Here is a 54,367-nt window from a genome sequence, read left to right as displayed (position 1 = left end):
AGGTCGCCTAACCACTGGTCCAGTAGCTGCATCTTGTCCACGTACAAACCGCCATTCACGCTTTCAGGCCCTGACCGCCCTGCGCGTGTGTTATCCAGCGGGATCATCGGCCAGTATTGCAGGAAAAACGGGTCGTCACCGCCTGCAAGACGGTCCAGTTCTTCCAGCGTCTTGTCCTGAAACGCCTGGTTCATTTCATCGTATTTCTCAGCGTTCCAGCGCTCACCGGTTTCCATTCGTATTTCGCGGATCGGACCCCCGGTTTCTCCTTCGATAACTGTCATCATCGCGGCAGCGTCCGGTCGGAACCAATCGTCGAGAGTGTATTTTTCGTCATAGTCGCGGATCGCGACCGTGACTTGCTCCTTTATGGCATCGTCATTGAAGATGGTCAGTTGGCCTTGCTGGTGGATGGCGTGCTGGGCGTAGTCGAAGCCTTGGTTCATGGCCCAGCTTTCGGCGATATCCCCCATGTGCCATTTGCCGACATGGCTGGTGGCATAGCCTGCTTGTTTCAGCACCTCGGCGAGGGTGACTTCATTCTCGGGCAGACCAAATCCTGCTATATCGACGGTCGTATCGCCCATGCCCATTCGTACTGGCAACCGCCCGGTCATCTGTGCGACGCGGGTCGGAGTGCAGGACGGCTCGGTATACATCCGTACCATCCGCATGGCCTGATCCGAGAAATCGTTGATGTTTGGCGTCTCATACCCTCGCACGGCGTTGAGTTCGGGTATTCCCATATCTCCAAACCCCATGTCGTCGATTAAAACGCTGACGATATTTGGGGGGTTTCCCCCGTTGCTGTCCCGAAACGCAGCCAGGGCTTCATCGACGGCGGTGTCATCCTGAGCCCACTGTTCGCCGTGTTGGGCCTGTAGAATGTAGAACTCGGCATCATGTTGAATGGGGTTATCCTGTGCCAACGCTGGTGCGGCGACCAGACCTGTCGAAAGCGCAATCAACCATTTCAAACTCATTTCGCATCTCCCTCCGGTGTCAGACGCGCCTTGCGACTGATGCCGCAAAACTGACCTCACATTAAAACATTATGATATTTGTGCAGAAATTTCTACGGACCCGCTTCACTGCCAACTCATGAACACGTCTCGTGTCAGTTCCGATTCCGGGCGCAGGTTTTCAATCCCGTCATAGGGCCGGCCTTTGCCGATTTCCGAATGCGGATGTTTCGCAATCATTTTCTGGTGGCGTTTGATCATGTCCTGAAACGATGCCCCGGCCCAAAGAGAGTACCCGACCAGTGGGTGTTCCTCACGCGGGTCACGATAGATGTTGAAGGTTGGGGCTGCGGCGCCGGGCTGGCCCGGCGTGGGCAGGTGCATCTTGAACTCTTGCTTGACGACCGACCGCAACACCGGACCTTCGTAGACGTACACATAGTCGCGCCGCCCGTGCCCTTCGCCGTTTAGTAGCAGAGCGGTCTGGTCGATGCCGTCAATCACGCGGTCGCGTGGGATATAGTCGGTCGCCCCGGCGATCCGGGCCATCGTGGTGAAGATGTCCGAGACGTGAAAGATGTCGCCAGCTGCGCTGTTGGGTTCGATGACATTGGGCCAGCGGATAAAGGCATCGGTGCGGACGCCGCCTTCAAGGTGTTGGGTCTTGCCGCCGCGATAAATCAGTTGGTTCAGACCAGAGGTGCCCTCGAACTGATACATAAGGCCGTTGTCTGCCATGACGATTACGATCGTATTGTCTGCTTTTCCGGTTTCGTCGAGCGCCTCAAGCACGTCGCCGATCCAACCGTCCAAAAGTTGCAGCTTGTCCGCATGGAATCCGCCGTTCCGCGAGATTGCCTGATCGGGGTAGACGAAGTTCAGCGGATAAAGCGGCCAGTATTGCAGGAAGAACGGTTCGTCCTCAGCCGTAACGCGCTGGAGTTGTTCCAGCGCCTGCTGTTGATAGCGCAGGTTCATTTCTTCGTATTTTGCCTGCGTCCAGACCTCGCCTGCAGCCATGTCGACTTCGCGTGCCAACCCGCCGGCTTCAGCCTCGACTCCGGTGACCAGACCGTAGGGTTTGAACCGCTCGTCCAGTAGGAATTGGTTGTTCTGGCCCTCGGGAACATAGCCGAGCATGGCATTGGCTTGCATCGCCTCGGGGGTCATGAGGCTCAGCTGGACTTGTTGATGCAAGGGGAAGGCAGCCCAGTCAAATCCCTGATTGTGAGGGTAGGCTTCCTCGATATCGCCCTGATGCCACTTGCCGACATGGGTGGTTGAGTAGCCCACCTGTTTCAGGATCTCGGGCAAAGTGACCTCGCTTGCCGCAAGCCCTTCGCCCACCAAAGCCACTTTGACCTCCGTGACTCCTGCACGCACAGGGTGGCGTCCTGTCAGCATTGCTGTTCGTGTGGGGGTACAGGAAGGCTCGGTATACATCCGCATCAGCGACAGCCCCTCGGTCGCCAGTTGGTTGATGTTCGGCGTTTCGATCCCCGTGACGTAGTTCAGTTTGCGGTCACCCATGTGGCCAAAGCTGATGTCATCGATCAGGATGTAGAGAAAATTGGGGGGCTGGCCTCCGTTCGCGGTGCGGATCTCGGCAAGCTTGGCGTCGATTTCGATATCCTGTGCATCCCAGGTCTCACCGAATTGTGCGCGTAAATACTCAAACTCTCCGTCGTGAATGATTGGACTGTCCTGAGAAACTGCAGGGCTCGCAGTCAGGATCAACAGGGGCAGTAAGGTACGAAGTTTCATGATCAACCTTTCACTCATTGTTGCGGTCAGGGGCCTGCAACCGCTTTTCGATGCTGTTGCGCAAATCCGAGACGCTTTCGGCCAGATCAGCGAGATATCGGGTTTGTGTGCTGCCCGCCGTTTGCGGGGCCACGGCCAGTTCCGAAAAGACCTCGTGGTAATCAGCGCAAATCTGGTCGAATTCCTTGTCCCGCGCCCGTAATTCACGCAGCCGATGGGCTGTTCCGGGAAACTGTGCATCAAAGAACGCGTCTTCTGTCATTGGAGGTGGCACTCGCTGGATTCGTAGTCCAAGCATGCCCGCCTTAGAATTAGCCTTGAACGTAATAAGCCGCATGCTACCGTAGCAACATGCTGCCAAGTCCTTGCCCTGAAAGGATAGTTCTTGACCTCATCAACCGATAACGTGTCGCGAAAGGATGCCGGGTCGTTCCCAAGGGAACAGATCCGGACAGCGCTGGATCGGGTTCTGGCCTCGAAGGATTTCAAAGGCTCGGCGCGGATGCAGTCTTTTCTGTCCTATGTCGTGGACGAGGCCTTGGCTGGGCGCACTGAAGACATCCGCGCAAAAACGATAGCCATGGACGTTTACGGATATGACGCAGACGAACTGGCAAGACGCGAAGGGGTGGTGCGTGTTGATGCGGGGCGGGTCAGACGCAAGCTTAAGGCATATTATGGGGGCGAGGGCGCAAATGATCCGGTGATCATATCGCTGCCGGTAGGCAGCTACGCGCCAGAGTTTCACTCAGGTGTAGGTGGAGCCCCGAAAACGCGCCGTATGTTTTTCGTGGTCGGTGCTTTGGTCGGAGCGCTCCTGCTGTGCATTGGTGCCTATATGGCGGTTATGTTTCAGCAGGAAGCCAGCCCGACTTTGCCAGCGACGGATCAGTCCTCGATCTACGATGTTTCTCCAAATCGGGTTGAAGCGATGAACCTGTGCACTTCGGGACGTGATCTGATCTTTCCGGTTGTTGACCTGTCGCGCCTTCGCCCGGCTTTACTGGTCTTTGAAACGGCGATTGAGCGGGACCCTTTGTACTATTGCGGTTATGCGGGCGCGGCTCAGGTCGAAACAATGCTGGCCATCCTGCAATTCGGACGCCCTGTCGAGAGCGAATTGCTTGCAACGGCGGACAACAACAGCACTCACGCGATTGAGCTGGCTCCAGACGCGCCTTGGGCTTTGTCAGCGCGCGCGTGGTTTGAATTCGCGACTGGCAGCTTCAACAAGGCGGTCAATCTGACGAAGCGCGCGACCGATATGGCACCCGATGATCCCCACATTGCTGAGTTTGACGCCCTGATTTCGCTCTACACCCTCGATTTCGAACGTGTTCTTTCCCATGCTGAACGCTATCGGACTCTGGCCAAAGACAGCGGTGGATCAGTGGCCGGAAATGCACTGGGTGCGGCGCAGTTTCATACCGGTGACTATGCCGCGACGATCCGGACCTATGAAGATACAATTGCAAGTGGCGGTCCCTTTGGACCAATTTCCACAGCTTATCTGATTGCCGCGCATTGGAGCAAAGGCGATCAGGCCGAAGCGCGCAGGCTGACTGAAGTCTTTACAGAAACCTGGCCAAATTTTCCATTGGAAGCTTTGAAAACCCGCGTGTTCGCCGACCCGGCGCCGGTTCAGGACCTGACAGCAGCGATGCGCGCCGCGGGGTGGAGCAGCGGAAACCCCACAACCGCCGAATAAACACGGTTGTGGGGTTTTTGTGATTGAGGTCGCCTAGGCGGGGACCTCTTCCATCGGCAGTTTCCGCGGGTACGGATCGCCACGCTTATACGACCCGGCTGCAGTGAACAGAACGTCCGTCGACGAGTTCAGCCCGGTTTCAGCAGAGTCCTGCAGGACACCGATGATAAAGCCGATGCTGACCACCTGCATGGCGGTCGCGTTGTCGATGCCGAACAGGCTGGCCGCCATCGGGATCAGCAAAAGTGACCCGCCCGCTACGCCCGAGGCTCCGGTGGCGGCAACCGACGCGATGATGCTAAGGAACAACGCCGAAAGGAAATCGACCTGAATGCCCATGGTGTGCACGGTTGCCAGCGTCATAACTGTAATGGTAATCGCGGCACCGGCCATGTTGATCGTGGCACCGATGGGGATGGTGACTGAGTAAGTCTCTTCATCCAGATTCATGCGGCGGCACAGTTCCATGTTGACCGGAATATTAGCGGCCGAACTGCGCATGAAAAACGCGGTGATCCCGGATTCCCGAAGGCAGGTAAAGACCAGCGGATACGGGTTCTTGCGGATGCGCAGGAACACGATCAGCGGGTTAACGACCAGCGCCATGAACGCCATACAGCCGATCAGAACCAACAGGAGGTGACCATAGCTGGCAAGCGTTTCAAAGCCGGTTTCGGCGATGGTTGAGGCCACGATGCCAAAGATGCCGATGGGGGCGACGCGAATGATGGCCGCCACGATCTTGGTGATTGCGCCGTCCAGATCGGACATCAGCGTTTTGGTCGAGTCACTTGCATGACGGAAGACCAGCCCAAGTCCGACAGCCCAGGCGAGAATGCCGATATAGTTGGCCTGCGCCAGTGCATTCACCGGGTTGTCCACGATCTTCAGCAGGATGTTTTTCACCACTTCGGCCAGACCGTCCGGGGCCTCCATCAGATCCGGCGTTCCCGTCAAGTGCAGCGTAACCGGGAACATATAGCTGGCCGCCACCGCAACCAATGCAGCCGCAAAGGTGCCGAGGATATACAGCAGAACCACGGGCCCCATACGGGCTTCGCTGTCCTTTTTATGGTTGGTAATTGCAGCGCAGACGAGGATCAGCACCAGCACGGGTGCGACGGCCTTCAGCGCATCTACAAAGAAATCACCCAACAGACCAACAGCCGAACCAGCGGCAGGCCAGAGGGTGGCAAGAAGGGCACCGGCCACAAGGCCGATGATGATTTGAGTAACCAGGCTACCGCGTAGAATAAAATTCATTGGGACCATCCTGTTTGACTGGGGGCCTGCCGGGGTCTGATTACCCGCTCAGGCACGGTTAAGTTGCGAGATTGGGCGCTATATGGGAGCTTTGGATCCAATTTAAACATCTGGACTTAACAAATAAGTCCAGATGGGAAATTTAGCCTAGCGATCCGCCGTCTCGCACGGCCTCACTTTGGGGGTTTCCGTGGACACCCGTTTCAGGCTCCACGTGCAGGTCTGGACGGTCAGTCCGGGAAGGTTCGGCACTTGATCCGAAGCCCAGACGCTGGTGACCGAAAAGCTGAACGCCGTATCCGTGGCGGCGGGGAACAACCGGGCGAGCTCCTTTGAAGGAAAGGTGCCGCCGCAGGATTCAAAATACCCGCTGACCAGTTTGCCATCAGGTGCCAGAGCAATCGAACCGGTGTAGAGCGAGTACTCGGCCCCAAGCTCTTGTTTGTCGGTGTATTGCAGGTCGATGGAAATGCGATCCCCGTCCTGAACAATACCGGCGCGCATCGGGTCAGCCCAGCTTGACGGTACACCACCCGTGGTGCTGTCGCAGGCATACATACCCTCATACTGACCGGTTAGCGAAAAGCCATCCGCATTTGCCGGTGTAAGATATCCAGCCACCAGAAATACGATGGCCGCTTTTCCAAGAAAACGTTTTGAGGTCACAATGGGGTCTCCTCTCCAATACGGACAGGGATTGCGCCGTCACAAAATATCCGAGTGCTTCTCAATCACCTGGCCAAAATGATGCCGCCATAGGTCCACGCCCAGCTTCCCGCTGCGATCCAATGAAGACCCGACGACCGTATCTGCAATTATGGTCGGTTGCAGGCCCGCGTCAAATAAAGCGAAACCAGCGGCCAGAACGCATGTATCAGCCTGAATGCCGCAGACCAGAACGCGGTCGACCTTCCAACTGTGAAACTGGGTGGTCACCTCGGGCGGAGGGCCGTAGCCGTATTTCAGAATGGTGCGGTCGGCCTGGACAAGGCTGTCATCGACCGAGCGCGGTTTCCAGCCAAGCTGTCTGAGAAGCGGTACTTTCGCCTCATCATGACGTTCAACAGTAGCGATCGAAGGGAAATGCGATGCCAGCAACTGGCTGCGCTGGACCAGCCAATCTGGCGGGTCAAAGCTGGGTTGAACATCAACAACCAGAACAGCCTGTTTCAATGCGTGCCTCCGACGTTAGTCACACCGCTTGATGGACTTCGATGATATTGCCTTTGGGGTCGTGGAAGAAGAGTTGATGCCATTCTTTTGCGAAAGCGGTGCCATAGTCTGAATAGGGAGTGCCATTATCGTCCAGCAACTTTTTGAACGCCTCGATGTCGTCGGTGCGAAAGGTGAAATGGCCACGCTCGACCGGGTTGATCGTCTCACCATGTTTGAACGCGACGTTAAGGTTTCTTTCGGCCAGATGCATCTGCATCCCTCAGCGCCTCCCCATCTGAACTGGTCCACCGCTATGTTTAGGAAACGGAGGATCAAGAATGGCAAACAAGATCAAGCCTGCGCAGATGAAGCCGGAAGAGATTGTCTCGAAGTTACGGCTGGTTGAGGTGCTGATGGGGCAAGGCATGCCCCGGCTGGATGCAATCAGACAGATTGGTGTTGTTGAACAGACCTATTACCGATGGCGCAAGCAATGAGCCGTTGAAGGCGTCATCTGCGTCCGCTTTGTTCCGACAGCCGTCATTTACGCCGCGTTCGGCGAATGACTGCTTCGAGCCCAAAGTTACAATTGCTGCGGTAAGATCAAATGGCAGCTATTCGCTTTGACCGCGCGGGATGGCATGCGCGGTGTCATAGATGCAGCTTTCGGCAATGGTTGCCGCAACCCGTTGGCCGATCAGCATCACGCTAAGGTCTGTGCCAACGCCCGAGTGTCTAGGGTCAACATAAGCTATCGCCAAGTTCTTTTCGGTCCGATGCCCCCATGCGGCTGAGGTGATGGTTCCGACCGGTATTGTGCCATCGAAGACTGTTTCACCTGCATGCGCGGGCGCGGATTTGCTATCAATTTCAATCAGGACTCGTTTGCGCCGATTTCCAAGGGCGATTTGACGTTCCAACCCGACCTTGCCGGGGAAGTCTTTTGAGAGATCAACGAAGCGCTCGACGCCTGCCTCGAAGGGGTTGAATTCGGTGATGAAATCGCCCTTCCAGTGGCCATACCCTTTCTCCATTCGCATGGATTCAATTGCGTACATGCCAAAGTGGGCCAGGCCGAAAGCCTCGCCCGCCTTTGTCAAAGCGAAGTAAGCGGCGTGGAGCTGGATGTTAGGGATATGGACCTCGAAGGCCTGTTCTCCGGAAAAGCTGACGGCCATTATTGTCGCTTCAACATGCCCAACAAAACAGGTTCGAGCGGTCATCCATGGAAAGTCGTGCTGGGCGAAGCTTGGGCGTGCGCAGGCTGCGTCCAACAGGGCGCGCGCATGGGGGCCAGCAATGATCAGAACCGTGTGACTGTTGGTCAGGTTGGTGATCTGGATGTCTGATCCGGCGGGCAGGCGTTCAGTGAGCCAATCCATGTCATGGTATTCCGCCGCTGCAGCCGAGCAGTACCACAGGTGGTTGTCCGAGAATTTGGTCACTGTCGCTTCAGCGTCTATGTTGCCGTTGTCGCTCAGGAAGTAGCACAGACCGACGCGGCCCTTTGCTTTAGGCAGTTTGGTGCAGGTCAGGCTGTCAATCCATGCGGCTGCGTCCGTTCCTGTGATTTCAAACCGGTTGAAACCGGACAATTCGGCGATGCCTACACGGGTTTGCACGGCCTTGACCTCGGCTGCGACCACATCATGCCAGTTGCAGAACCTGTAGCTGTACTCTTCGACAAAATCGGGCCTCGGTTTGTAGAAACTCGTGCGCTCCCAGCCGTTGACCACCCCAAAGGCGGCTCCCTGCGCCTGCAGGACGGGATAAAGCGGCGTTGTCTTGGCAGGCCGACCGGCGGGCCGGTGTTCGTGTGGCATGTGCCACTGGAATTCCATTTGATAGTCTTCAATTGCCTTCAGTGCCGTGTATTCGGTGTTGGCAAAACTGGTGATCCGACGCGGGTCGAGCTGCCATGTGTCCCATTCGGTCTCGCCATGCACCATCATCTGGGCCAGCATCTTGCCGTAACCGCCGCCTTCACCAATGCCGACGCGAATACCATTCATTGACCACAGATTGCGCCGCCCTGGTTGCTTGCCGACCAATGGCCCTGCATCCGCAGCATAGGCGATAGGGCCATTCACCACAGACTTGATCCCAACCTCTTGCAGACATGGGAGCCGCTCAAAGATCGGATCCATCTTTGGCAAGAGCCGGTCCAGATCATCCGGGCAGAGCGCATTAACAAAGTCTGGGTCGATCCCGTCCATACCAAAGGTCTTGCAGTCCATCTCATAGATGCCGACCAGCAGCCCCTTCTTTTCTTGGCGCATATAGAACGTATCGCGCGGACAGCGAACCATGGGGACGCGGTCGGGACGATCGAGCAATTCAGGGATGTCTTCGGTGACGAAGTACATATGTTCCATGCTGATGACCGGGTACTTGATGTCGAGCATCTCACCGACCTCGTTGGCGCGATACCCGGCGGCGATCACGACGTGTTCGGCTTCGATGTCGCCCTTGTCTGTATGGATGATCCATTCGTTGTCTGGCTTTTGTGTGAGGCCCGTGACTGGGCAATTTCGGGTGATCTCGGCCCCTGCTTTACGCGCCCTGCGCGCCAGTGCTTGGCACAGTTGGGCTGGGTCAATATCTCCGTCCAGATCGTCCCAGAGCGCCCCCATGAGCCCGTGGTCCTGAACCAGCGGATTGCGCCGCACCACCTCGGCGGGATCTAGCAGATCAAAATTGATCCCAAGCCCCTTCGCCACTGAGATAATGTGGTGGGAGGCATCCAAGTTGTCCTGATCGGTGATCAGGCGCATTCCACCCGTTCGGTGGTGGTAGTTGATCGGGTAGTCAGGATCGTCCGCCAGCTCCTTGTACAGTTGGATCGTATATTTGCGCAAAAGTAGAAGCAGTTGATTGAAGGCAAGTTGTGGGCACTGGGCGGCGGAATGCCATGTGGTGCCGGAGGTCAGTTCGTTGCGTTCCAGAAGGATGACATCTGTCCAACCCTCTTGGGTCAGGTGATAAAGCGCCGATAGGCCGCTGACGCCGCCGCCAACGATAACAACCCTTGCTGATGTGCGCATCTTGAAACCTCCACCCATGCGCCATGAGTATTCCTGACAATGCTATTTTCAAAAATCAGAATTAATGGAATACAAAATTCTGATTTTCAGATAAACCTATGCGATGACACCGGACATTTCTCTTAAGGCATTGCGGTACTTCATGGCCGCGATCCGCACAGGCAGCATCACGGAGGCCGCAAAAGTCGTGAATGTTGTGCCCTCGGCGGTGCACACTGCCGTCAACCAAGTCGAAGCTTCGTTTGGCCTGCAGCTGACCATCCGAAACCGCGCGAAAGGCATTTCGCTTACGGCCACCGGTCAGCAGATGGTACCGAAGATTCAAAGCCTGTTGGACGAGTATGGAAGCCTGATGCGCGACGGCAGCGACATGCGGTTTCAGGTCAGTGGCGTTTTGACGGTCGGCTATTACGCACCGGCGGCTCCGGCTTTCATGCCTCAGATTATTGAACGCATTCTCGCCGATAATGCAGATGTTGCTGTGAAGTTCACTGAATGCGACAACCAAAGCGCCCAGGACGGACTGATGTCCGGGGCACATGATGTCAATGTCTGCGTCGCAAACGCGATGAAGCCGGGGATCGTTTATGAGACCTTGCTTGAAGTTCCCGCCTACATCTTGGTTCCAAAGAATCATCGGCTAGCGACGCGATCTCAGGTATCGATGCAGGACCTTTGCGACGAGAATTTCGTCCTTCTCGATCTGCCCGTAGTCTCTGAGTATTACGCAGGCCAGTTTGACCAAGCGGGAGTTGCCCCGAAAATAGTTGCAACTGCGACATCGCTAGAAATGGTCCGCAGCCTTGTTGGGCGGGGGGTGGGGTGTTCCATGCTGCATATGGCTGTGGCGAACGATCTAACCTATGCAGGGGACAAAGTTGTTGCTGTACCGTTAGGGCCATCGGTTGAGCCGTTCAAGATTGTACTGGGCCACCTCGGAGGCAACCTTCGCCGCCTTGTCCAAGTGTTTATCGAAGAGTTGCGATCATACTTCGAAGATGAGGGCGCTGAAATCCTGAGGGTTCGGTCAAAATTGATTGAATAGCGATTTCGTAAGTGGACCTTTAAAACATAATTTGGAACGGCGGCTTCGTCCGCATAGCAGACGCTCAGTCGATTTGATTAAACGTCCGCATCGAGCCCAAGGTGGACATTGGTCAACTAGCAAAATCTTCCAGAAGAACTCAGTCGGGAACGCCTGCGGCAATCAAGACTTGAACAAAGCGCTCTACCTGTACGCGGTCTCGACCGGGAATTCGTCTTGCATCACTTGCTCTGACGTCCGGCGCAACTGCCAGGTAGGCGTCTAACGCCTTGTCTCTCTCCTCAATGCGACCAGAAAGATGAAGCGTTGCCACCAACTGCCTTCTGTAAGTCGGGTTTTCGGGTGCCAATGCCAGTGCACGGCGCACCGTCTTTTCTGCACTTTCGGGGTCCTCCAAGCAAAAATGGGCAAAGTAGACGCCCATCAGCCAAAGCGGTGTAAAAACGTCCTGAGGACTTAATGTCTCAGCTTGTTTAACCAGATCGAGGCCTTTTTGGTATGCGCCGCTGATGCAGTATCCGCTTCCACAAAAGCCCAATACAGTCGAAAACGAGGGCGCGAGCGTAATGGCGCGATCAAAGAGGTCAACTGCCTCGTCCCAGCGTCCGACAAACATCAAAGACCATCCTTTGATTGCCAAAACAATTGGATCTTGATTGTCGGCTCGAACCGCTGCATCTGCAGCTGCGACCATAGCCGCCGCGGAATTTTCGCCCGGTTCTGCCCAACGATAGAATGCTTGCAGAAAATGCGCGAGAGCTAGGTCAGCGTTGCCAAATGCGCCACCGGACAGTTCGACTGCCCGTTCAAAATAACGTCTAGCTTCCGCTGTTTCGATCTGCCCCAAACGCATGATGAGAGGTCGACCTCTCATTACACATTCCCAGGCGTCCAACTGTGTCGGATCTTTTGCCCGGGCGCGCCTAGCTTCGGCACTCAAAAATCCTGGACCAACCGCTGAAACTATCGCGTTCGATATTTCGTCCTGAATATCAAAGATGTCAGTGAATACTCGGTCGTAGCGGTTTGCCCAAACCTGTGTTTCAGTCGCCAAGTCAATTAATTGAGTAGTGACCCGAATTCGGTCTCCAGACTTTCGAATAGAGCCTTTCAGCACATAGACTACACCCAAATCTTTGATCGCCGCCGTCAAATCCAGTCCGTTGTCCTTATGGGCCAGTGTGGAATTTCGCGAAATCACATTGAACCAAGGCATACGGCTCAAATCAGTAATGATGTCTTCCGCCATGCCATCGGCAATGAATTCGTTTTCTGGATCAGAGGATCGGTTTTCAAAAGGGAGCACTGCTACAGTCGGCTTGGAAACGATCGTCGCAGCAATCACGGCGTCAGGTGGCCATTGGAGGATGTGAACAGGTTCAGATATGTTTTTTAGGGTGCGGGATCCTGCTGATGCAAAATCCGCTTCAAACCTACCATCAAACTGGCGATGTGCGTCTGCTGAAGTAACAATCGTTGAAGGTTCCGCCAAAGCTTCGAGCCGCGCAGCGATGTTGACTCCGTCACCATACAGATCGTCTCCGTCGACTATTACGTCACCAACATGCAAGCCTATCCGATAAGCAATGCGCTTAGAGGGATCTATAGACTTCTCGGCTTCCGATACTGATTGTTGAATCGCTACACAAGCTCGTGCGGCGCTAACCGCCGAGGGAAATTCGATAAATAGACCGTCCCCGCTACTCTTAAAAACGCGACCACTATTTCCAGCAATAATTGGTTCGAATATTTCGGAATTTAGGCGTTGTTGCCGCGCAATTGTTCCTTCTTCATCTAAACCCACAAGACGGGAAAAACCGACCATGTCCATGGCCACAATCGCAGCAAGGCGTCTTTCCAAGTTGTGCTCCATGAAACGTTAACTCCAAGCCTAGGTTGATCTTCCGGTAGACGCGAAATGAATTTCGTCGAGCTGATAGTCCCTAGGCGATCTTATATGAAAGGCAGTTCATGCCCATGGCTTAAATCTGAAAAGCTCTCCAAGATCCGCGATAGGTATCGTCTGCTAGGCACAGCATTCGCGGCAGACGTTTGGTTGACCATCTTGAATGCGCGTGAAACAGGGGTCCTGGATAACTTAACGGCTGATCTGTCCGCAGAGCAGACGTTCAAGCGAGTTGCAGCGAATGACCGCTCAGAGTTCAAAGCGGTCGTTCGCGCTTGGTGCAACAAATTACCAAAAGGCTTATGAACTCTCGGCGAAACGCATTAGTAGCTGCACGGATGGCCTCGTCTCATCTGACACACCAGTCAAAAAGTCCAGACATCCCGCGCTTGCTATGCGTGGGGTATAAGGAAAACCTCGCTTCGTCCGGGTCAGGCCAGGGGGGCGGGTTCGACATTTCGAGTCGGCGGAGGGTGTGAACGATCGCCGAAACGCTAGCAGCTAGCGACGCAATTTTAGGGGCAGAATAGGGGCAGAGAAGCATTCATCCGAAATAATCCATTAAAAACAATGGATTTTGGTGGAGCCTAGGGGAGTCGAACCCCTGACCTCTTGCATGCCATGCAAGCGCTCTCCCAACTGAGCTAAGGCCCCTTCCGGGTACTGCCTAAGCAGTGGACGGACGTTTATGAGACGGTGGCGGTGAGCGCAAGTCCAAAAATTGGAATTTGCCAAAAAGTTTCGTCCCGCGTCCGGGGTGGGCATGAGGCGGCGTGGGGCCGCCTCTGGCCGGTCTTAGTTTTCGTCTTCCGACGACATGTCGGTGATATCGTCGAGCGAAACGTTATCATTGTCGTCGTCATCATCGTCCAGCAGATCGTCGTCCAGATCGACATCGACATTGTCGTCATCATCCAGAACCAGATCCTCTTCCGAAGCGTCTTTGCGCGCTTTGGCCGAGGCGGCGTCTTCCGCATCCGCAGCGATCATCCGGCTTTTGCCGGTCTCAAGCTCCACGATCTCGCCAGTGTAGGGGCTGATGATCGGGTCCTTGTTCAGGTCGTAAAACCGCTTGCCGGTTGTCGGGCAAACACGCTTTACGCCCCATTCTTCCTTGGGCATGTCAAATCCCCTTGATATCAGGTGAGTCGTAATAATGATTCAGGTCACGTGCCACATGCAGCAGGCACTGTCAAAGCCTTTGAGCAGGAGAAACAGGCATATGGGAGATCACGCACTGCCCGGGAGGCCTCCGGTGCCGCTGACGTTGCGCAAATCGGCGCGGGCGCGGCGGATCAGCCTGCGGATTTCCCAGTTGGACGGGCGGGTTACGTTGACCTACCCGCAGGGCGTGCCCGAGTCTGAGGCGCTGAGTTTTGCCCACACAAAGGAAGAGTGGATCCGTCAGCACTTGCAGGACCGCCCCGATCCGGCCGTTGTTCAGTTCGGCCAGACCATCCCCATCGAAGGTGTGGAGCGGCGAATCGTACCGGCAAAGGGGCGTCGTGTTCTGCTACAAGGTGATGAGATCGCTGTGCCGACAGGCGCCGAAACGCGGCGGTTGGCTCGATTTCTAAAGGAATTGGCGCGGGATCGTCTGACTGGGGCCTGCGACGATTACGCGGCCATGCTGGGTCGGTCGTATTCCAGCCTGACCATCCGTGATACGCGGTCGCGCTGGGGGTCGTGCAGCTCGGCCGGCGGGCTGATGTTCTCATGGCGGCTGATCCTCGCACCGTCCGAGATCCTGCATTACGTCGCCGCGCATGAGGTGGCACATCTTGTTGAAATGAACCACTCACCCGCGTTCTGGGCGCAGGTCGAACGGATTTTCGGCGATTGCCGCGATCAGAGGCGTTGGCTGCGCGACAACGGAGCGCAGCTGCACCAATACAGATTTGATACCGCAGTGAGTTGACCCCGCGCCCGTTTGTGATCACAAATTGGGAATGCTGACCACACGACCCTCAGACTCTCACAGCGCGACACATGACCGGGTGTATCGCGCATTACGCTCTCGGATCATGCATGGTGAGATGGCACCGGGGCAGGCGCTGACCCTGCGTGGGATCGGCAAGGAATTCGGTGTCTCGATGACCCCTGCGCGCGAGGCGGTGCGGCGGTTGGCGGCCGAAGGGGCGTTGTTTTTGTCCTCATCGGGCCGCGTTTCCACGCCCGAGCTGACCAATGATCGGATTGAGGAACTGGCCGCCCTGCGCGCATTGCTTGAGGTTGAGCTGGCCAGCCGCGCCCTGCCGCGGGCGCATATGGCGCTGATCGACCGGTTGCAGAGCATCAACATGAACGTGGCCGAGATGGTCACCAAGCGGGACGCCGTTGGCTATATCCGCACCAATCTGGAGTTCCACCGTACGCTCTATCTGCGGGCGCAGGCCCCCGCGATGCTGGCGATTGCGGAAACCGTCTGGCTACAGCTTGGCCCCACAATGCGCGCGCTGTATGGGCGGCTGCGACGGACCGATCCGCCACATAACCACAAGCTGATCATCGCGGCGTTGCAGGCCGGGGACGAGCCCGGATTGCGGTTGGCGGTCCGTTCGGATGTGACCCAGGGTCTGCGGTTGCTGGTCAGCTAAGCGGCTTGTCGCCGAAGGCCTGAAATTGTCCCTGATCGGCTTTGTCGTTGTGGCTTGAAGGTCAGGTCTGGGTTACTCTGACCCAAATCACAACAAGAGCAGATTTCAGCCATGATCAATCGACGGATATTTTCACTGGGCCTCGGGTCGGCCCTGCTGACCGCCTGTTCCACCGGCGCGCCCACCAACACGCCCGCCTCGCGGATGCGCCCGGTGCCCAATGCGGGATGGGACGCATGGGTTGCAGGCTTCAAGGGCAGGGCGGCGGCGCAGGGGATTTCGCAAACCACCCTCAATCTTGCTTTTCAGGGGGCAGGGTATCTGCCCGAGGTGATCGAGCGCGACCGCAATCAGGTGGAATTCAAACGCTCGCTTGAGGATTATCTGGCCATCGCAGCCTCGGACGAGCGGATCTCCACCGGCAAACAGATGCTGGTGCGCCACGCAGGCACCCTGTCGCAGATCGAGGCGAAATACGGCGTCGATAAGGAGGTTGTCGTGGCCGTTTGGGGCTTGGAAAGCCGGTACGGTGCGCGGCGCGGGGATGTGCCGGTGATCTCGGCGGTGTCCACGCTGGCCTACGATGGACGGCGCGGCGCGTTCTTTGAAAAGCAACTGGTCGCGGCCCTCAAAATCATTCAGGAGGGCGACACGAGCCCCGCCAACATGACAGGTAGCTGGGCCGGGGCGATGGGGCATACGCAGTTCATTCCCACGTCTTATCTGGCCTATGCGGTGGACTTCACCGGTGACGGGCGGCGGGATATCTGGTCCGAAGACCCGACGGATTCGCTAGCCTCAACCGCCGCCTATCTGGCGCGTGCCGGTTGGGTGCGGGGGCAGCCCTGGGGGGGCGAGGCCGGTACGGTCTCGGGCACACCGGTCGCGGTGCTACAGCCACAAAAGCCGGGGCCGCGTATTGCCGTGTTCCGAAATTTTCAGGTGATCAAACGCTACAATAACTCGGACAGTTACGCGATCGGGGTCGGCCATCTGTCTGACCGTATCGCGGGCGGCGCGCCGTTTCAGGCCTCGTTCGGGCCAGATGCGACGGGTCTGACGCTGGAGGATCGCAAAGAGCTTCAGCGTCGTCTGACCTTGGCAGGCTATGACACGCAGGGCGCGGACGGGGTGATCGGCAAGAACACCGAATCCGCGATCAGCGGGTACCAACGTGCCAATGGGTTGGCCGTTACCGGCAAACCCTCGGTCGAGTTGTTGCGGCAGTTGGGCGGTTAAGCCGCCAACCCTTTCGAGCCGATATCGAGGAATTTCTGACGGCGGTCCTGAATCAGGGCCGCCGCATCCTTGCCGTCCAGCTCTTGCAGCATGGCGGCAATCGTCGCACGTACCGATTCAACGGTGGCTTCGCGATCCCGGTGGGCACCGCCCTTGGGCTCGGTGATGATCCGGTCGCAGACGCCCAGCTTGTACAGGTCCTGCGCAGTCAGGCGCAGCGCCTCGGCGGCCTCGCGCATCTTCTCTGCATCCTTCCACAGGATCGAGGCGCAGCCCTCGGGCGAAATCACCGAATAAACCGAATGTTCCAGCATCGCCACACGGTTCGCTGTGGCAAAAGCCACAGCCCCGCCCGAACCACCTTCGCCGATGATCACCGACACCAGCGGCACACCGATCTTTAGGCACATCTCGGTTGAACGCGCGATGGCCTCGGACTGGCCACGCTCCTCGGCGCCTTTACCGGGATATGCACCGGCCGTGTCGATCAGCGTAATGACGGGCAGGCCAAACCGTCCGGCCATCTCCATCAGGCGCACAGCCTTGCGGTAGCCTTCGGGGCGGGCCATGCCAAAGTTGCGTTCGATCCGCGACTTGGTGTCCGAGCCCTTCTCGTGGCCGATCAGCATCACGGGCTGGTCGTTGAACCGGGCCAGACCGCCAATGACGGCCAGATCGTCGGCAAAGTTCCGGTCCCCGGCCAGCGGGGTGAATTCGGTAAACAGCGCCTCGACGTAATCCTTGCAATGGGGACGTTCCGGGTGACGCGCCACCTGGCATTTGCGCCAGGGGGTCAGGTCATCATAAAGCTCTTCCAGCAGCTTGGCGGCCTTGGCGTCCAGCGCAGAAGCTTCTTCGGCCACGTCCATCTCTTCGTTGGCACGGGCCAGCGCGCGCAGCTCCTCGGCCTTGCCTTCGATCTCGGCCAGGGGTTTTTCGAAATCCAGATACTGGGTCATGACGCCTCTCAACGCGGAAGTTCCCTGCTATATGACCTGTGGTTGCCCGGGATGCAACTCAGCAAGATTTGTGGATGCAGGATATGCGACCACGGTTGGGCAAAGAGAAGGAAGGGACGCCGATGGCAACCAGCTATGAAAACCGTATTCTGCGCGTGCTGGGCTATATCCACGACCACCCCGCCGGAGATCTGTCGCTGGATGCGCTGGCCGATGTAGCGGCAATGTCCCGGTTTCACTGGCATAGGGTGTTTCGCGCCCTGACCGGTGAAACCTGCGCGCAGGCGGTGCGTCGTATCCGTCTGCATCGCGCGGCCATCGCGTTGGTTCAGTTCGACAAACCGGTGGCGCAGGTCGCGTCGGACGTTGGCTATCCCAATCTGAACTCTTTTGCGCGGGCCTTTTCCGAGGCCTACGGCAGCAGCCCTGCCGCATTTCGCAAGGCCGGGCAGTTTCTACCCGCCCATCCACATTTCAGAACCGGAGAATATCCCATGTATCCTGTAACCACCCGAACCGAACCCGCCCGCCGCGTTGTCGGCCTGCCGCACAAAGGTGCCTATGCCGAGATCGGTAAGAGCTTTGAGGCCTTCGGGGCCTTGTGCGAATCCCGGCAGCTATGGCCACAGGTCGGGCCGGTAATCGGCATCTATCTCGACAGTCCTGATTCCGTACCCGTCAATGATCTGCGAAGCTATGCCGGGGCTGAATTCCGCGGTGACGGCACGCCCGAAGGCATGGAGGCCGTGCAAATCCCCGGCGGAAAGACAGCCGTTCTAACCTTCAAGGGCCCGTATTCGGGGCTTGAGGCCGCCTATCACAGCCTGTTCGGCAATTGGCTGCCGGATTCGGGCGAGGAACCCGCGGATCAGCCGTGTTACGAAATCTACCTCAATGATCCCCGCGACACCGCACCCGAAGAGTTGCTGACGGAAATCTGCCTGCCGCTAAAATAGCTCAGTTCGGCCACAGGACCGGGTAAAGCGATGCAACAAGCAGCGCCGCCATGGTCCAGTTGAACGCCATCAACCGGCGCGGGTTCGTGAGGACCCGCGCCATTTGCTGTCCCAGCACTGTCCATGTGCTGACCGAGGGCAGGTTCACCGCGCCAAAGATCAGCGCCACGATCACGATGGCCTGCAACGTATGGTCTGGCGTGTAGGCCGTGGTGGCCGTCAGCGCCATGGCCCAGGCTTTTGGGTTGACCCACTGAAACGCGGCGGCCTGCAGGAAGGTCATGGGCTTGCCCTCGGCGGCTTCGCCCTTGGTCGGGGCCGCATGTGCGATTTTCCACGCCAGATAAAGCAGGTATGCGACCGAGACGAGTTTCAGCACCGAATAACTGACTGGATAGCGGTCGAACAATTGCACCAGCCCGGCACCGACAAGCAGGACCATGAGTGTGAACCCCAACCCGATCCCCAGCATATGCGGGATCGTGCGTCGAAAGCCGAAATTGGCCCCCGACGCCATCAGCATCAGGTTGTTCGGCCCCGGTGTGATGGACGAGACAAAGGCAAAGGCGATCAGAGCCAAAAGGATGTCGTGGGTCATGGCGGCTATAATTGCTGCGCAGCGACCAAATGAAATTGCGTTTTTGTGCGTCATTGCGATAGTTTTGCAATCTATGACGAAGATTGATCACATAAACCAACAGATATTGCGTGAGCTGTCCCGCGATGGCCGTATCAGTAATATTGAACTGGCGGATCGGGTTGGCCTGTCGCCCTCAGCCTGTCTACGCAGAGTGCAGGAGCTTGAGCGTGCGGGGGTGATCTCGGGCTATCGCGCAGTTCTGAACCCGGCGGCGCTGGGCGTGGGGTTTGTAGCCTATATCGGTGTTGGTCTGGGCGAGCACACCAAGGCCGCTCAGGAAGGGTTCGAACGCGCCCTGCAACGCGCGCCGGAGGTGGTGGAATGCCACAACATCACAGGCACGATCGAATATCTGCTACGCGTGGAATGTGCTGATCTGTCTGCATATAAGACCTTTCATACTGATGTTCTGGGAACTCTGCCGCATGTGACCTCAATCACGTCTTACGTGGTGATGGGGTCTCCCAAAGATATGCGGGCCTGACGTGCGGTGCTCTATCAAGCACCTTGATGCCCAGCTATGTTAGTTGACTTCAAAACATGCTCATGGTTCGCTTCCGCAAACAGCATACTCACCAGGGGAGACTAACGTTGAAAACGCACTTATTGACGTATGCGATGGTGGTCACCGCAAGTTCGATTGGGGTTTCTGCAGCCGCTGCCGAGCTGACTGCTCCGCTACCGATCGTAAAGCCGGGATTGAAAGTCACATATGCTGAAGCTCCTAAGAAGATTAAGAGCTTGGAGCAAGCCAGAGAATTGATCGATACGATTGGCCAACCGGCAGATCCGGTCCCTGCGTTTGACTTTCGTGATACCAACGATGGCGATCTTGTTATGACTTCGTCGCAACCTTACAACGTTGCAGCGGAATTAGTGGGTTTAATAAGGATCGATGAACCAGGATCGTATCAGTTTGAAGTCTATTCCAACGATGGTGCTGAAACAAAACTGGGCGGCCAGACAATCGGGTTTTTTGACGGCGTACAAGGCTGTGAAGGCAATGGCGTGACCGAAGTCGAAATACCAGAAGCGGGCTGGTACGAGCTCACCACCTTGTACTTTCAAAAAGGTGGAACCTCCTGCCTGATGATGAAATGGGGCAAGGACGGTAAGGACCTTGAATGGGTCCCCAACGACATTTTTGGTCACCGGTAGACATTTCAGGGCACCCTTGCGGTGCCCTGATCCGGTTTGAGTTAACCGTTTGCGGCGATCAGTTCAGCCTGTGCCACGATCACTTCGGCTTGTTTGATCGAAGCGATATCGACCAGACGCCCTTTGTAAACGGTAGCACCTTCGCCATTGGCCTTGGCCTGTTCCATCGCGGCGAGGATTTCACGTGCTTCGGAAACAGCCTCGTCCGACGGGGTAAAGACCTGATTGGCCAGTGCGATCTGTTTCGGGTGGATCGCCCATTTGCCGACCATACCCAGCGTGGCCGAGCGTTTGGCCTGAGCGATATAGCCCTCGTCGTCAGAGAAATCGCCGAACGGCCCGTCCACCGGCAGAACGCCATGGGTGCGGCAGGCGGCGACGATGGCGGCCTGTGCCCAGTGCCACGGATCGGACCAGTGCTTTTCGCCCTCGCGCAGCATATAGTAGTTTTCCTGCGTACCGCCGATGCCGGTGGTTTGCATCCCCATTGAGGCTGCAAAGTCTGCTGCCCCCAGGCTCATAGCCTGCATTCGGGGGGATGAGGCCGCGATCTCTTCGACATGGGCGATACCGGCGGCGGATTCGATGATGACCTCAAAGCTGATCGGTTTGGTGCGGTCCTTGGCACGCTCGATAGCGGTGACCAAGGCATCTACTGCATAGACATCCGCCGCGCAGCCGACCTTTGGGATCATGATCTGGTCCAGACGGTCGCCGGCCTGTTCCATCAGGTCGACCACGTCACGATACCAATAGGGCGTGTCCAGCCCGTTGATCCGCACCGACATGTACTTGTTGCCCCAATCAACGGTGTTCAGCGCCTCGATCACATTGGCGCGGGCGACGTCCTTGTCCGAGGGCGCAACCGAGTCCTCAAGATCGAGATTGATCACATCCGCTGCCGACGCGGCCATTTTTGGGAACAGCTTTGTGTTCGATCCCGGCCCGAACAGCTGACAACGGTTGGGGCGCGCGGGGGCGGCGGGTTGAATGCGAAAGCTCATCTGGACCTCGTGCAAGAAAGGAAATTACGATTTTCTTGCCGTATGAGGTATTAAATTGCGCAAGGCTTCGCAAGCGCCTTTGTGCAGTTGCCGCAATGCAAGTGCAGCATCTGCCGTGGGTTGGGGGTTGCGTGGTGATTAAGGATTAATCACTGTGAAAACTTGGGAGATTTTTGCGCTTTCGTTTCACTTGACGCAAAATTTTCCCTTTTGAGCAACTGAACCCGAAGGAAAACGCGAAACACTCGTAAGACACGTCCCTTAGCCTGCGCCAGAATCAAAGGAGTTACCGCAATGATCGAGACACCGTACCTGCTGTTTTTGGGCGATGCGCCCGACCAATTGGCGGCCAAAGTGGCAGTTGGCATCAAGGACTGGCGTCCCGAAAACGCCGTGGGCCAATACCGGATGGACGGCTGCAAGGCTGATCTGGGTCTGACCGATATGACTCTGACCGAAGCGAAAGAGGCCGGAGCCAAAACCCTGGTTATTGGCGTGGCCAATCGTGGTGGCGTGATCAGCCAAGAATGGAAAAAGGTTCTGGTCATGGCGCTGGAGGAAGGCTTTGACCTTGCCTCGGGCCTGCACAACCTGCTGCGCGACGAACCTGATCTGGTTGCCGTTGCCGAGGCAACCGGCCAGAAACTGCACGACGTGCGCGTGCCCGAAGTTGATTACCCGATCGCCAATGGCATCAAGCGTAAGGGCAAGCGGTGTCTTGCCGTGGGCACGGATTGCTCGGTCGGGAAGATGTACACCGCGCTGGCGATGGATGCCGAGATGCGCGAGCGCGGCATGAAATCCACCTTCCGCGCCACCGGTCAGACCGGCATTCTGATCACCGGTGACGGCGTGCCGCTGGATGCGGTCATTGCAGACTTTATGGCCGGTTCGGTCGAATGGCTGACACCCGACAATGACGACGACCACTGGGACCTGATCGAAGGGCAGGGGTCGCTATTCCATGTGTCTTATTCGGGCGTAACCATGGCTCTGGTCCATGGTGGCCAGCCTGACGCGCTGATCCTGTGTCACGAACCGACGCGCGAGCATATGCGTGGCCTGCCGACCTATCAGCTGCCGACGCTCGAAACCCTGCGTGACACCGCGCTGGCACTGGCCAAAGTGGGCAACCCGGATTGCCAGGTTGTTGGCGTTTCGGTCAACACGCAGCACATGTCCGAGGAGGACGCATCTGCCTATCTGGCCAAGATCGAAGCCGACATGGGCCTGCCCGCGACCGACCCCTTCCGCTTTGGTTCGGGCAAGCTGGTGGACGCGCTGGCCGCGATGTGATCTGAACGACACGCCGAGGGCGGGGTATTCCGCCTCCGGCGGGAGTATTTGGAAAAAGATGAAGGAGCGTTTGCGTGCAGGTAGAGGTCTCTCGTGATGTGTTTCGGCTGGCGCAGGTGTTTACTATTTCGCGCGGGTCGCGGACTGAGGCGAAGGTTCTGACCGTCCGGATTTCGGACGGAATTCATCAAGGCTGGGGCGAATGCGTTCCCTATGCTCGCTATGATGAAACGCTCGAGTCTGTTGAGGCCGAGATTGCGGGTCTGCCCGCAGAATTCACGCGCCAGTCGCTTATGGACCTGCTGCCGGCTGGTGCTGCCCGGAACGCTGTCGATTGCGCCCTGTGGGATCTGGAATGCAAGCGCGCCGGAAAACGGGCGTGGGACTTGGCCGGGCTACCAGTGCCGATGCCGGAGATCACTGCGTATACTCTTTCACTGGATACGCCGGAAAAGATGCAGGCGCAGGCGGCTGCGAATGCGCACCGTCCTTTGTTGAAGATCAAGCTGGGTACGCCCGACGACATGCCCCGGTTGGAGGCTGTTCGCGCAGGTGCGCCTGCCTCCAAGATCATTGTCGACGCAAATGAGGGCTGGTCGGCCGAAGTTTATGCCGATCTGGCACCGCATCTGGTGCGGTTGGGCGTTGAACTGGTTGAACAGCCTCTGCCCGCTGGAGAGGACAATGCTCTGATCGGGATGGAGCGCCCGGTGCCTGTTTGTGCCGACGAATCCTGCCATGACCGCACCAGCCTGCCCGGATTGAAGGGCAAGTACGATGTAGTGAACATCAAGCTGGATAAAACAGGTGGTCTGACCGAGGCGTTGGCCTTGCGTGAAGCTGCGCTGGCCGAAGGCTACAAAGTCATGGTTGGGTGTATGGTCGGTAGTTCTCTGGCCATGGCGCCCGCGACACTGTTGGCGCAGGGCGCGATGGTAACGGACCTTGACGGCCCGCTTCTGTTGGCCGAAGACCGCACCAACCCGCTGATTTTTGATGATGCCGGAGTGCACCCGCCCGTGGCGGACCTCTGGGGCTGAGGAGACAACATATGACCCGCACCGTTTACGTAAATGGCGAATACCTGCCCGAGACTGAGGCCAAGGTGTCCATCTTTGACCGTGGTTTCCTTTTCGCGGACGCCGTTTACGAAGTCACCAGCGTTCTGGACGGCAAGCTGATCGATTTCGAAGGCCACGCGGTGCGCCTCAAGCGGTCGCTGGACGAATTGGAGATGGCTGAGCCCTGCACCAAAGAAGAGCTGCTGGAGATTCACCGCAAGCTGGTGGAGCTGAACGGCATCGAAGAGGGTCTGATTTACCTGCAGGTCAGCCGTGGCTCAGACGGCGACCGGGATTTCGTGTTCCCGTCTGCGGACACCAAACCTAGCCTCGTGTTGTTCACCCAGAACAAGCCGGGTCTGGCCGACAGTCCTGCGGCCAAGAAGGGCGCTAAGATCATCTCGATCGAGGATATCCGTTGGGGCCGTCGCGACATCAAGACCGTGCAGCTGCTCTACCCGTCGATGGGTAAGATGATGGCCAAGAAAGCGGGCTGCGACGATGCGTGGCTGGTCGAGGATGGCTATGTCACCGAAGGCACTAGCAACAATGCCTATTTCGTGAAGAACGGCAAGATCGTCACCCGCCCGCTGTCCAACGACATTCTGCACGGCATCACCCGCAAGGCCGTACTGCGTATGGCGGCTGAGGCGCAGATGGAAGTCGAAGAGCGTCTGTTCACCATCGATGAAGCGAAAGAGGCGGATGAGGCCTTCACCACCTCGGCCAGCGCCTTTGTCATGCCGGTGGTTGAGATTGACGGCGTAACGCTGGGCGACGGCACACCGGGGCCGATCGCCAAACGCTTGCGTGAGATCTATCTGGACGAAAGCCGCAAGGCCGCGATCTAAAACAAGGGCCCGCCAAACCGGCGGGCCTTTTTCGTTCCGGGCGTCAGCCCTTTTTCGTCACGTTTTCTTCGAAGGCGACCTTGAAGGCGGCCTGTTTCTCGGGGCTAGCCTCGGTCTGGTAGTTGGCCTTCCACTCATCCATGGTCATGCCATAGAAAATCTCACGGGCTTCGTCCTTGCCCATTTCGATGCCCTTTTCGTTGGCCGCTTCCTGATACCAACGCGACAGGCAGTTGCGGCAGAACCCGGCCAGATTCATCATGTCAATGTTCTGAACGTCGGTGCGATCTTCCATCAGGTGCTTTTGCAACCGGCGGAACGCGGCGGCCTGAAGTTCGATTTCGGTTTGCTTGTCCATGGTCTGGCTCCGGATGAATGTCTTGCGTACTGAGCCTGACCTAACAATCCCGTGGCTATGTTACAACAATCAGGAAGGGCCCGAAGGCCCTTCGCAGCTTTAGATGTAGGTGCTAAGCCAGTTTAAGTGCCAACCAAGGCATCAGGCAGAACACGATCGTCAGGATCTTGTAGTTGGCAAGATACCTGAAATAGGCCCTTTTCACCTCGGTGCGTTCCATTTGGAACATCCTGCCGTGAACCCCTGCAATCCAGTCCTGTAGGGCAACTATCATCAGCGTGGTAAGCGACAAAAGGGCGATGTTCAGAACCGTCATCCAGCCGAAGACGGTCGTCAGGAATTCCTGAGTCATAGTCGTCTCCTTTCCCATGATATATGGGGTGCCGCGAGAAGGCCCACAATATCGCGAAGGCCGGAATCGGCCTCGGTTGACCCTACGTTACAATCCGCTGTCGTCCAGTGCGTCCTGCAGAATTTGAGCTAGTCGTTCGGCCCAATGACGTTGTCCGGCGTGATCGGCAATAAGGTCATTTCGCAGTTCGATCAGGGCGTTAGGTCGTCCGAAACTGGTGCAGTGTTTATCGATCGCATCCCCGGGAAGAACGCCGGTATAGGGCTCGTTTACCCCAACGCACATGTCGCCCTCTGCCTCTAGCCGGTTGATCAACGGGCGTGAGAAACGCTCATCCTGTGTATGCAGCACGCCCACATGCCATGGGCGCGGTTCGCGCCCCCGCAATTGGCGGGTAAAGGAATGCATCGACACGATCACCGCATGAGGCAGCGCTGCCATTTGCGCGAGTGACTCGTGATAGGGGCGGTAACACATGTTCAGACGCCGTTCGCGTTCGGACGCGTTGGCATGGCGGTTTCCGGGAATGATCGAGCCGTCATAGAGCTTCATCAGCAGGGTCGGATCGTCCTCGCCCCGGTTCGGATCGATCACGAGGCGCGAGAAATTGGCCGCAATCACTGGCGCGTTCAGGATCTCGCCCAGATGCTTGGACACCTCATAAGCGCCAACGTCATAGGCGATGTGACGCTCCATATCCTCGCGCGGCAGGCCGAGGTCTCCGCCGTTGATTTCGGGCGGCACTGTGTTGGTTGCGTGGTCGCATGTGATCAGCCAGCGCGACGGGCGATCAGCGCCGTGGATAAAAAACGGAGAATACGTCATAAGCCTGTCATCTAGTTTGTCGCAGGTGTAGGGCAGTTGCTTTGAAAAGGGAATTGCGCAATAAGCGGCCATGAACAATGTTTGCGGTAACATTTGTGCGAAACCAAGAGATGACGTTAGGAGAGCACCACCAATGCGACGCCTGAGAAATGTAAAAATCGTGGCGACGCTGGGACCGGCGTCCAATGACTATGACATGATCCGCGCACTGCACGAGGCAGGGGCAGATGTGTTCCGTCTGAACATGAGCCACGGAAGCCATGATGAGATCCGCGAACGGCACCGGATCATCCGGCAAGTGGAAAAGGATCTGGACAGCCCGATTGCCATTCTGGCGGATCTTCAGGGCCCGAAATTGCGCGTCGGCGTCTTTGCGAATGACGCAGAAGAGTTGGAAGAGGGCGCGGCGTTCCGGCTGGATCTCGATCCTGCACCCGGCGACGCGGGCCGGGTTTGCCTTCCGCACCCCGAGATTTTTGCGGCGCTGGAACCGGGCGCGCGTCTGTTGGTCAATGATGGCAAGATTCGCCTGATCGTTCAGGATTGCGGTCAGGACTTCGCCGCCTGCACCGTCGAAGTCGGCGGCACCATCTCGAACCGTAAGGGCGTGAACGTGCCAGACGTCGTGCTGCCGCTGGCCGCGCTGTCGGCCAAAGACCGCGACGATCTGGAATTTGTCTGTCAGCTGGGTGTGGACTGGTTGGCGCTGAGCTTTGTTCAGCGCGCAAAGGACGTGTTTGAGGCCCGCGCGCTGGCCGATGGCCGGGCCTCGATCCTGTCCAAGATCGAAAAGCCCGCAGCGGTTGAGGCGTTTGACGATATTCTCGATGCCTCGGACGGGATCATGGTTGCGCGGGGTGATCTTGGGGTCGAACTGCCGGTGTCCGCCGTGCCGCCGATCCAGAAACGTCTGGTGCGGAAATGCCGGGGTGCGGCCAAGCCAGTGATCGTGGCGACCCAGATGCTGGAGAGCATGATCGAAAGCCCGATGCCCACCCGGGCCGAGGTCTCGGACGTGGCGACCGCCATCTATGAAGGCACCGATGCCATCATGCTGAGCGCGGAATCCGCAGCAGGCTCGTACCCGATCGAGGCTGTTCAGACGATGAACAAGGTCGCCATCGAGGTCGAGGCTGATCCGACCTATACGCAGATTATTTCGGCCTCCCGAACTGCCAAAGGCACTACGATTGCAGATGGGATCGTGGCCGCCGCGCGTGAGATTGCGGAAAAGACCGATATCAAGGCCATCTGCTGCTTTACCCAAAGCGGCACCACGGCCCTGCTGACGGCGCGGGAACGCCCCGGAGTGCCGATCATCGCGATGACACCAGCCACCGGCACCGCGCGGCGCCTGTGTCTGAGCTGGGGCTGCCACTGTGTGATGACGCCCGAGCTTGAGCGGTTCAAGGGCGCCGTGGTCAACGCCGCCCGTGCGGCCCGGGCCGGTGGGTTTGCCTCGGAATCCGATCAGATCGTTGTGACCGCAGGTGTGCCGTTCAACGTGCCCGGAACCACAAATATCCTGCGTATTGCTCCCTGCGATGAGCGTCTGATCTACAACACCGATCCGGGCTGACACGTGCGTTTCATGCCCGTTGTTACCAAGTGGCCTCGGGTTTTTGCCTATTTTTTAGGCATGAAAAGTTCTTTATTATCAATAAAAAGCCGGACTCTGGGTTGAGTCTGGCAATTTCCCCTCTGTTTTTCAGTGTTTTTCCCGGATACTGGTTTGCGTGGGCAGTCTACTCAGAAAGTTCCAGGTTCCGGCTGCCCAGCCGGGGGCACGGGCCCCGGTACAATCAAAAAATAATGGAGGAACGTCATGACAACGAAAATTGTCATTGGACTGGACGGGACTGAAACCGGGGAACGCGCGATCGCCTTTGCCAAGGACTTGGCCGGGCGGATCGGATCGTGTGAATTGCTAGTAGTTTACGTGATCGAATGGTCCCCTTTCACTTTCCAGACACCAGAAGAAAACGCTTTGCGGCACAAACGGCGCGAGGAAGAGGTCGCACTGGCCACGACCCGGGTCGTCAACCCAACTGTGGACGCGTTGAACGCGGACGGTTTCACGGCGCAGGGCATTGTCCGCCATGGCGACGTGGCCGAAACGCTGAATGCGATCACGGTTGAAAACGGCGGCACCCAGATCATCGTCGGGCGCGCCTCGGCGGACGGATTCAAGAAACGCCTGTTCGGCAGCTCGACCCAGAATCTGGTCATGCATGCCGACGTGCCGGTCACCGTTGTGAACTGAGGAGAGTGATGAGTATGAATACGCTTCAAAAACTGAGCCTTGGTGCAACTGCAGCTCTGTTCGCCAACCCCGCATTCGCGCAAGACGCACCGGGTCTGGACGACAAAATCAATCAGGCCTTTGCCGATTTCACCGGACCTTTTGTCAGCTTTATCTTCGCCCCGTTTCCGGGCACAGGCTTTCCGTGGATCGTTGGATGGCTGGTCGTCGCGGCAACGGTGTTTTCGCTGTATTTCGCCTTTGTGCAGTTCCGCTTTTTCGGACACGCTGTCAGCCTTGTAAAAGGTGACTATTCCGATCCCAACGATGCGGGTGAGGTCAGCCATTTTCAGGCGCTGGCAACTGCGCTTTCGGGCACGGTTGGTCTGGGTAACATCGCCGGTGTGGCGGTTGCCGTCGGTATCGGCGGGCCGGGTGCTACGTTCTGGATGATCATGGCGGGTCTGCTGGGCATGGCCTCGAAATTCACCGAATGTACGCTGGGCGTGAAATACCGCAACGAATACGAGGACGGCACCGTTTCGGGTGGTCCGATGTATTACATGTCCAAAGGGTTCAGTGAACTGGGCCTGCCGGGCGGTAAAATTCTGGCCGTTCTGTTCTCGATCTTCTGTATTCTTGGCGCGCTGGGCGGGGGCAATATGTTCCAGGCCAACCAGGCGCACCAGCAGATCGCGGGCATCACCGGAGATTATCCCGGCTGGATCACAGGTCTGGTCTTCGCGGGTATCGTGTTTGCGGTGATCGTGGGCGGCCTGAAGTCCATCGCACGCGTGACCGAGAAGGTCGTGCCCTTTATGGGCGTCATGTATGTGCTGGCCGCACTGGTCATCATCATCATGCATGCGGACCAGATTGGTTGGGCCTTTGGCCAGATCTTCGCAGGTGCCTTCACCGGTCTTGGTGTGGCAGGCGGCATGGTTGGAGCGCTGATCCAGGGTTTCCGTCGTGCGGCGTTCTCGAACGAGGCGGGCGTTGGTTCTGCAGCGATTGCGCACTCGGCTGTGCGGACCAGTGAGCCGATCACCGAAGGTTTCGTTTCGCTGCTTGAGCCGTTCATCGATACAGTCGTGATCTGTACCATGACGGCATTGGTGATAATCATCACCCAGCAGCTGATCATCGACCCGCAAACCGGTCTCTACATGCTGACCGAAGACGGTAGTGGCATTGCAACGGTTGACGGCAACTCGGGCGTCAGCTTGACTTCGGCGGCCTTTGCCAGCGCCTTTGGCTGGTTCCCCTATGTTCTGGCTATCGCGGTGGTGCTGTTTGCCTTCTCGACCATGATCAGCTGGTCCTACTACGGCCTTAAGGCCTGGACCTACCTGTTCGGCGAGGGCCACACCAAGGAACTGGTCTTCAAGATCATCTTCTGCGTCTTTGTGGTGATCGGTGCGGCGGCCAACCTTGGTCCGGTCATCGACTTCTCGGATGCGGCAATCTTTGCGATGGCGGTCGTGAACGTCTTTGCGCTCTACTTCCTGATGAAAGTGGTGCGGGAAGAGCTAGCCAGCTATTCAGCGCGCCTGAAAAGCGGTGAGATCCGCAAATTCGAGCACTAAACCCTTTCACCGGGGCGGCCAATGTCGCCCCGGTGCCTGACCAGCCTGCGAAAAGCGCAGATTCTGGTCCAAACCCCCTTGCCAGTATGACCTTTCTTGCGTAAACGGCGCTTCTGATCGCGTGACCGGCCGAGATGGCATGCCGAGTCGCGTTTAGTACCGAACCCTGAAAGGAGACGGAAATGCCTAAGATGAAGACCAAGTCGAGCGCCAAAAAGCGCTTTAAGGTGACTGCGACCGGTAAGGTCCTTGCTGGCCAGGCCGGCAAACGGCACGGCATGATCAAGCGGACCAAAAAGTTCATCCGCGACGCCCGTGGCAACACCACCCTGTCCGCCCCCGACGCCAAGATCGTCAAGGGCTACATGCCCTACGACCGCTAAGAGGAGATTAAGAGATGTCCCGCGTTAAAGGTGGAACCGTAACTCACGCCCGTCACAAGAAGGTCATCAAGGCCGCTAAAGGTTACTATGGCCGCCGCAAGAGCACCTTCAAGGTTGCCCGTCAGGCCGTCGACAAGGCCAACCAGTATGCAACCCGCGACCGTAAGAACCGCAAGCGCAACTTCCGCGCGCTGTGGATCCAGCGTATCAACGCTGCTGTTCGTTCGCATGACGAGGCTCTGACCTATTCCCGCTTCATCAACGGCCTGAACCTGGCCGGTATCGAAGTGGACCGCAAAGTTCTGGCCGACCTGGCCGTGCACGAACCGGAAGCGTTCGGCGCGATCGTCGCCAAAGCTCAGGCCGCTCTGGCTGCCTGATCCTCTGAAAAGAGACAGTGAATGAAAGGCCGTCCCGTTGGGGCGGCCTTTTTCATTGCGGCAGGTGGAGTCGGATCAATTTTGGGTTCAATCGCCCGGATAGGGAAAGTCCCGCCCAAGCATTTCACTAGCCTGTTCGTAGATGGGGCGCAAAGCATCATCCACGTCCCATTTTCCGCCCTCAATAAAATCAGAAAATCCCACTGATTCCACGGGAATACCTTGGTTTTGGGCGAAGGTTTCCCGATCATTCTCGCCTGGTGGGATCGGAGGTTCGGAGAGCGGAGGCGACCAGGTATGCTCTTCGGTAACGGCCATGCGTACACGGATATCGTCTTTGGTGACGTTCCAGACCATAAAGTCTTCGGCCAAGCTCAGCGGGCCGTCATAGGTTGTACGGATGCGCTCCTCAACACCTCCGGCGGTGTCGAAATCGTTAAAGAAATGATAAGCGACCGCAATCCGTGGCTTGATTTCAGACATCACTTTACCGAACGCTTCAGGCGCTGTGTGTATTTGCGTACCAACTTGCAGAGCAGATTCTGGTGTGAACCCCAGCTTTCCTACAATATCGGGAACCGCGATAAAGCACTCGTGGATCGCAATATCAGCGTCCTTGGCATATTCAATGAACCATTTGTTCGGATAAGTGTCAGAGCTGTAAACAAATTTAAGCCCGTTCCATTCCAACGAGAAGCTGACTGCTCCATCAATCCCATGGATTGCTGGAAAGCTCCTAACGACAACGCCATTCTCGTCATAGATGACCTCGTTTTCACCTTTGTAGTCGAATTCGGTGACGTCCATCTGGTAGCCGCGCGGGTCAGTTGCACCGACACGCGCACTAAGGTCCCACAACAACATGTCTTTCATACTATCAGTAGCCGCTTTGGTACCAAGTTCGGGAACTGACCCACTGGGTCCCCAAACGCGCAACGGTCTGTTTCGGCCCATCAAGGCACCGCCGATAAACAACTCATGCAAGGCGCCGAAATGATCGGTATGCAAATGGCCGACAAAGACTTTGTCCAGATAGTTGTAGGGTATTTGCAGAGATGAAATCCGCTCAGACGATCCGGATCCGATGTCGAAAAAGAACTTATCTCCATTTCCAAGTTCAACAAGAAAGCAAGCAGCGGCTTGAGCCGCACGTGTAGTTGGCATACCCGTGCCGCATGCAACAACACGCATCTCATCTGGCGCCAGGTCTTCAGTGTTAGGATAGTAAGCGTCGCGCGGGCGATCGCGAACTGCGGTGGGTGAGATTTCAGGCTCCGCGTCCTGCGCCACCGCCATCCCAGGACTTAATAAGGTAATTGCGCTTTGCAGAATGGTTTCAGAAGAAGTATCGCTTTGCTCTATCCATTTCCCGATAACAACACCGATCCCAATCAAAGTGACGACTGCTGTGGTTGTGGCTAGCCTTTTCATCTTCTCTCCCCCCAAATGTCAGCTTTCCGAAAAAACCGTTACCTGTTTTCATCGACTCCCATTCGATAATCTTTAGTTTTGAATGTAACACACTTTGCCCGGAACTCCGAATAGCCGACGGGGGTTTCCACGCGCGCAGGTCAACACCTCCACACATGCTTAAATAGCCAGAGGTGCAGACGTTTCTGTCGCAGAGGGGTTTTTGAAAGAAGCTTTAAGCCTGAAAATGGACGGGCTTACTTCTGATCATCCTTTTTTACAAGTTGCGCTGCAAAGGCCACGCCAGTGCCTGGGCCGGCATATGTGACCATGATCACGTCATCCAGATAAACACCGTTGAAAATCCCGGCCGAAACGTCGTCGCCCGATATCCCGGCCTCGGCCAGAACAAAGCGGGTGGGGTCGTCCAGGCTGAACGTGCCCATCGCCTCTTCGACGATCCAATCGGTGTCTCCGATCCGGCGCCAGCGGTTTGTGGCGGTGATCAGGTTGCCGTCGAGCTTGCTGATCTCCAACTCCATTTCAGTCTTCAACAGACCTTTCTCGTGGTTCGGGTTCGATTTAGCGAACCCTACCAGATAGGTGCCGTGCCATGTTCCCACGATCTGAGGGAAGCCGCTGCCCTCTTCGGCGTTGGCAGTGGCAGCGATAGAAAGCACAAGAACCGTCACCATGCTGCGGAGGAAATTGAATGCCATGATGTTATCTCCTGAATAGAATGGTCACAGGCTACCCGAGTTCAGAAATTTGGCAAACACAGCGTGAAAACGAAAAAACCGGCGCATTAGGCACCGGTTTTCTTAGATATTGTGCAGTACTTTAGCCGAATACGCGACCCAGCGCGCCATCGACCGCATCGGTGATCTGGTCGATATCATCCGCCGTAGCGATCAGTGCGGGCGAGAAGCACAGCGTGTTGTTGCGACCGGGGACTGAGCGGTTGGTGACGCCGATGATCACGCCCTGCGCCATGCAGTCGGCCACAACCGCCTGCGCCAGCTTTTCTTCGACCGGCTCTTTGCTGCCGCGATCTGCAACCAGTTCGGCACCCAGGAACAGGCCCTTGCCGCGCACGTCGCCGATCACTTTGTGCTTTTCCATCAGCGCCTGCAGGTTGGCCGTCATGCGATCGCCCATGGCCGAGCAGTTGCCCAGCAGGTTTTCGTCCTCGATGATGCGCATGTTCTCGATCGCTGCAGCCGGACCGGCGGTGCAGCCGCCAAAGGTCGAGATGTCGCGAAAATAGTTCAGCGGGTCGGCTGCATCGTCCTTGAACATCTCAAAGACTTCCTCAGTGGTCACCAAGCAGGCAATCGCTGCATAGCCTGAGGCGACGCCCTTGGCCATGGTCACGAAATCCGGCTTGATGCCGTATTGCTGATAGCCGAACCAAGTGCCGGTACGGCCGACGCCGCAGACGACCTCGTCGATATGCAGCAGGATGTCGTATTTCTTGCAGATCTCCTGCACGCGCTGCCAGTAGCCTTCGGGCGCTTCGATCACGCCGCCACCTGCGGTTACCGGCTCTAGGCACAGGGCGCCGACGGTGTCAGGACCTTCGCGCAGGATGACCTCTTCGATCTGGTCCGCAGCCCACTCGCCAAAGTTCTCGACCGGTGCGCCGTCCAACTCGTGCTTGCGGTACTCCATGCAATGCGGCACGCGCACGAAGTCAGGCGCGAAGGGGCCGTATTGCGCGTTGCGCTCATCCTGACCGCCTGCGGACATCGCCGCCAGCGTCGAGCCGTGATAGTCGCGGTCGCGATACAGGATCTTGGTCTTCTTGCCGCCGTACTTCTTGTGGGCGATCTGGCGAACCATTTTGAACGCCTTCTCGTTCGCCTCACTCCCTGAGTTGGTGTAGTAAACGCGGCTCATGCCCGGCATCTTCTCGATCAGCTTTTCGGCGAAAATCGCGCCCGGGATCGAACCGGCCGAGTTGGCGAAATAGCACAGCTTCATCAGTTGGTCGTACACGGCCTTACAGATCGATTCGCGGCCATAGCCCACGTTGACGGTCCACACACCGCCCGAAACTGCATCCAGATGCTCTTTGCCGTTCTGGTCCCAGACGCGCATTCCCTTGCCTTCGACAATGATGCGGGGATCATTGGTTTCAAAGGGTTTGTGCTGGATCAGGTGGTGCCAGATATGGGCGCGGTCGGCTTCGACCACACGGGAAAGATCGTTTTCGTTGAACGTGCCGTCCATGACATGTCCTTTCAGAAGTATTGGGTGTGCAAGTTGCGGGAACGCTGCCGCCCCGGCTTGAAATTTTGATGGCCCAGATCACCGCGAATGGCCATCTGTAGATAGGGCCAGATTGCACCATCCCGTATTGCCAGTCCATGGCTTCGGCGTATTTCTACGGGTTTGCCAGGCGCGACACTTTGTGATCAAGTCCGGCGAGAACTGAACTGGGAGGGTCAGCAGATGGCAACGGCCAATATCTACGAGCGTCATTTGGACAAGAACCGCGCGAACTACACGCCCTTGTCCCCGCTGAGTTTCATCGAACGCACTGCAAAGATCTACCCCGATTATCCTTCGGTGGTTTACGGCGATCGCCGTTATAGTTGGGCGGAAACCTATGCCCGTTGTCGCCGTCTGGCGGGTGCATTGGCGGCGCGCGGTGTGGGCAAGGGCGACACGGTGTCGATTATCGCCGCAAACATCCCCGAGATGTACGAGGCCCATTTCGGTGTACCAATGACCGGTGGGGTGCTGAACACCATCAACACGCGACTGGACGCGCCGATTATCGCCTTCATCCTGAACCATGCTGAGACCAAGGTGTTGCTGGTTGACCCCGAATTTTCGGGCGTGGTGAAAGAGGCTATGAAACAGGTGGATCATGACGTTCTGGTCATCGACATCGAAGACCCCAGCTTTGACGGCGGTGAAAAGCTGGGCAGCCTGACCTATAACACGCTGCAGGCCGAGGGCGATCCGGACTTTGCGTGGTCCTTACCCGAGGACGAATGGGATGCGATCACGTTGAACTATACCTCGGGCACCACGGGCAATCCGAAAGGAGTTGTGTATCACCACCGGGGCGCGACGCTGAACGCGCAGTCTGACCTTTTGGACTGGGATATGCCCAAGCATTCAGTCTACCTGTGGACCTTGCCGATGTTCCACTGCAATGGCTGGTGTTTCCCCTGGGCGATGGCGGCCAATGCCGGGGTCTCGGTCTGCCTGCGGGCAGTACGGGATGAGCCGATCTATGCCGCCTTCCGCGATGAAAAGGTCACCCATTTCTGTGGCGCGCCAATTGTTCTGAACATGCTGGCGAACGCCCCCGATCACCTCAAAGACTTCGATCATGAGATCAAGGTGATGACCGCAGGTGCCCCGCCGCCCGCGGCCGTGATTGAAAAGATGGAAGGCATGGGGGTTGAAGTGACCCATGTCTACGGCCTGACCGAAACCTACGGTCCTTCGGTCGTATGTGCGTGGAAGGATGAGTGGAACAGCAAAGGGGCCGAGGAGCGCGCGGCGCTCAAAGTTCGTCAGGGCGTTCCCTACACGGCGCTATCGGGGTTGATGGTAGCCGATCCGGAAACACTGGAGCCTGTGCCCGCAGATGGCGAGACGATGGGCGAGATTTTCATGCAGGGCAATGTCGTCATGAAAGGCTATCTGAAAAACGCCGAGGCCTCGGACAAGGCCTTTCGCGGCGGTTGGTTTGCCTCCGGCGATCTGGGGGTGATGCACCCGGACGGCTATATCGCGCTCAAGGATCGGTCCAAGGACATCATCATTTCGGGTGGCGAGAATATCTCATCGGTCGAGGTCGAAGACATCCTTTACAAACACCCCGCCGTGATGGAGGCCGCCGTGGTCGCGCGCCCGGATGAGAAATGGGGCGAGACGCCCTGCGCCTTTGTCGAACTCAAACCGGATTCGCAGGCCAGCGAGGCGGATATCATTGCCTTCTGCCGGGACAACATGGCCCATTTCAAAGCGCCCAAGACGGTGGTGTTCGGGGCGTTGCCCAAAACCTCGACCGGGAAAATCCAGAAGTTCAAACTGCGGGATCAGGCGCGGGCGCTGACCTAGGCGCCCATCTTGTCAAAGATCGACAGGTCAAGCCCCAGCATCTCACCCATCCACACCGCACGGTCTCGGTGATCGGCCAGATGATCACCTGTTTCCGGGTGGGTGAAGATGGTCAGGCCTTGCCGGTTCAACATCAGCCAGGGGATGACCTGATCGAACGCTTCCGGTGCAAAGGTCAATTGGCAACTCCAACGCGGGTGCGGGCCAACGTTCTTGGCGTGCATCCGGCCCATTTCAACTGGGAAAAGGCGGGCAACTTCTTCGCAAACATGTTGCGCAACAGCCTGGGTTTCGGCGTCGAAATAGATGTGGGCGTGATAGCCGGTGATCTCGGGCATTGGGGCCTCCTGCATTTGTATCGCAGGATACACGGGGCAGGTCGCCCGATCTATCAACGCGGGTACACAGGCGCTGTGCGTCAGATCAGGTCGCGGCCTCGGGGTGGGCGGCTATGAAGGCGGGGTGTTCGGCGCAGGCGGCCTCGACCGTCAGACTGCGCGGCAGGTTGGACAGGTCTACGTCCCAGCGCCGCGCGTTGTGCAATTGCGGGATCAGGCACAAATCGGCCAGACCGGGCTGAGACCCCGCACAATAGGGGGTCTGTTCAAACTCGGCCAACAGCGCTTCGAACGCCAGCAGGCCGGGGCGGATAAAGTGGTGCATCCAGTCGCCCAGCGTCCCTTCGGTCCCGCCACCCAGCGCAGCGGCGTGCCGGGCAACCGGCAGGTTGCAAACCGGATGGATATCCACGGCAATGGATTGCGCCAAAGCCGACACTTTGGCGCGGTGCGCGGGTTCGCCGGGAAGCAAACCCAGACCTCGGGTCTGATCCAGGTAATCGATGATCGCCAATGATTGCGTCAGCCTCAGCCCGTCAATCTCGAGCACCGGAACCAGCCCCTGTGGGTTGCGGGACAGATGGGTTTGCGATTTCTGCGCCCCGTCTCTGAGATCGACGGACACAGTGCGATAGGCGATCCCGGCCAGGTTCAGCGCGATCCGCACGCGGTAGCTGGCCGATGACTGGCCATAGTCATAAAGGATCACCTCGGCCATGCTGTCAGCTTTTCTTCAGCGCCGCGGCTTTCAAGGCTTGCGCCAGCACATCCGCGTTTCCGATATGGTTGGCCAGCACCAGAACAAGCCGCGCATTCAGTGCATCACTTTCGGATTTTTCCAATCCGTCATGTGCGGCCAGCAGACCGGCATAGAAATCATCGCCATTGTCTAGGTTCGGGGTGAGGATCAGATCGGCCATCTTGCTTACTCCTTACCGGTGGCCCGGCGGATCGCCTGCCGGAATGTGTTTTCTTCGAAACTGTCGCGTCGTGCGGCCACGTGCTGATCCGGGCGGATCAGGTAAACCGCGCTGGTGGCGTCGCCCAGATAGCGGCGTTTGAGTTCCAGCGTCAGATCATCCTTGACCGAAAGCGCCAACCGGGCGGCTTCGATGCCGTCTTCCTCGATCCGGTCGGGGGCGTCGGCGTCGATGGTTAGCAGGGTGAATTTACCCGCCAGTTTTGGTAACAGGAAGTCGTCCCCCAAAGGCGCATCCGGGCAGGCCGCGCCCGGGCGGGTGATGTCCGGCCCGTTTAAGGCATCAGCCGAGCTGAGAGATGACCCCTCGTAAGAGCAGGGCGTGCTCAAACGGCCGGAATTCACCAGCGGTCGGGCGAACTCAAAATGCTCGCTGAGGTCCAGAACCGCATCCCGGAACTCCCGCGAAATGTCGGATTTCGGCGTGATGAAATCGGTCGAGCGTGCGGACATGCGGATATTCTCATCGGCTGCCTGAACCCGTTCGCGGTTGTAGCTGTCCAGTAGAATCTCAGGCGCTTTGCCGTCGATGACCAGCTTCAGCTTCCAGCACAAATTGTCCGCGTCCTGCATTCCGGAGTTTGCGCCGCGCGCCCCAAACGGGCTGACCTGATGGGCGCTGTCCCCGGCGAACAACACGCGGCCGTAGCGGAACCGTTCCATGCGCCGACATTGGAAGGTGTAGATCGACACCCATTCCAGATCGAACTTTACGTCCTCGCCCAGCATCGCTTTGAGCCTTGGAATAACGTTCTCGGGCTGTTGTTCGCGCTCCTTGTCGATGTCCCAACCCAATTGCAGGTCGATACGCCAGACATTGTCGGGCTGTTTGTGCAGCAGAGCCGATTGCCCGCGATTGAAGGGCGGATCGAACCAGAACCAGCGTTCGGTCGGAAAATCGGCCTCCATCACCACATCAGCGATCAGGAAGTTGTCTTCGAACACACGGCCTTCGAAATCCAGCCCCAGCATCCGCCGCGTCGGCGAATGCGCCCCGTCACAGGCGATCAGCCAATCGGCCTCGATGTTATAGGGACCTTCGGGGGTTTCCACCTCAAGCGTGACATGGGTGACATGGGTGCCAATGGCCTCGACCTTATTGCGCCCGCGGATTTCCAGTGGCGCCCCCTCGGCCTGCAATTCACGCACCCGGTCTACAAGGGCGTTCTCGAAATAGTATTGCTGCAGGTTAATGAAGGCTGGGTTTGCATAACCTGTGTCGGGCTGCAGATTAAACTCATAGACTTGGCGTTCATCGAAATACACTTTGCCCGCGTTCCACAGAACACCTTTTTCCACCATCGGACGCCCGGCGCCCAGACGGTCAGCAATATCGAGCGTGCGTTGGGAAAAGCAGATCGCGCGGCTGCCGAAACTGACCTTGTCATTGTCGTCCAGCACCACAACCTCGACCCCTTGCTGGGCCAGATCAATGGCGGTGGCCAGTCCTATCGGACCGGCGCCGATCACGATCACTTTGTGTCGAACAGGTAAAGGTGCATCCTGATCCGGGCTGCGTTCATAGGCATAGAGTGGAACTTCGAAAATCTTGTTCATGGGCTCTCCCCCGATGGTCCGGCGCTGGTTTCGCGCAAGAATTCGTTCTTCGGCACTGCGGTGCAGAAGACTTGAGCCAATGGTTTCATCTAAATTTTCGCCGCAAAACGATCTGGATCAAATGCGGCGGAAATTCCTTGTCCTTTGTACGGTCCTTACTGCGCGTAGGGAGATGCGAGAGCGGGCAATACGGTGCCGGTGCAGTCACCGAAACCGATTGTGTAGCCCTTGCCTTTGGCTGTGCCCGTCAGGGTCAAGGTGTCGCCATCCTCAATGAAGCTACGGGTCTCGCCCGTGTCCAGTGTCAGCGGTTCCTTTCCGCCCCAACTGAGTTCCAGCAACGAGCCGCGTTCCGGTTTCGTCGGACCCGAGATTGTGCCGGACCCCAGCAGGTCACCCGTATTCATCGGGCAGCCCGATGTGGAATGGTGGGCCAGTTGCTGCGCGGCAGAATAGTACATTTCCTTGTAATTCGTTCGGGCAATCGTGGAAGCTGGCTTACCCGCGGGCGCCATCGTCACGGACAGGTCGATGTCGTACAGCATCGGGCCGCAGTCCTTCAGATGGTCCAGCAATTCGACCTCGCGCGAAGGTGTGTCGCAGCGAAACGGTTCCAGCGCGGTTTTGGTCACGATCCACGGGCTGATGGATGTTGCGGTGGCCTTGGCCTGAAACGGGCCGAGCGGTTGGTATTCCCACGCCTGAATATCACGCGCTGACCAGTCGTTCAGCAGGACGTAACCGAAGATGTGGTCATCGGCCTCCTGCACCGTGATCGGCCCGTCCGACGGCGTGCCGACGATGGCACCCATCTCAAGCTCGATGTCAAAGCGGCGGCTGGGCAGGAATGCGGGTTTCTCTTGGTCCGGCGACTTCAATTGGCCCCAAGGGCGGCGGATATCGGTACCCGACACCACAACCGAAGACGCCCGGCCATTATATCCAATGGGAATGTGCAGCCAGTTCGGCGGCAAGGCGTTTTCCGATCCGCGAAACATTGTACCGACGTTTTGCGCATGGTGACGCCCGGCATAGAAGTCGGTGTATTCGCTGACGGCGAATGGCATGTGCAGTTCGGCTTTGTCCTGCGGAACCAACAGGGGTTCAACCTTTTCCTGCTCTTCAGACCCTTCGGCCAGCAGAGACGTCAAACGTTCGCGCAACGCGGCCCAGACAGCGGGGCCTTGTTCCATCAACGGGTTCCAGAAGGGCAGATCGAACAAAGGTTCGTCGTCCAGATCGATTACCCCTTCAGCCTCGGCTGCGGTGACGTCCAGAATCATGTCGCCGATCGCCACGCCGCAATGCAGGTCGGACCCGTCGACCGAAAAGACACCATAAGGCAGGTTGTTCAGCGGAAACGGTTGGTTGGCGTCATTGGCCGAGGCCACCCAGGATTTCATCAATGGCATCTGTGATCCTTGTCAGTTTATTGCGCATCACGCAGGGACTTCAGCCCCAACAGAAGGGCGGCCAATATCATGAAGCCGCCGCCAGCCCGATCCAGCCACAGCCGCGCCGAGCCCTTAAGGCGCGTCGCCAGCCAACTGGCGCTGCCGCCATAGATGGTCAGAAACAGCCCGTCGATGGTCAGATAGGTGACCGAGAGGATGGCGAATTGCGGCCAGAACGGCAGCGCGCCATCGATGAACAGCGGGAACAGGGCGGCAAAGAACACCACCGCCTTGGGATTGGCGGCTGAGGTGATGAATCCCTGCATCCAAAGCGACTTGCGGCTGGCGCGAGGGGCTGCTTGTGCCGCTTTCCGGTCGGCTTTGAGGATCATCTTTACCCCAAGAAACACCAGATAGGCCACGCCCAGCCATTTGATCACAGCCAGCGCTGCGCCCGAGGCTGCAATAATCGCAGCCAGACCAAGCCCAGCCGCCAGCATTTGCAGCAGGTTTGCGGTCAAATCTCCGGCGGCGGTGAACATCCCGCGTTTCAGCCCATTGGTTGCCGAGTTGGACAGCATCAGCAACTGGCTCGGCCCGGGTGTGCTCATCAACAGCAGGACGGTGGCGACATAGGTGATCCAGATATCCAAGCTCATCACCGCCTCACTTTTTGCCCGGCGTTCCGTCGAACTTTTTCTCAAGTGAGGTCCAGCAGTCAATGTAATCGTCCTGCAAGGGGGCCTCCTTGGCCGCAAATGGCGTCAGATGCTGCGGGAAACGGGTTTCGAACATGAAGGACATGGTGTTGTCCAGCTTGTCCGGCCCGAGGTTAGCATTCGACGCCTTTTCGAATGCCTCGCGGTCCGGTCCGTGTGGCAGCATCATGTTGTGCAGGCTCATGCCGCCGGGAACAAAGCCCTGCGGCTTGGCGTCGTACTGGCCGTAAATGTTGCCCATCAGCTCGGACATGATGTTCTTGTGATACCAAGGCGGGCGGAACGTATCCTCGGCCACCATCCAGCGTTCGCGGAACAGGACAAAGTCAATATTGGCGGTGCCCGGCTGCCCCGAAGGCGCGGTCAGCACGGTAAAGATCGACGGATCAGGATGGTCGAACAGGATCGCGCCGACCGGGCAATAGGTGCGCAAGTCGTATTTGTAGGGCGCGTAATTGCCGTGCCACGCCACCACGTCCAGCGGGCTTTGATTGATCTTGGTCGTGTGGAATTGCCCGCACCATTTGACGGTGACGGTCGAGGGCACTTCGCGATCCTCAAACGCCGCGACAGGCGCCTTAAAGTCGCGCGGGTTGGCCATGCAGTTGGCGCCGATAGGCCCACGGCCGGGCAGTTCGAATTTCTGGCCGTAGTTCTCACAGACGAATCCGCGCGCAGGGCCCTCTAGCACCTCGACCCGGTAGACCAATCCACGCGGGATGATGGCGATTTCCTTTGGCTCAAGGTCGATGATCCCCAACTCGGTGGCAAAGCGCAGACGGCCCTCCTGTGGCACTACCAGCAATTCGGAATCGGCCGAGTAGAAATAGTCATCCACCATCGACTCGGTGACCAGGTAGATGTGGCTGGCCATGCCGACCTGCGTATTTACATCCCCTGCCGTGGTCATCGTGCGCATGCCGGTCAGCCAGGTTAGCCCCTGATCGGAATGCGGCACCGCATCCCAGCGGTACTGGCCTAGGCTGATCACGTCCGGGTCGACAAAAGGCGCGGACTTCCAATAGGGCAGGTCGATCTTTTCGTAGCGATGCGAGTGTTTTACCGATGGCCGAATGCGATAGCACCAGGTCCGCTCAGGCGGGTTGGCGGTGAAGGCAGTGCCGCTGAGCTGCTCACCATAGAGACCATAGTTGCATCGCTGTGGGCTGTTCATTCCCTGAGGCAGCGCACCCGGCAGGGCTTCGGTTTCAAAGTCATTGCCAAAGCCAGGCATATAGCCCGCATGGGTGCCGACCTGCGCGCTGGCCTGTGTCATTTTATGTGGATCAGTCGGATGGTTCATCCTGCGTTCCTCCGCTTAATGCTTGAGGGATAATAGTTGATTTTGTAACTAACAAGCATGGCACAAGACGATTCCACCAAAAAAGATGACTTTAATCTGCAGAATTTCCTGCCCTACCTGCTGAATCGCGCAGCCGAGGAAAGTTCGTTAGAGTTTCAGCAGGTTTACAAAGACCGATACGGAATGTTGCGCACCGAGTGGCGGGTGCTGTTCCACTTGGGTAATTACGGCGAAATGACTGCGAAAGAGATTGGTGAGCGCGCGCATCTCCACAAAACTAAGATCAGCCGTGCAGTTCACAGGCTCGAGACGCGGCGATTTCTGGTACGTAGCCGCAGTGAGGCCGATGGTCGGGTGGAAAACCTGAGGCTGACGCCTTACGGACAGTCTGTGTATCGAGAACTGATTGGCATAGCCGAGCAGTATGATTCAAATCTGGTTGCCCAGTTCAGCGTGGATGAGGTCGCGCTTTTGCGTAAAATGCTCCGCCAGTTGGCTCATATGGATTGACGGCTGGTATTTCACGCCTCTGGCCCCCAGATGACATCCAGAGCGGACACTGGATTAATAACAACATGACGACCCCAAACGCCGATACGGCGAAATCAACTGATCTTATTGAATGGATCGTGACTCGTGGCCTTGAAGGCGCGCCCAAAGAAGAATTGCTGGACGGCTACTGCAACAAGCTGTTGGAGCTTGGTGTTCCCCTGATGCGCTTTCACGCGGCACAGTCTGCGTTGCATCCTGTTTATGGAGGCACCGGGTTCAGCTGGTACGAAGGGCAAGGTGGTGAATCCGAGACCTTTGTGTATACTGAAGAACCCAGCGACCAATGGAAGCGAAGCCCCCTTTACGCCATCTTCACCAATGAGTTGGATGAAGTCCGTGAGCGCCTGATTGACCAGAACGAAGTCAGCCGGTTTCCCTTGCTGAACGACCTGCGCCAGATCGGGGCCACCGATTATTACGCGACTGGAGTCAGCTTTAATGTGCCGACCCAAAGCGTAACAGGGCATAGCAAAGAGGCAGTTGATGGGGTCCTGATGTCATGGACGTCGAATGCGCCCGAGGGTTTTCAGGACCACGACCTGGCGCTGATAAACACAGCGTTGCCGCATCTGGGTCTGGCATTGAAATCTGCGTCCAGCGCCCGGATTTCAAAGGACCTGATGCGTGTATATCTGGGCCGCGATGCGGGGCGCCGGGTGTTGTCGGGCGAAATCCGACGCGGCTCGTTGCAGCAGATCGACGCGGTGATCTGGAACTTTGACCTTGAGGGTTTCACCAGCCTTTCCGAAGAACTGCCGGGCAACGAAATCATCGACATGTTGAACGACTACTTGGCCGCCGCGGTTGGAGTGGTGCACGACAATCGCGGCAATATCCTTAAGTTTATGGGGGATGGGCTTATGGCGATGTTCGACGTCGGCGAAATTGATGAGGACGCACGCGCTGCGCTGAAAGCGGTCCCGGTGTTGCAGGAAAGGATAGAAGCACTGAACGCCCGCCGTAAGGCTGATGGCCTGCCGGTGGCCAGCTTCACCCTTGCCCTGCACGCGGGCGAAATTCTGTATGGAAATATCGGGTCCGAAACACGTTTGGACTTTACTGTAATTGGACCCGCGGTGAACCAGACTGCCCGGATTGCCGGAATGCACCGGTCACTGGGGCAGCGGATCCTGATCTCGGACGACGTTGCCCGTGCGGCGCAGCCCTGCGGTCAGGATCTGGTTTCCGTCGGGCGCTACATGCTGCGTGGCGTGACTGAACCAAAAGAGCTGTTCACGGTGTATAAGGCAGCCGACTCGCAACCAAGTGTTTAGATCGCGAGTTTTAAGTCCCAAATGCTCGCCGCTCCAAGTTGCAGAAACGACCGGTCTGTTGAATGTTAAATTACCGCCTAGCCGCTATTTGTGGCTCGCCGAATAATGAGACAGGAACATGTTTAAGCAATCCGACATAATGCCGTCTGTATCTTGCTTTGCCCCAAGCATGAATTCGGGCGTGTAGAAGAACTCTCTTATGAGGCTGTGCAATTGCCTTGAGGCATACTGAGCATCAGCGGCGCGAAGCGCACCAGCCTCCATTGCTTCTGAGATCAAACCGGTTATCGGATTCTGTAACTTTGCAACTTCTGCGGCATAGGCTTTGGAACGTTCCGGATCGATCAGCATTTCTGCGGTCACCATCCGCGTAATGGCAATGGTTTCCGGTTCGGTCAGCTTTTCAACATATTTGGTGATCAGCTCTTCGAACTGTGTTTTCAGATCACGATCCGGATCAAAGGGGACATGGCCAATGGCACCCTTTTTCCTGATCATCGCTTCCGAGATTTCCTGAAACAAAGCCTCCTTGCTGTCGAAGTGGTTGTAAAGTGTGCGACTCGAAACACCCGCCTTGCTGGCGATCCGTGTCGTTTTCGCCCCTCGGAACCCGTATTCCTGAAACTCTTGTACTGCTGCTTCAAGTATATTTTTTCTTTTTTTATCAGTTAGTTTCACGTTTTTTCCCTCGTCGCCAACGCAAAAATGTAAATTAACTGTTTACATTTAATGGTCTCATCTAATAGGTAAACGCTGTGTTTACATTTGTCCATCGGCGCAACTGAAAACGACGCGCCAGCACCAGCACATAAAAGGAGAACCGTCATGGGTTTGAAATCAGCTCTTTGCACCGCAGCGTTTGTGCTTTCGGTCGCACCGGCATTAGCAGAAGGAGAAATTGCGTTGGTCAACAAAACGCTCGGAACCCCGATCACCGCAGAAAACATCGTCGATGTTCTCGAAATCCAGCGCACCGCCACCAATCTCACGCTCAGTGTTGACACTCAACAATGGGATGTCACGGCTGATCTTTTGGATGGCGATATCGAAACCACCATCGGTGAGCCTGTGAATGGCGCACCAGTGGTGAAGTCAGAAGAAGAAATCCTGACACGCTGGAAAGGCTTTTATGAGACTGCAGAGAAACTGGTCATTCATCACGTGACTTCGAATGACCGCGTTTTCTTTGAGGATGCGGACACTGCGACCGTCTTTAGCAAAGGTGTCATCGTGCTGGAGAACACTCCTGCCGGCGACTTTGCTGACGATGGCGGCACACTGCGCGGCTACCGCTGGGTGGATTATGAAATTGGCGTGCACAGAACAGTTGACGGGTGGAAAGTGCACAAGGTCAACGTCACATACCTTGTTCAGGAGTTTGCCTCGCTACCCGCCAATTAAACCTGGTATCCGTAGGGATGGCAGCGTCCAATTCTTGTCGGTTGCACGCAGCCATCAGCGTGCAAACCCCTTAAAAATCGATTTCGACGCCCGGCAGGTTCAGCTCTTTCATCATGTCGCGCAGTTCCTGCCGCGCGGCGATGTTCGAGATGTTCAGCTGTTTCACCCCGATATCCTTGAGGTCCAGCAGGGTCAGGCCGCGGGGGAACAGTTCGCGGAAGATCACCCGCTCAGAGAACCCCGAAGCAACACGGAAACCGATGCGCTGGGATAGCATCTCGATCGCGCGTTGCATCTTTTCCTTGTTGACCATGCGCTGCGTACCAACGCGGTTGCGCACAACGACCCAGTCAATGGGTTTCAACCCAGCCTGAGCCCGCAGCTGCCGCGCGTTCCAGACCATCTCGGAATAAACCGATGGTCCGAGGATTTTCTCACCCTTTGAATCGATCCGCGCGAGCAGGTCAAAGTCGATGAAACTGTCATTCAGGGGCGTGATCAGAGTGTCGGCAAGAGAGTGCGCCACTTGGCTCAGGCGGGTGTGTGAGCCGGGGCAGTCGATCAGAATAAAGTCGCTGTCGCTTTCCAACTCGGCCACGGCGGCCGACAGGCGGTGGTCATAGATGTTCTCACCGGGCTTCAGATTTTTTGGATCGATCTCGGGCAAGTCATGGTGGCGCGGGCTGGGCAGCCGCGCTTCTGAGCCGTTCATGAAGTTGCCGCGGTTCTCGAAATAGCGACCGAGGCTGCGTTGGCGCAGGTCAAGATCCAGTGTGCTGACCTTGTGGCCCAGCCGAGCCAAAGCAGTGGCCACATGCATCGACACGGTCGATTTGCCTGCGCCGCCCTTCTCGTTCCCCACTACGATGATATGTGCCATGCTTGTATTCCCATGTCCCGCCGTGCTTGCCCACACGTTGTTGCGAGCCACTATATGTTGTGGAAAGCGGGAAGGGAAGAACCTCAATCGGTGTTATCAGGCTCTAATTTGGAAAACCAAGGCAGGAACGCGGGTTAGGCTGCCGACTTGCCAAACATAGCGGCCTGTTTCACTGTTCGGGACAGGGAAAACCGATAGGGGCAGCCGTTGGACCATCTGTTTCTGAACGTTCTAAACGTGGTCCTGCCCGTGTTGATTTGCGCCGGAATCGGTTACTGTTTAGCCCTCATCAAAGCGCCGTTCGACAACAAGGTGATAGGCGGGATCGTCTCGCGCGTGGGGTATCCGACGCTGATCATCTCACATCTGTCTACAACCCATATCGCCGTCGATACGTTTCTGGATGTGATGGCGGCCGCCGCGCTGGCCATTGCCGGGTTTGGGGTTTTGGGGTTCGTTGCGCTGAAGGCGATGCGCCTACCGGTTCGGGCGTTTCTTACGCCGCTGATGCATGGCAATGTCGGAAACATTGGCCTGCCGATCACTCTGTTGGCGCTAGGCGACGCAGGAATGGCCTATACGATGGGCTTCGTAGTCGTCGTCCTGATCAGTATCTTCACCGTCGGAATGTGGATTCCGGCTGGAGAGTTCTCGCCCAAGAAACTTGCCACATCGCCGATCATTTATGCGGCGGTGATCTCTTTGATCCTTATGGCCACCGGGTACAGCCTGCCGCAGCCCGTGGCTAAATCCTTTGACATTCTCGGTGGGCTCTCGATCCCGCTCATGCTGCTGACGTTAGGCCATACTCTGGCGACGTTGCAGATCAAAAGCCTTGGTCGGGCGTTGGTTTTAACCCTCCTGCATCTGGCGATGGCCGTTGTGATCGCCAGCGTTTTGGTTTGGACGTTCGGATTTACCGGGGCTGAACGCGGCGCAGTCATCCTGTGCTGTCTGATGCCGTCCTCGGTGGCGACTTACCTGTTCATTGATCAACACGTACCGAAATACGGCCCGGATGTCGCCGGGTTCATTTTGGTCTCGACTCTCAGCACGATTGTGGTGCTGCCGGTCGCGCTGTCTTACTGGATCTGACGCAGACACTATGCGCAGAGGCAAAAATCGCTAAACTGCTGAATAATTGCGTTAAACACTCATAGTTTGAGGGCAATTTGATGCGTGAAAAGGCCTTGGAAGACGTGACCCCGCAAGCCCGCGCCCGTGTGGTGCTGGCGATGACGGCGATCTGCATGATGGTCGTGGGGTTCAACACCACCGCTGTCGCCACCATCCTGCCCAACCTCAAGGCCGAGTTCGATCTGACCCCGTCCGGGCTGCAGTGGGTAATGGCGACCTATACGGTAGCCAGCGCCTCGCTTGTCACTATCGTTAGTCGAATGGGGGATATCACCGGCAAGATGGGTGTGTTCTTCCTTGGCATGATCGTTTTTGCCATCGGATCGGCCTCGGTCCTGTTTGCGCAGGATGGGGCCATGTTGTTGTTTGGACGCGGTGCTCAGGGGGCGGGCGCCGCCGCGCTGTTCGGAACTTCTCTGTCGCTGCTGACCGCCGCCACGCCCGAAGAACAACGCGCCAGCGTTACCGGGGCATGGGGCGCGATTGTTGGTCTGGCTATTGGTATCGGGCCAATCGTCGGCGGAGCCTTTGGGCACTATGTCAGTTGGAGGGCGGTTTTTGCGGCTGATTTGGTGTTACTTGCTGTGGCCTTTGCCATAGGGCTGCATGTCAGCAAGCGGAAATACGTGCCTGACACGCGGCTTGCCGGGGCAGAGTTTGATTATGCGGGGGCTATTGCCATCCTCTTGTTCCTTGGGCCACTGTCCTTTGCGCTCAGTAATGGTGAAAGCGGAGGCTGGGCCACGCCGCTCACGCTGGTTCCACTTGCGATTGCTGCGTTGGCGACGGTTGTTCTGGTCATCGTTTCACGTCGTGCCGAAGACCCGCTGATCGAACTGAGATACTTTCGCCACCCGCGTTATTTCATGGCTGCCGCGGGCATGTTCTTTACAGGCTTCACGCTTTTTTGCTTTTTTGTCTATTTCAACACATTCGTTCAGTCGCCGGATGCCTTTGGGTATTCCTCAATCGGTGCAGGATTAGCGATCATGCCGCTCAGCCTCAGCATGTTTGTTATCTCTGTCACCGCGCCCCGGTTTTTGGCGCCCTACAGCTTTCAATGGCCAGTTGCGATTGGTCTTGGAGCGATGGCCTGCGGGTTCCTGTTGCTGATGACAACCACGAACACCACGCAGTATGCCGAGATATGGTGGAAGCTGCTGATTGTCGGCATCGGCATGGGCATCTGTTTCTCGCTGCTGCCGCGCCTTGGCTTACGCCTGTTGCCGGAAGAGCATGTGGGGCAGGGCTCGGGCGTGATCAACGCCTGCCTTTATTTCGGCGCCACTCTGGGTGCTGTGGTTGGAGGTCTTGCAGAGTCCATAACTAAACGCCGTGGCCTGTCAGAGGTCATCAACGCGCTGCCTGCCGGATCGACCCAGCGCGAGGATTTGGCTCACGCGCTGACCCACGGCACGCCCAGCCAGATTCAGCAGTTAATCGCGGGGCTGGACCCGACGTCCGGAACCGCCCTAGCCAAAGCGCTTCGGGATTTACAGGATAACGCCTTTGACAGCGCCATGCTGGTCGCTGCGATAGCAGCGCTGGTTGGGATGGCCTTGGCGCTGATGTTGCTGCGAGGACCAGTGCCACCGCTGCATAGCGCTGCGGACCTGACGCGCGAGCCTCGATAAACGCGCTGTGGTTTAGTCGGGCTTAGCCCCCCAAGTACACCCCTTCTTTAGGGCGATAAAAAACCTTCTGATCGTGCAGCTTGCCCAGAAGATCGTGAATGCGCCGCAATGTGTCTTCGCGGTCCGTGTTGCCGTCCTCATCCATCGCAGCCTGCGACAACGAGGCGACCGAGCCGCGCAACGCCGTTTCGATCAGGTCCATATCCTCTACCGAAAGCTCGATCATGTCATTGTACTGTGGCATTTTCAGGGTCTCCGTCGTGGCTGGGTATATGTTACCGGCTAAAACAGAATCCGCCAGCCCTTGACGAGATCGGTGTCAGCGGTTCGCAAACTACCTCGGCTTTCGTGGTAATGACGTGTAGCCTTTGATCCCGGTAAAAGAAAAAAGCCGCCCCGAAGGACGGCCTTTCGCATTTCAAGCGGGTCAAGCTTAGAAGCCCAGACCTTCGTATTTCTTTTTGAACTTCGACACGCGGCCGCCGGCGTCCATCAGGCGCGACGAACCACCGGTCCACGCGGGGTGCGAGGAGGGGTCGATTTCCAGAGCCAGCTGGTCGCCTTCGGAGCCCCAGGTGGATTTCATTTTCACGATCGAGCCGTCGGTCATTTTGACGTCGATGAAGTGGTAATCGGGATGGATGTCTTTTTTCATCTTTCCGCTCCTTACGCCTCGGCGCCAGCCTTGGGTTTGTAGTTGGTGACCTCTGCGATACGTGCGGATTTACCGCGACGGGTGCGCAGATAGTACAGTTTGGCGCGACGGACGCGGCCGCGGCGGACAACGGTGATGCTGTCGATGTTGGTCGAGTGCAGCGGGAACACACGCTCCACGCCTTCGCCAAACGAAATTTTGCGGACGGTGAACGAACCGGCGATGCCGCTGCCACCTTTGCGCGCGATGCAGACGCCTTCGTAGTTCTGCACACGGGTGCGCGAGCCTTCGGTCACTTTAAAGCCGACACGGATGGTGTCACCGGCTTTGAAATCGGGGATGTCTTTCCCCAGGGCGGCAATCTGTTCCGCCTCAAGCTGTGCGATCAGGTCCATCGCAGTTTCTCCTATCTGCTCGTGGTTGGTCCACGAAGTTTGGGCACGGCCTGAGAGCTCTTGGTCTTCACCGGGTTCTGCGTACAGCCCGCCAGAGGTCAGATCGAATGTTCCTTTGGTCCGGTCCGCCCTGACACGCCGTGGCTGAAGAAAGCCGAGCTTTGCGCCATTTTGCAAACCAAAACACCGGAGTCGCGCAGTTGCGGCACCGGATGGCGCTGCTTTAAGGAGTTTTCGGACAGGGATCAAGACAAAAACGCCATATTTCAACGCGGGACGGTGGGTTTTCGCCATCCGCAAAATACGCCGTTGCCTTATGTGGCTGATCAGGCATTCTGGTTCCAATTATACGAGCAGAAATTTGAAACAGGAACCGATCATGCGCACTGCGTTGATGCTCGCCGCCATGGCCTTTGCGACCCTGTCCTGCGGTCGCAGTACCCCTCCGCCCCAACAGGTCGAGACCAAAGCGTTTCTGAGTACGACGTCCCCTTCGGTCATCTATCCGGCCTTTGGAGATGCCGACCCGCATGACTGGGACGGGCGGCATCCCGGTCATTACCCGGTGCACGGGCTGGACGTGTCACGCTGGCAGGGGCCGATCGATTGGCGCCGGGCTAAGGCGTCGGGTGTCAGTTTCGTGTTCATCAAAGCCACCGAGGGCGGTGATGTATTCGATCCCATGTTTGATGACCACCGACGTGGCGCGCAGGCGGCAGGGGTGCCGTGGGGTGCGTATCACTATTATTACTTCTGCCGCCCGGCGCATGAACAGGCGCGATGGTTCATTCAGAACGTGCCAAAAGGGGCCGACTTGCCGCATGTGCTGGATATGGAGTGGACGCCTCATTCCAAAACCTGTCGATTGCGCCCGGATGGTGCCAATGTTCGTGCCGAAGCCAAACGATTCCTTGATATTCTAGAGCGTCACTATGGACGGCGGCCCATTGTCTATACGACCGTGGATTTTCATGACGACACCGATATTGCCCGCTTGCGCGGAACCGAGTTCTGGTTGCGCTCGGTCGCGGGTCATCCGCACAAAGTCTATCCGAAATCCCCTTGGCGCTTCTGGCAATACACCGGCACTGGGCTGGTGCCGGGCGTACAGGGAAAGGTGGATATCAACACGTTCAACGGCCACCCTGAGACCTGGGCGCGTTGGAAGGCGGGGGGTTAGTCCCGTGCCTTGCGGTAGCTCTCCCAGAGATCGGGTCGCCGTTCGCGGGTGATCTGTTCCGACATCTCGTGTCGCCAGTTGGCAATGCGACCGTGGTGCCCGGACATAAGGATGTCGGGGATCGGGCGGCCCTTCCATTCGGCGGGGCGGGTGTATTGTGGATGCTCCAGCAGGCCAGAAGAAAAGCTCTCTTCCTCGGCCGAGGCCTGATTGCCCAGCACGCCGGGGATCAGCCGCACGGTCGCATCGATCAGCGCTTGCGCAGCGATTTCTCCGCCGGTCATAACGAAATCACCCAAGGAGACCTCCTGCACGCCATAATGTACCAGCACCCGTTCGTCGACGCCCTCGAAACGGCCGCACAGCAAGGTCATGCCGTCGCAACGTGCCAGGTTCTGCATCATGCGCTGGTCCATCCGGCGGCCACGGGGGCTGAGATAGATCAGCGGCCAATTGCCCTGCACACCGGCCATGGTGTGTTCAATCGCCTCGCCCAGCACGTCGGCGCGCAGTACCATGCCTGCGCCGCCGCCAGCAGGCGTGTCATCTACGTTGCGGTGCTTGCCGACGCCGAACTGGCGAAGATCGACGGTTTCCAGCTGCCACAACCCTTCTTGTAGTGCCTTGCCGGTTAAGCTTTCCCCCAATACGCCCGGAAAGGCGGACGGGAACAGGGTGATGATCTTGGCTTTCCACACGCCATGCAGGTCCGGCGTGGGGGTCAGCAGCTCGCGCGGTTTCAATGTTGGGCGGATCGCTTTGCGACCATGAGATTTATTGGGCTTGTCTGTCATGTCGTGCCAGTCAGCGCGCCTTTCGCGCGGTCGATAACTGCCTTCTTTTGTTCGATTAGAGCACCTTCATCCAGCCGCGAACGGTTCAGTTCCAGCAACTCAGCCAAGACATCCTCGGGCAGGCGGTTGTTGACCTTTGACGGCGGCACCAGAAGCTTGGCCTTGTCGCGCGGCAAATCCAGATACTCGGCAAACGGGGTGCCGGGTCCATAGCGGCGTAGCTGCAATTCCTCAAGCCACTCTGTCGTGACCGTGACCGAATGCAGCCTGTTCTTAATTTGCTCCACCGTATCCTGCAAAGGCGCGACCTTTTCCAGGTGGTCTTGGAAGGTCTCGAAATCATAGACCTGACGCATGCGTTCCAAATCATGCGCCCAAAGGCTGCGCAGCCAGCCGCCACGTTGCCGAAGGGACAGGTAGACCGTGATCTCGACCTCTTGCCCGGAAAAACGATGGCGGACCGCATCCACCAGACAGGCGGCAAGTTCCGGGGTCGCTGCATAGCCTTGTTCGATGTTTCGACTGGGGCGTAGACCTGCAAAGTTTTCTTCGCTGACGATCAGGCCGCGTTTGTCGCCGAATTCGAGCGTGGCCAGAAAGTCGGTCACTTGCGTACTGAATTCGGACAGGGTTCCTAAGGTCCCATAGACGGAATGGTTGGTGGCCGCGCGTGACAGGCCTGACTTGCGGGTGCGATAGGGCAGAACCAGCGCGAAATGTGGCCAGATCAGTTCTCTGTTTTCAAACAAAAACGATTGCGCCGCGGTAGTGCCCGTCTTGTGCAGACCCAGATGCAGCAAGACGCGGCGCATCAGATCAGCCCTTCAGGTGGGTCGGCGACAATACGGCCTTTGTCCAGATCCACCGTCGGTACTGCTTCCAGAGTGAAGGGCAGCAAAACGGTGGCTTTCAAGCCCGGTCCGTGCAGTTCAAGCAGGTCGGCTGCGCCATGGTTCTGTACCGATTTGATTCGTCCCAGCAGGGTTCCGCCGGTGTCATAGACTTCAAGCCCGATCAGGTCGGTATGATAAAACTCGTCATCGGGCAGTGATGGCAACTGATCGCGACGCGCGAACAGGCGCAGGCCCTTCAATGCATCGGCGTCCTCTTTGGTTTCAACGCCGCCCAGTCGCGCCGCAAAACCGTTCTTTATGGATCGTGTCAGGACCAGCGGATACCGTTCTTTGCCCGCCTCATCGGTCAGAGGGGAGTAGGTTTCGATATCCTCAGGAATGGCGCAATAGCTTTTCAGCCGCACCTCACCGCGTACGCCATACGATCCCGCAATGCTGCCGACGCAGATAAGATCACTCATTTGGCCCATCCGTCACACATAGCCCGTCTTGCCAGTCGCCATGCGCGGCACAGGCCTCTCGTTGGTTCGAGCGCTCAAAGAACACCCCCACAATAAAGGCGATCATCAACAGGATGGGAAGTCGTATAAGCGCGAACATTTGTCTATCGCACCTCAACCGGCAGAGTGTCGTCGCGGCATTCCCAGCCGACGCGTTCCAGTTCGGGTGTATCGGACAGTTCCTCGGGCCAGCCAACGCAAAAATAGCCGATCAGGCGCCAGTTCTCGGACACGTCCAGATCGCGGGCCATCTGGTCCGGATCAAGAATGGATACCCAGCCCAAACCCAGCCCCTGCGCGCGCAAAGCCAGCCAGAACAACGTGATGGCCGAAACCACTGAATAACGCCGCATCTCGGGCATCGTGCCTGCACCCAGACCTTGGCCCTTGTCGGTGGCATCGTCGCAGAACACAGCCAGTTGCACCGGTGCCTCTTGCATCCCCGACAGTTTAAGACCGCTGTAAAGCTGCGCCTTCTCACCGGAATATCCAGCCAGGGCTTTGGCATTTGCGGTTTGGAAATTCTTCAGCGCCGCCGCCCGTGCGGCCTCGCTTTCGACGCGGATCACGCGCCAAGGTTCGCTAAGCCCCACC

Annotated in this window: 59 protein-coding genes, 1 tRNA gene and 1 pseudogene (2 of these 61 only partly in view); 24 read left to right on the top strand and 37 right to left on the bottom strand. The window is 57.5% G+C overall.

Features of this window, described 5'->3' with window-relative positions; translation table 11 throughout:
- The 3 genes from ACR0ER_RS14875 to ACR0ER_RS14865 all read right to left on the bottom strand — a co-directional run.
- Window positions 1-983, bottom strand: the 5' portion of a protein-coding gene (locus ACR0ER_RS14875) for a sulfatase-like hydrolase/transferase (protein ID WP_480769606.1). It extends 685 nt beyond the left edge of the window; only the first 983 of its 1,668 coding nucleotides appear in the window; its start codon is at window positions 981-983; the stop codon falls past the left edge of the window.
- 105 nt (window positions 984-1,088) lie between these two features.
- A complete protein-coding gene (locus ACR0ER_RS14870) occupies window positions 1,089-2,726 on the bottom strand; it encodes a sulfatase-like hydrolase/transferase (RefSeq protein WP_480769605.1) in 1,638 nt (545 codons plus the stop codon).
- A gap of 10 nt (window positions 2,727-2,736) precedes the next feature.
- Complete coding sequence (locus ACR0ER_RS14865) at window positions 2,737-2,988, bottom strand: hypothetical protein (RefSeq protein ID WP_480769604.1); 252 nt, start codon at window positions 2,986-2,988, stop codon at window positions 2,737-2,739.
- A gap of 123 nt (window positions 2,989-3,111) precedes the next feature.
- Here ACR0ER_RS14865 and ACR0ER_RS14860 point away from each other — a divergent pair, with 123 nt between their 5' ends.
- The gene (locus tag ACR0ER_RS14860; RefSeq protein ID WP_480769603.1) at window positions 3,112-4,434 is read left to right on the top strand and encodes a tetratricopeptide repeat protein; all 1,323 of its coding nucleotides are present in this window, start codon (window positions 3,112-3,114) and stop codon (window positions 4,432-4,434) included.
- A gap of 33 nt (window positions 4,435-4,467) precedes the next feature.
- On the opposite strand, the gene sstT is transcribed toward ACR0ER_RS14860, so the two are convergent.
- The 4 genes from sstT to ACR0ER_RS14840 all read right to left on the bottom strand — a co-directional run bounded on the left by sstT (window position 4,468) and on the right by ACR0ER_RS14840 (window position 7,129).
- Window positions 4,468-5,697, bottom strand: a complete 1,230-nt coding sequence (sstT, locus tag ACR0ER_RS14855) for a serine/threonine transporter SstT (RefSeq protein WP_480769602.1) — start codon at window positions 5,695-5,697, stop codon at window positions 4,468-4,470.
- 147 nt (window positions 5,698-5,844) lie between these two features.
- Entirely contained in the window at window positions 5,845-6,363 is a 519-nt protein-coding gene (locus tag ACR0ER_RS14850) for a hypothetical protein (RefSeq protein WP_480769601.1), read from the bottom strand.
- 39 nt (window positions 6,364-6,402) lie between these two features.
- Window positions 6,403-6,870 (bottom strand): cysteine hydrolase family protein, encoded by a 468-nt coding sequence (locus ACR0ER_RS14845; RefSeq protein ID WP_480769600.1) that lies wholly within the window; start codon window positions 6,868-6,870, stop codon window positions 6,403-6,405.
- 19 nt (window positions 6,871-6,889) lie between these two features.
- The gene (locus tag ACR0ER_RS14840) at window positions 6,890-7,129 is read right to left on the bottom strand and encodes a VOC family protein (protein ID WP_480769599.1); all 240 of its coding nucleotides are present in this window, start codon (window positions 7,127-7,129) and stop codon (window positions 6,890-6,892) included.
- Between the two features lie 88 nt (window positions 7,130-7,217).
- Here ACR0ER_RS14840 and ACR0ER_RS14835 point away from each other — a divergent pair.
- Window positions 7,218-7,346, top strand: a pseudogene (locus ACR0ER_RS14835) (IS3 family transposase); the annotation flags it as partial.
- 120 nt (window positions 7,347-7,466) lie between these two features.
- On the opposite strand, the gene ACR0ER_RS14830 reads toward ACR0ER_RS14835, so the two are convergent.
- The gene (locus tag ACR0ER_RS14830) at window positions 7,467-9,896 is read right to left on the bottom strand and encodes a GcvT family protein (protein ID WP_480769598.1); all 2,430 of its coding nucleotides are present in this window, start codon (window positions 9,894-9,896) and stop codon (window positions 7,467-7,469) included.
- A gap of 103 nt (window positions 9,897-9,999) precedes the next feature.
- Here ACR0ER_RS14830 and ACR0ER_RS14825 point away from each other — a divergent pair, with 103 nt between their 5' ends.
- Window positions 10,000-10,941 carry a LysR family transcriptional regulator gene (locus tag ACR0ER_RS14825; RefSeq protein ID WP_480769597.1) on the top strand — a complete coding sequence of 314 codons (942 nt, stop codon included), beginning with the start codon at window positions 10,000-10,002 and terminating at the stop codon, window positions 10,939-10,941.
- A gap of 139 nt (window positions 10,942-11,080) precedes the next feature.
- Here ACR0ER_RS14825 and ACR0ER_RS14820 read toward each other — a convergent pair whose 3' ends face one another.
- The 3 genes from ACR0ER_RS14820 to ACR0ER_RS14810 form a co-directional block, all read right to left on the bottom strand.
- Window positions 11,081-12,814 (bottom strand): adenylate/guanylate cyclase domain-containing protein, encoded by a 1,734-nt coding sequence (locus tag ACR0ER_RS14820; protein ID WP_480769596.1) that lies wholly within the window; start codon window positions 12,812-12,814, stop codon window positions 11,081-11,083.
- 611 nt (window positions 12,815-13,425) lie between these two features.
- A tRNA-Ala gene (locus ACR0ER_RS14815) sits at window positions 13,426-13,501 on the bottom strand.
- Between the two features lie 141 nt (window positions 13,502-13,642).
- A complete protein-coding gene (locus ACR0ER_RS14810; RefSeq protein WP_170333893.1) occupies window positions 13,643-13,969 on the bottom strand; it encodes a TIGR02300 family protein in 327 nt (108 codons plus the stop codon).
- A gap of 100 nt (window positions 13,970-14,069) precedes the next feature.
- Between ACR0ER_RS14810 and ACR0ER_RS14805 the strand changes: the two genes are divergently transcribed.
- From ACR0ER_RS14805 to ACR0ER_RS14795, 3 genes are all read left to right on the top strand, one after another.
- On the top strand, window positions 14,070-14,765 hold the full coding sequence (locus tag ACR0ER_RS14805) for a M48 family metallopeptidase (RefSeq protein ID WP_480769595.1): 696 nt from the start codon (window positions 14,070-14,072) through the stop codon (window positions 14,763-14,765).
- A 31-nt stretch (window positions 14,766-14,796) separates the two neighbouring features.
- Window positions 14,797-15,444 (top strand): GntR family transcriptional regulator, encoded by a 648-nt coding sequence (locus tag ACR0ER_RS14800; protein WP_170333889.1) that lies wholly within the window; start codon window positions 14,797-14,799, stop codon window positions 15,442-15,444.
- A gap of 111 nt (window positions 15,445-15,555) precedes the next feature.
- On the top strand, window positions 15,556-16,683 hold the full coding sequence (locus ACR0ER_RS14795; RefSeq protein ID WP_480769594.1) for a lytic murein transglycosylase: 1,128 nt from the start codon (window positions 15,556-15,558) through the stop codon (window positions 16,681-16,683).
- Here ACR0ER_RS14795 and ACR0ER_RS14790 read toward each other — a convergent pair.
- The gene (locus tag ACR0ER_RS14790; protein WP_480769593.1) at window positions 16,680-17,642 is read right to left on the bottom strand and encodes an acetyl-CoA carboxylase carboxyltransferase subunit alpha; all 963 of its coding nucleotides are present in this window, start codon (window positions 17,640-17,642) and stop codon (window positions 16,680-16,682) included. The two genes, ACR0ER_RS14795 and ACR0ER_RS14790, sit on opposite strands and share 4 nt — an antisense overlap.
- Before the next feature lie 122 nt (window positions 17,643-17,764).
- Between ACR0ER_RS14790 and ACR0ER_RS14785 the strand changes: the two genes are divergently transcribed.
- Window positions 17,765-18,598, top strand: coding sequence for an AraC family transcriptional regulator (locus ACR0ER_RS14785; protein ID WP_480769656.1), 834 nt, complete (start codon window positions 17,765-17,767; stop codon window positions 18,596-18,598).
- 1 nt (window position 18,599) lies between these two features.
- On the opposite strand, the gene ACR0ER_RS14780 is transcribed toward ACR0ER_RS14785, so the two are convergent.
- Window positions 18,600-19,196, bottom strand: coding sequence for a LysE family translocator (locus tag ACR0ER_RS14780; protein ID WP_480769592.1), 597 nt, complete (start codon window positions 19,194-19,196; stop codon window positions 18,600-18,602).
- Between the two features lie 73 nt (window positions 19,197-19,269).
- Here ACR0ER_RS14780 and ACR0ER_RS14775 point away from each other — a divergent pair, with 73 nt between their 5' ends.
- On the top strand, window positions 19,270-19,722 hold the full coding sequence (locus ACR0ER_RS14775; protein WP_480769591.1) for an Lrp/AsnC family transcriptional regulator: 453 nt from the start codon (window positions 19,270-19,272) through the stop codon (window positions 19,720-19,722).
- Window positions 19,723-19,829: 107 nt separating this feature from the next.
- Window positions 19,830-20,396: a PA14 domain-containing protein gene (locus ACR0ER_RS14770; RefSeq protein ID WP_480769590.1), complete on the top strand. Its 567-nt coding sequence runs from the start codon at window positions 19,830-19,832 to the stop codon at window positions 20,394-20,396.
- A gap of 41 nt (window positions 20,397-20,437) precedes the next feature.
- Here ACR0ER_RS14770 and ACR0ER_RS14765 read toward each other — a convergent pair whose 3' ends face one another.
- Window positions 20,438-21,400: an L-malyl-CoA/beta-methylmalyl-CoA lyase gene (locus ACR0ER_RS14765; protein WP_480769589.1), complete on the bottom strand. Its 963-nt coding sequence runs from the start codon at window positions 21,398-21,400 to the stop codon at window positions 20,438-20,440.
- A gap of 294 nt (window positions 21,401-21,694) precedes the next feature.
- On the opposite strand from ACR0ER_RS14765, the gene dgcN reads away from it, so the two are divergent.
- The 3 genes from dgcN to ACR0ER_RS14750 all read left to right on the top strand — a co-directional run bounded on the left by dgcN (window position 21,695) and on the right by ACR0ER_RS14750 (window position 24,608).
- The gene (gene dgcN, locus ACR0ER_RS14760; protein WP_170333876.1) at window positions 21,695-22,696 is read left to right on the top strand and encodes an N-acetyltransferase DgcN; all 1,002 of its coding nucleotides are present in this window, start codon (window positions 21,695-21,697) and stop codon (window positions 22,694-22,696) included.
- Between the two features lie 74 nt (window positions 22,697-22,770).
- On the top strand, window positions 22,771-23,736 hold the full coding sequence (dgcA, locus tag ACR0ER_RS14755) for an N-acetyl-D-Glu racemase DgcA (RefSeq protein ID WP_480769588.1): 966 nt from the start codon (window positions 22,771-22,773) through the stop codon (window positions 23,734-23,736).
- An 11-nt stretch (window positions 23,737-23,747) separates the two neighbouring features.
- Window positions 23,748-24,608, top strand: coding sequence for a D-amino-acid transaminase (locus ACR0ER_RS14750; protein WP_480769587.1), 861 nt, complete (start codon window positions 23,748-23,750; stop codon window positions 24,606-24,608).
- Window positions 24,609-24,651: 43 nt separating this feature from the next.
- Here the strand turns inward: ACR0ER_RS14750 and ACR0ER_RS14745 are convergent, their stop codons facing one another.
- The 3 genes from ACR0ER_RS14745 to ACR0ER_RS14735 form a co-directional block, all read right to left on the bottom strand.
- Window positions 24,652-24,966, bottom strand: coding sequence for a DUF1244 domain-containing protein (locus ACR0ER_RS14745; RefSeq protein WP_170333871.1), 315 nt, complete (start codon window positions 24,964-24,966; stop codon window positions 24,652-24,654).
- A 112-nt stretch (window positions 24,967-25,078) separates the two neighbouring features.
- Window positions 25,079-25,318, bottom strand: a complete 240-nt coding sequence (locus tag ACR0ER_RS14740) for a DUF6868 family protein (RefSeq protein ID WP_480769586.1) — start codon at window positions 25,316-25,318, stop codon at window positions 25,079-25,081.
- Window positions 25,319-25,405: 87 nt separating this feature from the next.
- Window positions 25,406-26,143, bottom strand: a complete 738-nt coding sequence (locus tag ACR0ER_RS14735; RefSeq protein WP_170333867.1) for an N-formylglutamate amidohydrolase — start codon at window positions 26,141-26,143, stop codon at window positions 25,406-25,408.
- A 133-nt stretch (window positions 26,144-26,276) separates the two neighbouring features.
- On the opposite strand from ACR0ER_RS14735, the gene pyk reads away from it, so the two are divergent.
- The 5 genes from pyk (at window position 26,277) to rplT (ending at window position 30,734) form a co-directional block, all read left to right on the top strand.
- Window positions 26,277-27,722, top strand: coding sequence for a pyruvate kinase (gene pyk / locus ACR0ER_RS14730; protein WP_170333864.1), 1,446 nt, complete (start codon window positions 26,277-26,279; stop codon window positions 27,720-27,722).
- Between the two features lie 246 nt (window positions 27,723-27,968).
- On the top strand, window positions 27,969-28,406 hold the full coding sequence (locus ACR0ER_RS14725; RefSeq protein ID WP_480769585.1) for a universal stress protein: 438 nt from the start codon (window positions 27,969-27,971) through the stop codon (window positions 28,404-28,406).
- 14 nt (window positions 28,407-28,420) lie between these two features.
- The gene (locus ACR0ER_RS14720; RefSeq protein ID WP_170333860.1) at window positions 28,421-29,971 is read left to right on the top strand and encodes an alanine/glycine:cation symporter family protein; all 1,551 of its coding nucleotides are present in this window, start codon (window positions 28,421-28,423) and stop codon (window positions 29,969-29,971) included.
- A gap of 182 nt (window positions 29,972-30,153) precedes the next feature.
- Window positions 30,154-30,354: a 50S ribosomal protein L35 gene (gene rpmI, locus ACR0ER_RS14715; protein WP_010443552.1), complete on the top strand. Its 201-nt coding sequence runs from the start codon at window positions 30,154-30,156 to the stop codon at window positions 30,352-30,354.
- 14 nt (window positions 30,355-30,368) lie between these two features.
- Window positions 30,369-30,734: a 50S ribosomal protein L20 gene (gene rplT, locus ACR0ER_RS14710; RefSeq protein ID WP_008756009.1), complete on the top strand. Its 366-nt coding sequence runs from the start codon at window positions 30,369-30,371 to the stop codon at window positions 30,732-30,734.
- An 87-nt stretch (window positions 30,735-30,821) separates the two neighbouring features.
- Here the strand turns inward: rplT and gntH are convergent, their stop codons facing one another.
- The 3 genes from gntH to ACR0ER_RS14695 form a co-directional block, all read right to left on the bottom strand.
- Window positions 30,822-32,165, bottom strand: coding sequence for a guanitoxin biosynthesis MBL fold metallo-hydrolase GntH (gene gntH / locus ACR0ER_RS14705; RefSeq protein ID WP_480769584.1), 1,344 nt, complete (start codon window positions 32,163-32,165; stop codon window positions 30,822-30,824).
- Window positions 32,166-32,401: 236 nt separating this feature from the next.
- Window positions 32,402-32,863: a hypothetical protein gene (locus ACR0ER_RS14700; protein WP_480769583.1), complete on the bottom strand. Its 462-nt coding sequence runs from the start codon at window positions 32,861-32,863 to the stop codon at window positions 32,402-32,404.
- A 121-nt stretch (window positions 32,864-32,984) separates the two neighbouring features.
- Window positions 32,985-34,376 carry an aminotransferase family protein gene (locus ACR0ER_RS14695; protein ID WP_480769582.1) on the bottom strand — a complete coding sequence of 464 codons (1,392 nt, stop codon included), beginning with the start codon at window positions 34,374-34,376 and terminating at the stop codon, window positions 32,985-32,987.
- Window positions 34,377-34,598: 222 nt separating this feature from the next.
- On the opposite strand from ACR0ER_RS14695, the gene ACR0ER_RS14690 reads away from it, so the two are divergent.
- Window positions 34,599-36,227 carry an acyl-CoA synthetase gene (locus ACR0ER_RS14690; RefSeq protein WP_480769581.1) on the top strand — a complete coding sequence of 543 codons (1,629 nt, stop codon included), beginning with the start codon at window positions 34,599-34,601 and terminating at the stop codon, window positions 36,225-36,227.
- Here ACR0ER_RS14690 and ACR0ER_RS14685 read toward each other — a convergent pair.
- From ACR0ER_RS14685 to hmgA, 7 genes are all read right to left on the bottom strand, one after another.
- Entirely contained in the window at window positions 36,224-36,565 is a 342-nt protein-coding gene (locus tag ACR0ER_RS14685) for a DOPA 4,5-dioxygenase family protein (protein ID WP_480769580.1), read from the bottom strand. The genes ACR0ER_RS14690 and ACR0ER_RS14685 overlap by 4 nt on opposite strands.
- An 85-nt stretch (window positions 36,566-36,650) precedes the next feature.
- Window positions 36,651-37,283, bottom strand: coding sequence for a maleylacetoacetate isomerase (maiA, locus tag ACR0ER_RS14680; RefSeq protein ID WP_480769579.1), 633 nt, complete (start codon window positions 37,281-37,283; stop codon window positions 36,651-36,653).
- A gap of 4 nt (window positions 37,284-37,287) precedes the next feature.
- Window positions 37,288-37,485 carry a DUF2783 domain-containing protein gene (locus ACR0ER_RS14675; protein ID WP_480769578.1) on the bottom strand — a complete coding sequence of 66 codons (198 nt, stop codon included), beginning with the start codon at window positions 37,483-37,485 and terminating at the stop codon, window positions 37,288-37,290.
- A 5-nt stretch (window positions 37,486-37,490) separates the two neighbouring features.
- Complete coding sequence (locus ACR0ER_RS14670; RefSeq protein WP_480769577.1) at window positions 37,491-39,101, bottom strand: FAD-dependent oxidoreductase; 1,611 nt, start codon at window positions 39,099-39,101, stop codon at window positions 37,491-37,493.
- 155 nt (window positions 39,102-39,256) lie between these two features.
- The gene (gene fahA / locus ACR0ER_RS14665; RefSeq protein WP_480769576.1) at window positions 39,257-40,513 is read right to left on the bottom strand and encodes a fumarylacetoacetase; all 1,257 of its coding nucleotides are present in this window, start codon (window positions 40,511-40,513) and stop codon (window positions 39,257-39,259) included.
- Between the two features lie 17 nt (window positions 40,514-40,530).
- Window positions 40,531-41,154 (bottom strand): LysE family translocator, encoded by a 624-nt coding sequence (locus ACR0ER_RS14660; RefSeq protein WP_480769575.1) that lies wholly within the window; start codon window positions 41,152-41,154, stop codon window positions 40,531-40,533.
- Between the two features lie 7 nt (window positions 41,155-41,161).
- A complete protein-coding gene (gene hmgA, locus ACR0ER_RS14655; RefSeq protein ID WP_480769574.1) occupies window positions 41,162-42,517 on the bottom strand; it encodes a homogentisate 1,2-dioxygenase in 1,356 nt (451 codons plus the stop codon).
- Between the two features lie 57 nt (window positions 42,518-42,574).
- Between hmgA and ACR0ER_RS14650 the strand changes: the two genes are divergently transcribed.
- Both ACR0ER_RS14650 and ACR0ER_RS14645 read left to right on the top strand, forming a co-directional pair.
- Entirely contained in the window at window positions 42,575-43,027 is a 453-nt protein-coding gene (locus ACR0ER_RS14650) for a MarR family winged helix-turn-helix transcriptional regulator (protein ID WP_480769573.1), read from the top strand.
- Between the two features lie 65 nt (window positions 43,028-43,092).
- The gene (locus ACR0ER_RS14645) at window positions 43,093-44,343 is read left to right on the top strand and encodes an adenylate/guanylate cyclase domain-containing protein (RefSeq protein WP_480769572.1); all 1,251 of its coding nucleotides are present in this window, start codon (window positions 43,093-43,095) and stop codon (window positions 44,341-44,343) included.
- 84 nt (window positions 44,344-44,427) lie between these two features.
- Here ACR0ER_RS14645 and ACR0ER_RS14640 read toward each other — a convergent pair whose 3' ends face one another.
- On the bottom strand, window positions 44,428-45,021 hold the full coding sequence (locus ACR0ER_RS14640; RefSeq protein WP_480769571.1) for a TetR/AcrR family transcriptional regulator: 594 nt from the start codon (window positions 45,019-45,021) through the stop codon (window positions 44,428-44,430).
- 87 nt (window positions 45,022-45,108) lie between these two features.
- Here ACR0ER_RS14640 and ACR0ER_RS14635 point away from each other — a divergent pair, with 87 nt between their 5' ends.
- Complete coding sequence (locus ACR0ER_RS14635) at window positions 45,109-45,744, top strand: nuclear transport factor 2 family protein (RefSeq protein ID WP_480769570.1); 636 nt, start codon at window positions 45,109-45,111, stop codon at window positions 45,742-45,744.
- Between the two features lie 70 nt (window positions 45,745-45,814).
- On the opposite strand, the gene ACR0ER_RS14630 is transcribed toward ACR0ER_RS14635, so the two are convergent.
- Complete coding sequence (locus ACR0ER_RS14630; protein ID WP_170333830.1) at window positions 45,815-46,624, bottom strand: division plane positioning ATPase MipZ; 810 nt, start codon at window positions 46,622-46,624, stop codon at window positions 45,815-45,817.
- A gap of 207 nt (window positions 46,625-46,831) precedes the next feature.
- Between ACR0ER_RS14630 and ACR0ER_RS14625 the strand changes: the two genes are divergently transcribed.
- On the top strand, window positions 46,832-47,719 hold the full coding sequence (locus ACR0ER_RS14625; protein WP_480769569.1) for an AEC family transporter: 888 nt from the start codon (window positions 46,832-46,834) through the stop codon (window positions 47,717-47,719).
- Between the two features lie 80 nt (window positions 47,720-47,799).
- Window positions 47,800-49,395 (top strand): MFS transporter, encoded by a 1,596-nt coding sequence (locus tag ACR0ER_RS14620; protein WP_480769568.1) that lies wholly within the window; start codon window positions 47,800-47,802, stop codon window positions 49,393-49,395.
- Window positions 49,396-49,417: 22 nt separating this feature from the next.
- Here the strand turns inward: ACR0ER_RS14620 and ACR0ER_RS14615 are convergent, their stop codons facing one another.
- The 3 genes from ACR0ER_RS14615 to rplS form a co-directional block, all read right to left on the bottom strand.
- A complete protein-coding gene (locus ACR0ER_RS14615) occupies window positions 49,418-49,639 on the bottom strand; it encodes a hypothetical protein (protein WP_480769567.1) in 222 nt (73 codons plus the stop codon).
- Window positions 49,640-49,828: 189 nt separating this feature from the next.
- Entirely contained in the window at window positions 49,829-50,050 is a 222-nt protein-coding gene (gene rpmE / locus ACR0ER_RS14610; protein WP_170328370.1) for a 50S ribosomal protein L31, read from the bottom strand.
- A gap of 11 nt (window positions 50,051-50,061) precedes the next feature.
- On the bottom strand, window positions 50,062-50,445 hold the full coding sequence (gene rplS, locus ACR0ER_RS14605) for a 50S ribosomal protein L19 (RefSeq protein ID WP_039541573.1): 384 nt from the start codon (window positions 50,443-50,445) through the stop codon (window positions 50,062-50,064).
- A gap of 379 nt (window positions 50,446-50,824) precedes the next feature.
- On the opposite strand from rplS, the gene ACR0ER_RS14600 reads away from it, so the two are divergent.
- Window positions 50,825-51,625, top strand: a complete 801-nt coding sequence (locus ACR0ER_RS14600; protein WP_480769566.1) for a glycoside hydrolase family 25 protein — start codon at window positions 50,825-50,827, stop codon at window positions 51,623-51,625.
- Here ACR0ER_RS14600 and trmD read toward each other — a convergent pair.
- The 5 genes in view from trmD to bluB are tightly spaced (at most 4 nt apart) and all read right to left on the bottom strand, a layout consistent with a single transcriptional unit that may run on beyond the window.
- Window positions 51,622-52,419, bottom strand: a complete 798-nt coding sequence (trmD, locus tag ACR0ER_RS14595; RefSeq protein WP_480769565.1) for a tRNA (guanosine(37)-N1)-methyltransferase TrmD — start codon at window positions 52,417-52,419, stop codon at window positions 51,622-51,624. The genes ACR0ER_RS14600 and trmD overlap by 4 nt on opposite strands.
- Window positions 52,416-53,231: a hypothetical protein gene (locus ACR0ER_RS14590; protein ID WP_480769564.1), complete on the bottom strand. Its 816-nt coding sequence runs from the start codon at window positions 53,229-53,231 to the stop codon at window positions 52,416-52,418. Before ACR0ER_RS14590 ends, trmD begins: the two co-directional genes overlap by 4 nt.
- The gene (rimM, locus tag ACR0ER_RS14585) at window positions 53,231-53,734 is read right to left on the bottom strand and encodes a ribosome maturation factor RimM (protein ID WP_480769563.1); all 504 of its coding nucleotides are present in this window, start codon (window positions 53,732-53,734) and stop codon (window positions 53,231-53,233) included. The genes ACR0ER_RS14590 and rimM overlap by 1 nt, the downstream gene beginning before the upstream one ends.
- Entirely contained in the window at window positions 53,727-53,873 is a 147-nt protein-coding gene (locus ACR0ER_RS14580; protein WP_170333813.1) for a hypothetical protein, read from the bottom strand. Before ACR0ER_RS14580 ends, rimM begins: the two co-directional genes overlap by 8 nt.
- Before the next feature lie 4 nt (window positions 53,874-53,877).
- Window positions 53,878-54,367, bottom strand: partial view of a 5,6-dimethylbenzimidazole synthase gene (gene bluB, locus ACR0ER_RS14575; RefSeq protein ID WP_480769562.1) — the 3' portion only. Its footprint extends 146 nt past the window's final position; the window shows 490 of its 636 coding nt (coding positions 147-636); its start codon lies off the right edge, out of view; its stop codon occupies window positions 53,878-53,880.

The sequence above is a fragment of the Ruegeria sp. CH8 genome (assembly GCF_056536985.1).
This window is presented reverse-complemented; position numbering and strand designations above follow the sequence as displayed.

What these genes read in the sequence shown, in the direction of transcription:
- ACR0ER_RS14825 (WP_480769597.1), top strand. Translation starts at nt 10,000, where the DNA reads ATGACACCGGACATTTCTCTTAAGGCATTGCGGTACTTCATGGCCGCG.
- ACR0ER_RS14830 (WP_480769598.1), bottom strand. Translation starts at nt 9,896, where the DNA reads ATGCGCACATCAGCAAGGGTTGTTATCGTTGGCGGCGGCGTCAGCGGC.
- ACR0ER_RS14620 (WP_480769568.1), top strand. Translation starts at nt 47,800, where the DNA reads ATGCGTGAAAAGGCCTTGGAAGACGTGACCCCGCAAGCCCGCGCCCGT.
- rpmE (WP_170328370.1), bottom strand. Translation starts at nt 50,050, where the DNA reads ATGAAAAAAGACATCCATCCCGATTACCACTTCATCGACGTCAAAATG.
- ACR0ER_RS14805 (WP_480769595.1), top strand. Translation starts at nt 14,070, where the DNA reads ATGGGAGATCACGCACTGCCCGGGAGGCCTCCGGTGCCGCTGACGTTG.
- ACR0ER_RS14735 (WP_170333867.1), bottom strand. Translation starts at nt 26,143, where the DNA reads ATGACGTATTCTCCGTTTTTTATCCACGGCGCTGATCGCCCGTCGCGC.
- ACR0ER_RS14740 (WP_480769586.1), bottom strand. Translation starts at nt 25,318, where the DNA reads ATGACTCAGGAATTCCTGACGACCGTCTTCGGCTGGATGACGGTTCTG.
- ACR0ER_RS14795 (WP_480769594.1), top strand. Translation starts at nt 15,556, where the DNA reads ATGATCAATCGACGGATATTTTCACTGGGCCTCGGGTCGGCCCTGCTG.
- ACR0ER_RS14840 (WP_480769599.1), bottom strand. Translation starts at nt 7,129, where the DNA reads ATGCAGATGCATCTGGCCGAAAGAAACCTTAACGTCGCGTTCAAACAT.
- dgcN (WP_170333876.1), top strand. Translation starts at nt 21,695, where the DNA reads ATGATCGAGACACCGTACCTGCTGTTTTTGGGCGATGCGCCCGACCAA.
- rplS (WP_039541573.1), bottom strand. Translation starts at nt 50,445, where the DNA reads ATGGACCTGATCGCACAGCTTGAGGCGGAACAGATTGCCGCCCTGGGG.
- trmD (WP_480769565.1), bottom strand. Translation starts at nt 52,419, where the DNA reads ATGACAGACAAGCCCAATAAATCTCATGGTCGCAAAGCGATCCGCCCA.
- ACR0ER_RS14775 (WP_480769591.1), top strand. Translation starts at nt 19,270, where the DNA reads ATGACGAAGATTGATCACATAAACCAACAGATATTGCGTGAGCTGTCC.
- ACR0ER_RS14790 (WP_480769593.1), bottom strand. Translation starts at nt 17,642, where the DNA reads ATGACCCAGTATCTGGATTTCGAAAAACCCCTGGCCGAGATCGAAGGC.
- ACR0ER_RS14645 (WP_480769572.1), top strand. Translation starts at nt 43,093, where the DNA reads ATGACGACCCCAAACGCCGATACGGCGAAATCAACTGATCTTATTGAA.
- pyk (WP_170333864.1), top strand. Translation starts at nt 26,277, where the DNA reads ATGCGACGCCTGAGAAATGTAAAAATCGTGGCGACGCTGGGACCGGCG.
- ACR0ER_RS14675 (WP_480769578.1), bottom strand. Translation starts at nt 37,485, where the DNA reads ATGGCCGATCTGATCCTCACCCCGAACCTAGACAATGGCGATGATTTC.
- ACR0ER_RS14690 (WP_480769581.1), top strand. Translation starts at nt 34,599, where the DNA reads ATGGCAACGGCCAATATCTACGAGCGTCATTTGGACAAGAACCGCGCG.
- rpmI (WP_010443552.1), top strand. Translation starts at nt 30,154, where the DNA reads ATGCCTAAGATGAAGACCAAGTCGAGCGCCAAAAAGCGCTTTAAGGTG.
- ACR0ER_RS14660 (WP_480769575.1), bottom strand. Translation starts at nt 41,154, where the DNA reads ATGAGCTTGGATATCTGGATCACCTATGTCGCCACCGTCCTGCTGTTG.
- ACR0ER_RS14750 (WP_480769587.1), top strand. Translation starts at nt 23,748, where the DNA reads ATGACCCGCACCGTTTACGTAAATGGCGAATACCTGCCCGAGACTGAG.
- ACR0ER_RS14580 (WP_170333813.1), bottom strand. Translation starts at nt 53,873, where the DNA reads ATGTTCGCGCTTATACGACTTCCCATCCTGTTGATGATCGCCTTTATT.
- ACR0ER_RS14765 (WP_480769589.1), bottom strand. Translation starts at nt 21,400, where the DNA reads ATGAGCTTTCGCATTCAACCCGCCGCCCCCGCGCGCCCCAACCGTTGT.
- ACR0ER_RS14650 (WP_480769573.1), top strand. Translation starts at nt 42,575, where the DNA reads ATGGCACAAGACGATTCCACCAAAAAAGATGACTTTAATCTGCAGAAT.
- ACR0ER_RS14785 (WP_480769656.1), top strand. Translation starts at nt 17,765, where the DNA reads ATGGCAACCAGCTATGAAAACCGTATTCTGCGCGTGCTGGGCTATATC.
- ACR0ER_RS14870 (WP_480769605.1), bottom strand. Translation starts at nt 2,726, where the DNA reads ATGAAACTTCGTACCTTACTGCCCCTGTTGATCCTGACTGCGAGCCCT.
- ACR0ER_RS14670 (WP_480769577.1), bottom strand. Translation starts at nt 39,101, where the DNA reads ATGAACAAGATTTTCGAAGTTCCACTCTATGCCTATGAACGCAGCCCG.
- ACR0ER_RS14590 (WP_480769564.1), bottom strand. Translation starts at nt 53,231, where the DNA reads ATGCGCCGCGTCTTGCTGCATCTGGGTCTGCACAAGACGGGCACTACC.
- ACR0ER_RS14820 (WP_480769596.1), bottom strand. Translation starts at nt 12,814, where the DNA reads ATGGAGCACAACTTGGAAAGACGCCTTGCTGCGATTGTGGCCATGGAC.
- rimM (WP_480769563.1), bottom strand. Translation starts at nt 53,734, where the DNA reads ATGAGTGATCTTATCTGCGTCGGCAGCATTGCGGGATCGTATGGCGTA.
- ACR0ER_RS14720 (WP_170333860.1), top strand. Translation starts at nt 28,421, where the DNA reads ATGAATACGCTTCAAAAACTGAGCCTTGGTGCAACTGCAGCTCTGTTC.
- ACR0ER_RS14810 (WP_170333893.1), bottom strand. Translation starts at nt 13,969, where the DNA reads ATGCCCAAGGAAGAATGGGGCGTAAAGCGTGTTTGCCCGACAACCGGC.
- ACR0ER_RS14630 (WP_170333830.1), bottom strand. Translation starts at nt 46,624, where the DNA reads ATGGCACATATCATCGTAGTGGGGAACGAGAAGGGCGGCGCAGGCAAA.
- ACR0ER_RS14600 (WP_480769566.1), top strand. Translation starts at nt 50,825, where the DNA reads ATGCGCACTGCGTTGATGCTCGCCGCCATGGCCTTTGCGACCCTGTCC.
- ACR0ER_RS14615 (WP_480769567.1), bottom strand. Translation starts at nt 49,639, where the DNA reads ATGCCACAGTACAATGACATGATCGAGCTTTCGGTAGAGGATATGGAC.
- ACR0ER_RS14745 (WP_170333871.1), bottom strand. Translation starts at nt 24,966, where the DNA reads ATGGACAAGCAAACCGAAATCGAACTTCAGGCCGCCGCGTTCCGCCGG.
- ACR0ER_RS14800 (WP_170333889.1), top strand. Translation starts at nt 14,797, where the DNA reads ATGCTGACCACACGACCCTCAGACTCTCACAGCGCGACACATGACCGG.
- ACR0ER_RS14685 (WP_480769580.1), bottom strand. Translation starts at nt 36,565, where the DNA reads ATGCCCGAGATCACCGGCTATCACGCCCACATCTATTTCGACGCCGAA.
- sstT (WP_480769602.1), bottom strand. Translation starts at nt 5,697, where the DNA reads ATGAATTTTATTCTACGCGGTAGCCTGGTTACTCAAATCATCATCGGC.
- ACR0ER_RS14700 (WP_480769583.1), bottom strand. Translation starts at nt 32,863, where the DNA reads ATGGCATTCAATTTCCTCCGCAGCATGGTGACGGTTCTTGTGCTTTCT.
- fahA (WP_480769576.1), bottom strand. Translation starts at nt 40,513, where the DNA reads ATGCCATTGATGAAATCCTGGGTGGCCTCGGCCAATGACGCCAACCAA.
- hmgA (WP_480769574.1), bottom strand. Translation starts at nt 42,517, where the DNA reads ATGAACCATCCGACTGATCCACATAAAATGACACAGGCCAGCGCGCAG.
- ACR0ER_RS14695 (WP_480769582.1), bottom strand. Translation starts at nt 34,376, where the DNA reads ATGGACGGCACGTTCAACGAAAACGATCTTTCCCGTGTGGTCGAAGCC.
- maiA (WP_480769579.1), bottom strand. Translation starts at nt 37,283, where the DNA reads ATGGCCGAGGTGATCCTTTATGACTATGGCCAGTCATCGGCCAGCTAC.
- gntH (WP_480769584.1), bottom strand. Translation starts at nt 32,165, where the DNA reads ATGAAAAGGCTAGCCACAACCACAGCAGTCGTCACTTTGATTGGGATC.
- ACR0ER_RS14780 (WP_480769592.1), bottom strand. Translation starts at nt 19,196, where the DNA reads ATGACCCACGACATCCTTTTGGCTCTGATCGCCTTTGCCTTTGTCTCG.
- ACR0ER_RS14865 (WP_480769604.1), bottom strand. Translation starts at nt 2,988, where the DNA reads ATGACAGAAGACGCGTTCTTTGATGCACAGTTTCCCGGAACAGCCCAT.
- ACR0ER_RS14725 (WP_480769585.1), top strand. Translation starts at nt 27,969, where the DNA reads ATGACAACGAAAATTGTCATTGGACTGGACGGGACTGAAACCGGGGAA.
- rplT (WP_008756009.1), top strand. Translation starts at nt 30,369, where the DNA reads ATGTCCCGCGTTAAAGGTGGAACCGTAACTCACGCCCGTCACAAGAAG.